This window comes from Agromyces sp. NPDC052230 (assembly GCF_040679595.1).
Lineage (GTDB): Bacteria > Actinomycetota > Actinomycetes > Actinomycetales > Microbacteriaceae > Agromyces.
Genome location: NZ_JBFAVC010000004.1, coordinates 342,918 through 394,097, shown reverse-complemented (window position 1 = coordinate 394,097; position 51,180 = coordinate 342,918). Strand labels below are relative to the sequence as shown.

Here is a 51,180-nt window from a genome sequence, read left to right as displayed (position 1 = left end):
TTCAACACCGCCACACGTGCACGAGACATACCCGCGACTGTGACCCATGTCCCGACTCACCAGCGACCCATCACCTGTGACACATGTCCTGAACCCAGACACCTCCGGGGGCACGTTGTGATGAGTCGGATCCGATCAGTTCGCTGAGGATCCGGCTCGATCCGTTTCCGGGCCGCGCAGCACCCATCGCGGTTCCCACGCACGCGTCGTCGAGTGTCGCGGCGTCCGGCCCCAACGAAACGACCGCCCCGCTCGTCTGAGAGGATGACGGCGGAATCGCCGCCGTCGGGAGGAGCACGGGTGGCCCGGTCGTGGGACGAGGTGGCGACGAGGCTCGTCGTCGAGCGCGGCGACGCGCTCAGCCGTTACGCGTACCTGCTCACGGGCAACGTCGACGATGCGGCCGATCTCGTGCAGGACGCGCTCGTGCGCACGTTCGGCACCCCGAGGTTCGGCATGACGCTGCCAAGGGCCGAGGCCTACGTACGCCGCGCCATCCTGAACGCGGTCATCGACCGCTCACGCCGCGACGGCACGTGGCGCAACGTGCGGCACCTCGCCGTGGAGCCGTCGGCGGTCGATTCCCCGGCGTCGGCCACCGACGATCGGCTCGACCTCATCGACCGCATCCGTCGTCTCGCGCCCCGGCAGGCCGCGTGCATCGTGCTGCGCTACTACGAGGACCTCACGGTCGACGGCGTGGCGCAGACGCTCGGCATCAGCTCGGGTGCGGTCAAGCGGTACCTGAGCGACGGCCTGCGGGCGCTCTCCACCTCGATCGACCCTGGGGGCGCGCGCGCCCCGCGGAGTGGAGGCAGCCATGTCGGCTCCTGACCCGAACGACCACGGCCTGCTGGGCGAGCGGCTGAAGCGGGCAGCGGATGCCGCGGCGGCGCGTCCGATCGACGTCGACGAGGTGCTCCGCCGCAGCCGGGCAGCACGGCGAACCCGCCGCACGGCAGTCGTGAGCGGCGTCAGCGCGGTCGCCGGCGTGCTCGCCGTCACCGGCCTGGTGCTCGGACTGCCGGGACTGCTCGGTCCGACCGCGACCGACGGACAGGTGGCGCTCGAGTCGACTGAGTCGAGTGGCGGCGCAGCCGAGGACGCTGAGGACTCGCGTCTGGTCGCACCGCACGAGGTGAATCGTTGCGGTGCGCCGGTGGCTCCGGCGACGGATGCCGCGACGAGTCCGCTCGTCGTCACCGTCGAAGCGCCGATCGCTCCCGTGCGCCCGGGCAGCTCGAACCCCGTCACCGTCACGGTCACCAATGTCGGTGCAGACACCGTCACCGGCGGCATCGATCTGGATGCCCCGCTCACGGTGGCCGATTCGGGTATCACGGTGTCGCATCAGGGCGCGGTTCCCGATCTCCCGCCACTGCCGATCGCGCTGGCACCGGGCGGATCCGCCGAACTGGAGGGGTCGTTCGAGACGCGGACGTGCGCGGCGGCCGACGACGACGCCGAGGCTGCCTCGACGCTCGCACCGGCGCTCGCGTCCGGCGATTACGCCCTGAGTGCGGTCGTCACGTACACCGCGCCCGACGGGGTGATCCGCTACCTCATCTCTCCGCTCGCACCGTTCACCGTCGGCTGATCGCGGGCCGTCGCAGGCTACCCGGCGGCAGGCCCGTGGACGCGGCATCCGCCCGCCCCATAGACTCGGAGGGTCCGCTCGGCCCGGGGGAAAGGCACTGGTGCATGGCATCCGTTCGTGGCAGTTCGGTGGTTCTTGCGATCGCGCTGGGGGCGGCGATCGGGGTCGCGGCGCCGACCGTCGCGTGGGCTGAAGACCCCGTCGAGTTCGGGTCGTCTCCCGTCGTCGACACGGTGGGCGCGCTCGGCGGACGCACCGACGAGGTCGTCGAGGCGATCGACCGGGCCGCCGCCGAGACCGGCCGTCAACTCTTCGTCGCCTACGTCGACGAGTTCACGAACCCCGAGGCCGCCGACAGCTGGGCGAACGACACGGCCATCGCCAACAACATGGGCGCAGAGGACTACCTGCTCGCCGTGGCCGTCGACGAGCGCGCCTACTACCTCTCGGCCGATGCCGAGGCGTCGCTGTCGGACGACGAGCTCGACCGCCTGCAGATGGAGGTCATCGAGCCGCGCCTCCGCGACGACGACTGGGCGGGCGCCGCCATTGCGGCGGCCGACGCCCTGGGCGGCGGATCGGGCGCGGTCGACGGCGGCGGTGGCGGCGGCTGGGGCTGGCTGTGGTTCATCGTCATCGGCGCGGTCGTCGTGGCGATCATCGCGATCATCCTCGCCCGTCGTCGCAAGGGCAAGGGGCCCGGCGCGGGCCCGGCCGGCCCGCCGCAGCCCTCGATCGAAGAACTCCGGCGCGAGGCCGGCGGCGCACTCGTCGCCGCCGACGACGCCGTGAAGACGAGCGAGGAGGAGCTCGGATTCGCCGTCGCCTCCTACGGCGAGGAGGCGACCGCCGACTTCCGCACCGCCCTCGACGGCGCGAAGGCGAAGCTCGCCGAGGCGTTCACGCTGCAGCAGCAGCTCGACGACGCCGAACCCGACATCGACGAGGAGCGACGCGCCTGGTACGGCGGCATCATCCGCCTCGCGGGCGAGGCCGACGCGCTGCTCGATGCCCAAGCCGAGCGATTCGACGAGCTCCGTTCCCTCGAGCGCAACGCGCCGGCCGAGCTCGAGCGCGTGCGCGCGGAGGTCGACGCGGCACAGGCGGTCGTCGCGCCGGCGGCAGAACGGCTCGCGGCGCTCACGTCGCAGTACGCGGCATCCGCCCTCGCACCCGTCGCCGACAACCCCGAGCAGGCCGAGGTGCGCCTGACGTTCGCGCGCGGAGCGCTCGACGAGGCCGCCGCCGCGCTCGCCGCGGGACGTGCCGCAGACGCGGCGGTCGAGATCCGCGCGGCCGAGGAGGCCGGCGACCAGGCCCGGCTCCTGAGCGACGCGATCGACCGGCTCACCGCCGACCTCACCGCCGCCGACCAGGCGATCGCGGCCGGGGTCGCCGACCTCGAGCGCGACGTGCAGACCGCGCGCAGGTTCGGCGCGGGCGCCCCGGCGCAACTCGCCGACCGCGTGGCATCCGACGCCGCTCAGCTCCGTGCCGCAATCGGGGCGCCCGGGCGCGACCCCCTCGCCGCACAGGCCCGGCTCGAACAGGTGAACGCCGAGATCGACGCGGCCATCGCCGGCGCTCGGGATGCCGCCGAACAGCGTGCCCGCGCCGAGGCGCAACTCGGGCGCTCCCTCACGGGCGCCCGCGCCCAGGTGCAGGCCGCCGAGGACTACCTCGTGGCCCGCCGGGGAGCCGTCGGCGCCGAGGCGCGCACGAGGCTCGCCGAAGCCGGGCGCCTGCTCGTCGCGGCCGAGGCTGCTGCGGCATCCGATCCGGCGAACGCCCTGGCGACCGCGCAACGCGCCGAGTCGCTCGCCCGCTCGGCACTCTCGATCGCCCAGCAGGACGTCGGCGGCTTCGGGGCCGGCATGGGCGGCGGATTCGGCGCGCCGATGGGCGGCGGAGGCGGGGGTGGCGGGGGCGACCTCTTCGGGGCGGTGCTCGGCGGCATCCTCATCAACTCCGTGCTCGGCGGGGGCGGCGGAGGCGGCGGCTTCGGCGGCGGCGGACGACGCAGCGGGGGCTTCGGCGGCGGCTTCGGCGGCGGCGGACGGCGCTCCCCGGGCAGCTTCGGCGGCTCGGGAACCCGCGGCCGCCGCGGCGGAGGAGGGCGGTTCTGATCCCACGCGTCCAACCCACCACGACCTGACGACGATCAACGATCACCACGAAAGGAACCACCATGACGAAGCAGTCCATCTTCGGCCGCATCTCGCAACTCCTGAGGGCGAACATCAACGCGCTCATCGACCAGGCCGAGGATCCGCAGATGATGCTCGACCAGATGGTGCGGGACTTCACCAACTCCATCGCCGACGCGGAGGCTGCGATCGCCGAGACGATCGGCAACCTGCGCCTCCTCGAGGACGACCACCGCGAGGACGTCGAGGCGGCACGCGAGTGGGGCGAGAAGGCCGTCGCCGCGAGTCGCAAGGGCGACGAACTGCGCTCGGCGGGCGACGCCGCCGGCGGCGACAAGTTCGACAACCTCGCGAAGGTCGCCCTGAGCCGCCAGATCTCGTCCGAGAACGAGGCACGGTCGGCCGAGCCGCAGATCGCCGCGCAGACCGAGGTCGTCGAGAAGCTCAAGGCCGGGCTGAACGGCATGAAGGAGAAGCTCGTCCAGCTGCAGAACAAGCGCTCCGAGCTCATCGCGCGTTCGAAGACGGCCCAGGCGCAGAAGCAGGTGCACGACGCGATCAAGTCGATCGACGTCCTCGACCCGACGAGCGAGATCGGGCGCTTCGAAGACAAGATCCGCCGTGAGGAGGCCGTCGTGCGCGGGCAGGCCGAGCTCGCGGCATCCAGCCTCGACTCGCAGTTCAACGAGCTCGAGGACCTCGGCGAGCTCACCGAGGTCGACGCACGCCTCGCCGCGCTGAAGGCCGGCGGATCGTCGCAGGGCGCCATCTCGGGCTGACCCGGTCGGTGTCGGATGCCGCGGCCACTGGTGGGCCGCGGCATCCTCGTCTGGTCGCGGCATTCGCCGTCTGATCGAGACCGTCCTCCTCGCTGGGATCGCGGATCAGGCCGGCACGAGCGAGCGCACGACACCCGAACGGCCGAGTCGGGCATCGGTCGTCAGCAGCAGGCAGTCGAGCGCGTTCGCCGCTGCCACGTAGAACGCGTCGGCCGAGCGGACGGCACTGCGAAGCGCCCACGCGTCGGCCGCAAGACCGGCATGGCTGAGCCGTTCGACGGGCAGTGCGGCGAACCTGGCCATCGCGGCGTCGGCCTGCATCACGTCGAGCTGCCCGCCCCGCTCGAGCCGTGCGAGGGCCGAGGCGATCTCGAGGTCGAGCAGCTCGGGCGCGACGATCACCTCGCCACGCACGGTGCCCGTCACCCAGTCGGCGTGTCGCCCACCGATCAACAACTCGACAACGGCGCTCGCGTCAATGACGAGCATCGAGTGTTCGCACTTGATCGATGAGCGCGGCCGAGTCGAGGTCGAGCCGCGGCGACGCCTGCCGATTGCCGCGCAGCCACTCGTTCATCGCCGCGATTCGGAGTTCTCGCTCGATCATGCCCGTCACCAGTTGGCTGATCGACACTCGCTCCTCGAGCGCTCGCCGACGTAGCGCCTCGTGCAGGGCGTCGGGGAGGTCCTTCACCTGCAGGTTGGCCATGGCGCTCGACCCGAACCACCACGAACGGGATACTGGGATCCATGCCTGCTCCCGCAACCTTCGTCGTCGTCCCCCTCTGGCAGGGTTCCGTGTCCGCTCGCGCGATGAGCTTCGCCGACGGGGCGATCGCCATCCAGGGCGACCTGCCCGCCGCCGCGACGATCGTCGTGGACGTCCCGATCGAAGCCGGCGACTCCCTCGGCACGGGCGTTCGGCGTTACAGCGCGTTGCACCGGGTGCGCGAACGCACCGAGATGGCGCTCGCGGGAGTGTCCGACCTGGCGATCACGATCGGGGGTGACTGCGGGGCGGCCCTCGCCGCCGTCGCGCACGCCTCCCGACGCACGGGCGGCGACCTGGCGGTGCTCTGGCTCGACGCGCATCCCGACCTGAATACGCCCGAGTCCTCCCCGTCGGGTGGATTCGGCGGCATGACGCTGCGCGCGATCGCGGGTGAGGGTGCCGACGGGCTCGCCCTCGACGATGCGACGCGGGTGGCGCCCGGGCGACTCGTGCTCGGAGGCATCCGGGCCGTCGACGACGAGGAGCAGCGATACATCGACGAACACGGCGTCACCGTGATCGGGGCGAGCGACCTCGCCGACCCCGCGGTCGTGATCGAGGCCCTCGAGCAGACGGGCGCTTCGAACGTGTTCGTGCACGTCGACCTCGACGTGCTCGACCCGACGGAGCTGGCCGGCCTCTCGTATCCGATGCCGTTCGGCGTCGAGGCGGGCGTCCTCGCCGCACTCATCCGGGCAGTGGCGGCGCGATTCCCGCTCGCGGGCGCCGCGATCGCCGGCTTCGCCCCCGCCTCCCCCGAGGCGGCCAACGACGACCTGCCCGCGATCCTCCGGCTCGTCGGCGCGCTGACCTCGGGCGAACGCGCCGCGCGCGACGCCGACCGCCGGGCCGACGCCGTCTGACGCGGACATCGAAGGCGGAGGGAATCACATGGAACGCGAGGTGGATGTCGTCGTCCTCGGCGGCGGACCGGTCGGCGAGAACGTCGCCGACCGCACTCGCGCCGGCGGACTCGAGACGGTGATCGTCGAACGCGAGCTCGTCGGCGGCGAATGCTCCTATTGGGCCTGCATCCCGTCGAAGACCCTGCTCCGCAGTGCCGCCGCCATGCGCGCGGCGCAGCGGGTGCCGGGCGCGGCCGAGGCCGTCACGGGATCGCTCGACGTGGCCGCGGTGCTCCGCCGGCGCGACTACTGGGTTTCGGACTGGTCGGACGCGGGCGCCGTGGGCTGGCTCGACAGCGCGGGCATCGAGCTCGAACGTGGAGCCGGGCGCCTCGACGGACCCCGCCGCGTCGTCGTGGAACGACCCGACGGCACCGAGGTCACGCTCGTCGCGCGCCACGCCGTGGTGGTCTCGACCGGCTCCGACCCGCTCGTGCCGCGCATCGAAGGACTCGCCGAGGCGAAGCCGTGGACGAGCCGCGATGCGACGAGCGTGCAGCATCCGCCCGCGCGTCTCGCGATCATCGGCGGCGGCGTCGTGGGCACCGAGATGGCGACCGCCTTCGCGGGCTTCGGCACCGAGGTCACGATGCTCGTGCGCAGTCGCCTGCTCGGGGGCTTCGAGCCGTTCGCCGGGGAGGCCGTCGCGGCTGGGCTGCGCGGGCTCGGAGCATCCGTGCGCCTGGGTGTGGAGCCCACCAAGGTGGAACGCGACGCCGACGGCCAGGTGACCATCACGCTCGACGACGGTTCGACGGTCACGGCCGACGAGGTGCTCGTCGCCACCGGACGCACCCCTCGTACCCACGGCATCGGTCTCGAGACGGTGGGCCTCGAGGCCGGCGCCTGGCTCGACGTCGACGAGACGCTGCTCGTGCGCGGAGCCTCGGGCGACGGCGACTGGCTCTACGCGACCGGCGACGTGAACCACCGGGCGCTCCTCACCCACCAGGGCAAGTACCAGGGGCGCGCGGCGGGTGACGTCATCGCCGCTCGGGCCACGGGCGCCCCCGTCGATGCGTCGCCGTGGGGCGTCCACGCGGCGACCGCCGACCACTCCGCCGTGCCGCAGGTCGTGTTCGCCGAACCCGAATGCGTCGCGATCGGGCTCACCGAGGAGGGTGCACGCCACGCCGGCATCGAGGTGCGCGTCGGCGACGTCGCCATGGAATCGGCGAGTGGAGCCGGCATCCTCGCCGACGGCTACGAGGGACGCGCGCGTCTCGTGGTCGACGCCGAGCGAGGGGTGGTCGTGGGGGCGACCTTCGTCGGGCAGGACGTCGCCGAGCTGCTGCACGCCGCGACGACGGCGATCGTCGGCGAGGTCCCGGTGGACCGGCTCTGGCACGCGGTGCCCGCCTTCCCGACCCTGAGCGAGGTCTGGTTGCGACTGCTCGAAGACCTCGGGCGTCCCGAGGCGGCCGCGTGAGCGAGCGGATGCTCCGGATCCGCCTCACGGATTCCCCCATCAGCCGCGCGGGGTACTGGTGGGCGACCCTCGTCGGCTTCACCTGGGGGTTCATCTGGAGCACCGGGCCGATCCGGGTGCGGCAGGGGCTCATCGTCTTCACGGGCATGCCGAAGTGGACCTTCGGGCGCGGCGGCTCATGCGTCGGCGGCTGCTACCTCACCGACCGCAACGACGGCGACCTCGTGCTCGGCCACGAGGCGGTGCACAAGACGCAGTGGCGCACGTACGGCATGATCTTCCCGCTGCTCTACGCCATCTCGGGCTTCGATCCGCTGCGGAACCGTTTCGAGATCGAGGCCGGACTCGAGGCCGGCGGCTACGTGCGCCGCGGGCGCCCGGTGCGGAGGCCCGGCACGCCGCGCTGACGCGTCGACGCGTCGGCAGCGCCGCCGCGGATCAGTCGCCCGCCTGCGCCGCCGCCGAGAGCGCCGCGACGAGCTCGACGAGCCCGTAGGTCAGCGACAGGGCGGTGGGCGGTGAGACCGCCGCGATGAGCTCGGTGCCGACCACCTGGGCGACCTGCCCGCCGGCGACGGCCGGGATGGCCTGGATCGGCCCCGACGCGAGGAACGCCTCGGCCTCCGCCTGCGTGTCGTGGTAGCTGATCAGCAGGTCACTGTCGAGCCGGTCGAGCTGCTCGTAGCTCAGCGTGTAGAAGAACGGCGAGTCGCCGTTCGCGAGCTCGGCGACGGCGGGCGCGTCCTCGAGGCCGAGCGCCGAGAGGAACTCCACGCGCGAGTCCTCGGGTGTGTAGACGTAGAACGTGCCGGCGACATCCCAGACGGCGGCCACGGTGAGCCCCGCCAACTCGGGGTGCGCCTCGGCCTGGGCTGCGAGCTCGGCGTCGAGGCCGTCGAGCACGGCCTCGGCCTGGTCGGCCTTGCCGAGCGCGGCACCGACGGTGGTGACGACATCGCGCCACGGCGTGGTCCATGCCTCATCCTCGTAGGCGACGGTTGGGGCGATCTCGCTGAGCAGCACGTACTGCTCCTCGGTGATGCCCGAATACGGGGCGAGGATCACGTCGGGCGCGGCCTCGACGAGCTCCTCGTACGGCGGCGCCTCACCGCCGTCGGTGAGGATGACGGGAGTCTCCTCGCCGAGCTCGTCGAGCTCCTCGGCGACCCACGGGAGCACGCCCTCATCGTTGGCGCCGTACGACTGCTGTGCCATCGCGACGGGCACCACCCCGAGCGCGAGCGCCGCCTCGGTGCTGCCCCAGCCCCAGGTGGCGACGCGCTCGGGCTCGGCGGGGATCTCCGTCTCGCCGAAGGCGTGCGTGATGGTCACCGGGAAGGTGCCGTCGGATGCCGCAGCGGCGTCATCGGCCTCCGACGCGGGTGCGGAGCATCCGGCGAGGGTCAGGGCGAGGGCGGCGGCTGCGGCGATGACGGCAGGGGTGCGTCGGGAGGGCATGGAATTCCTTTCGAGTGGTGGTGATTGTTTCGGTGGGCTACTGTGCGGCTCGGTGGAATCGTCCGATCGGGACGAGCATGGGAGCACCCGTGACGGGGTCATCGGCCACGATGCAGTCCAGGTCGAAAGCCGCGCCCACCGTCTCGGCGGTCATCACCTCGGCCGGCTCCCCCACCGCGGCGATGCGCCCACCGTCGACGACGACGAGGTGGTCGGCGTAGCGGGCCGCGAGGTTGAGCTCGTGCAGCACCATGACGACCGTCGTGCCGTGCTCGCGGTTCGACTCGGTGAGGAGGTCGAGGAGCTCGAGCTGGTGGCTGACGTCGAGGAAGCTCGTCGGTTCGTCGAGCAGCACGAGGTCGGCCCGCTGCGCGAGCGCCATGGCGATCCAGACGCGCTGCCGCTGCCCGCCCGACAGCTCGGAGACGGCGCGGTCGGCGAGCTCGGCGGTGCCGGTCGCCTCGAGCACCTCCGCGACCACGCGGTCGTCGTCGCTCGACCGTGCGCCGAACCACCCTCGGTGCGGGTGACGCCCGCGCGCCACGAGCTCGGCCACGAGCACGCCCTCGGGCGCGATGGGCTGCTGCGGCAGCACGGCGACGCGACGTGCGAACTCCCTGGGTGCGTACGAGCGGATGTCGCGGCCGCCGAGCGTGACCCGTCCGGCCTCGGGGCGCATCAGCCTGGCCAGGCCCCGGAGGAGCGTGGACTTGCCGCTCGCGTTGGGACCGACGATCGCCGTGATGCGCCCGTCGGGGATCTCGAGGTCGAGTCGCTCGATCACTGTGCGCCCGTCGTAGGCGAGCGTGAGCGCCTCGGCGCGAAGCGAGTGGACTGCCGAGCGGGTCATCCGGCGAACCCTTTCCGATTGCCCCGGGCGATGAGCCAGAGGAGGTACGGCGCCCCGATGAGGCCCGTGACGATGCCGACGGGAACCGAGACGCCGGCGAACGCGTGCTGGGCCACGAGGTCGGCGACGAGCACGATGGCCGCGCCGACGCCTGCCGACGCCGCGAGCGCCGCCCGCCCGTGTCCCACGAGCGCGCGGGCGATCGGGGCGGCGACGAGGGCCACGAAGGCGACCGGCCCGGCAAGCGCCGTCGCGACGGCGACGAGGCCGACGCCGAGCACGATGGCCACCGCCCTGGCGGGCGTGACGGAGAGCCCGACCGAACGAGCACTGTCGTCGGAGAGGTCGAGGAGGGGCATCCGAGGGGCGAAGATCGCCGTCGCGACGAGGAGCACGACGACCACGGCGCCGGCGGTGGCGAGCTCGTCCCACCCGACCGAGGCGATGCCGCCGACCATCCAGACGAGCGCCTCCGACGCCTCGCGCAGGTCGGCGCGCGTGATGAGCCAGCCGAGCAGGCCCGACACGATCGAGGCGAGGCCGATGCCCACGAGCACGAAGCGGATGCCGGTGAGCCCACCGCGCCAGGCGAGCCCCCACATGAGCGCCGCGACCGTCGACGCCCCGGCGAATGCCGCAAGCGAGACCGCCGGGCCCTCGAGTCCGAGCACGAGCATCGAGCCCACCGCGGCGAAGCTGGCGCCGCCGGTGACGCCGAGGAGGTCGGGGCTCGCGAGCGGGTTGCGGAGCGTCGTCTGGAACAGCGCGCCGCCGAGCCCGAGCGCGGCCCCCGCGATGACGGCCGCGGACACTCGCGGCAGGCGAAGCCGCAGGATGACGAACTCCGCCTTCGGAGACCCCTGTCCGGTGATCGCGGCGACGAGGTCCGAGGCGCCGAGTCCGGCGGCACCCATGAGCAGCGACGCGGTCGCCGCGACGACGCCGACGAGCGCAACGGCGGCGATGACGGATGCCCCACGCCGACGCCGCCGGGCGCGACCGAGTCGCAGCGAGGCGACGGCGGCTGCGACCCGCTCGCCGGACGGCGCGGACGCGACGGGTGCGACCGGCGCGACGGACCCGACATCGTGTTCGGAGCTCACAGCGCCGACCCCCTCGTGCGCCGAACGAGCGCGATGAGCACAGGGGCGCCGACGATCGCGGCGACGATGCCCGCCTCGAGCTCGGCCGGAGCCACCACCACTCGACCGATGACATCGGAGGCGAGCAGCACGATCGCGCCGAGCACCGCGGCGACCGGGATGAGCCATCGGTAGTCGCCGCCGACGAGTCCGCGCGCAGCGTGGGCGACGGCGAGGCCGAGGAGTGCGATGGGCCCGGCGAGCGAGGTCGCGGTGCCGGCCAGGACGATCACGGCGGCCGCGGTGACGACGCGGGTGACGCCGAGCCGCACGCCGAGGCCACGCGCGAGGTCGTCGCCGAGTGCGAGCAGGTTGAGCCGGGTCGCGAGCCACCCGGCGAGCGCGAGGCCGACGACGAGGAACGGCCAGAGCACGGTCGCCGCCTCGAGGCCGCGACCCGCGAGGGAGCCCACCGACCAGAAGCGGTACTGCGAGAGCGTGCCCTCGTCGCGGATGAGGAGCAGCGTGATGAGCGGGGTCGCCGCGGCCGTGACCGCCGCTCCCGTGAGTGCGAGCCTCGAGGGAGTCGCACCACCACCGGCGGATCCGATGGCGAACACGACGGCCGCGGCGAGCGCCGCACCGCCGAACGCGAACCAGATGAAGCCGAACGGCGAGGCCACGCCCGCGAAGGTGATGGCCGCGACCACCGCGAGCGATGCTCCCGCATTGATGCCGAGCAGGCCGGGGTCGGCGAGCGGGTTGCGCGTCGCGCCCTGCAGGAGCGCCGCGACCACCCCGAAGGCGGCCCCCGCCATGACGCCGATGACCGCACGCGGCAACCGCAGGTCGCGCAGGACAATCTGGCCGGGGTCGCCGGCCACCGGCGACGTGAACGCCTGCAGCATGACGTCGAACGGCATCTGCCGCGTGCCGATCGCGAGGCTCGCGACCACGACGACGCCGAGCAGCACCACGGAGCCGGCGAACACCGCAGCGGGCCCGAGGCGCCGGCCGGCGCGACGACCGGGCACGACGGCGGAGGCGGTGGGCGATGCCACCGGTGCGGTGCGCGACATCCGTTCGCTCACCTCGCGGATCAGTCGAGCTCGGCTCGACCCATGCGCCAGTAGCCCATGAAGGCCACCTGGCGGCGGTCGAGTCCGGCCTCGCGAACGAGGAAACGGCGAAGGGTCGTGATGGCGGATGCCTCGCCCGCGAGCCAGGCGTAGCAGTCGCCGTCGAGGCTCTGCCCCTCGGGCACGTCCCAGAGCGGTGCGTCATCGGCCTCGGCGCGCTCGGCGGGCGCGAGCTCGGCGTCCGCGCGTTCGGCGGCGTCGGTCGTCCGGGCGAGGCCGCGGCCAGCGAGGTGCCGCACGACCCAGTCGCGCACGGCCGGAACGAGCAGCGCGCCGTGCGAGCATCCGGTCGTGTCGCGGGGCAGCCAGCGCACTTCGACGCCATCGGGCGCGACGATGTCGAGGCGATCGCCGGCGCTCGGCACCTCGATCATCGCGATGCCCCGCGCGTCGTGGGACAGCGACTCGAGGATCGACGCGATCGCCGGCGCCGCGGTCTCGTCGCCGGCGAGCACAAGCGTCTCGACGTCGCCCGGTCGCCAGTCGATGCCGACGGTGCGTCCGGCGCTGAACTCGTCGGGTCCGATCAGCATGATCTCGTCGCCGGGTGCGGCAGACGCCGCCCAGGCCGAGGCGGGCCCCGCGTCGCCGTGGGCCACGAACACGAGGTCGACCTCACACGCGTCGGGCCGCACCGCGCGCACGGTGTACGTGCGGAACGGGTTGCGCAGCTGGGGCGGAAGCTCACGCCACGCGGCGTACCAGTCCTCACCGTCGGGGAACGCGGCGAAGCCGACCTCGGGCAGCGGCAGCACGACCTTCACGCGCTGGTCGAATCCGGCGGTGCCGAACGTGTCGAGCTCGTCGCCCGTGAACGTGATGCTCGTGAAGTGCGGCGTCAGGTGCTCGACCCGGGACACGCGGACGCGGAAGCTGCGGTATGCGGGACGTTCACGCGGCGGGGCGAACGGTGACGCTGCGGCATCCGAAAGTAAGGTAAGCATTACCTAAGTCTTGCACACCTGGCCGCAGCCGCGAACGCGTCGTCACCACATCGGCGGATGCCGATGCCCGCGGCGCACTCGACGCTCGAGCTGTGCCGCCAGCGCGAAGAGGGTCGCCTCGCCGCCAGGCCGGCCGATGAGCTGCACGCCCATCGGCACGCCGTCGGCCGTCTCGTCGACCGGCACGGTGATGGCCGGGAGCCCCGAGACGTTCACGAAGGAGGTGAACGGCGTCACCTGCACCTGCTGCGCGAAATTGCGCTCGCCGTCCTCCTGGTCGTACCAGCCGACGGGCGGCGGCGTGAGGGCGAGCGCCGGGGTCAGCACGGCATCGAACGAGGCGAGGCGGCGGATGACGCGCTCCTCGAATCCCGCGAGCCACGCCAACGCCTCGGCCAGTTGCCGGGCAGGGACCGACCGACCGCGAAGCATCAGCCACCGCGTGAGCGGCTCGAGCAGCGCCTCGGCCTCGCCGTCCACGGGGATCGTCGCCGCACCGGCCTGCCAGATCGTGCGGAACGCGGTCGCGTACTCCGGTTCGGGAACCGGCGGCAACGCTTCGATGCCGTGACCGAGCCCGTCGAAGGCGGCGATCGCCCGCTCCAACGCGCGGTGCGCCTCGGGCGCGATGGCGATCTCGTAGGCGTCGTCCCACGGGGAGTCGGTCATGACGCCGAGCTGGAAGCGACCCTCGCCGCGGATGGCCGCCCCGAGGTAGGGCCCGTCGTCCCCCGGCGCACGCACGGCGTACCGGTGCCGGGCGGGATACCCGGTCGGCGCGATGAGCCCGTCGAGGAGCAGCGCCGCATCGGCGACCGTGCGTGCGATCGGGCCGACGACGCCCAGTCCCGCGAGGCTCGCCAGCCCCGCCCCCGCCGGCACCCGGCCCCGTGACGGCTTCAGGCCGACGAGTCCGCACGCCGCCGCCGGGATGCGGATCGATCCACCGCCGTCGGAGCCCGGCGCGAAGGGCAGCATTCCGGATGCCACTGCCGCCGCCGCCCCCCCGCTCGAGCCGCCCGCGCCGAGGGTGAGGTCCCACGGGTTCCGTGTCGGCGGCCCGGCGAGTCCCTCGGTGTACGACGGCAGGCCGAACTCGGGCGTCGCGCTCTTGCCGAGGCTCACGGCGCCCGCCTCGTCGATCGCGCGCACGAGCTCGTCGGACTCGTCGGGCACGAAGTCGGTGAACGCGCGGGAGCCGAATCGGGCCGGCACGCCGGCACGTCGATGCAGGTCCTTGTCGGCGAGCGGCATGCCCCAGAGCGGAGCCGCGGTCGGCACGTGCTCCGCCACGAATCGCGCCCGTTCGAGCGCGGCGTCGCGCGTCATCTCGGCGAAGGCGCCGATGGTGCCGTCGAGCCGCTCGATGCGGTCGAGATAGTGGCGGGCCACCTCCAGAGGCGATACCTCACCGCGCTGCAGCAACTGGTGGAGCTCGAGGGCGGTGTTTTCGTGCAGCTCGGTCATCCTCCGAGCCTACGGTCGGGACGGCCCGCCCATCGCTAGGGTGAGGGCATGCGGACGGGCGGCGGAGCGACAGCGGCTGGGGCGTCGGTCGTGGCGCATCCGCTCGTCTGGGGTGCCGCCTGGGCCGCGGCCTTCACGACTCTCGTGGTGATCGCCGGCCTCTTCGACTGGCCCACGGCGACCTGGTTGCTCTTCGTGCTCGTGCTCGTGGCGCCGACCCTCGCCGCCACCATCTTCGTGCTGAGCGTGACCCCCAGGGATCACCTGCACGACCGCACGACGGTGTTCGGGCACTTCTTCGTGCGCTTCGTCACGCTCGTGCTCGCCTTCATGGCATGGTCGGCGTCGGTCGTGCTCGGCGCCGTCATCTCGACGTCGATCCAGCTCGCCGCGGAGAACGACGAGGAGGAGGTCGCGAGCATCGGGTTCGACGTCATGGCGGCGCTCACGCCGGCCGTGACGGCCGTGCTCTGGGGAGCCCTCATCGTGCGCTGCGTGTGGTTTCTCGCCCGGCTCCGCGGTTGGCGAGAGGTGCCGACGAGGAGCGAGGTGCCCGAGAGCCTCCTCGCCGGCCGCCCCGACCTTCGACGCGTGGTCATCGGCCTGGCGCATCCGGGCCTCCTGCTCGCGACCGGGATCGCGTCGGCGGTGGCCGCCCTCATCGCGGCGGAGGTGGAGCTGAACATCGTGCTCTGACCGTCGCCCGCGAGCCCTTGTCGTGCTCGGCTCGCGACCGCGCCTGCTCCACGGGCGGTGCCCGCGACATCCGGCCGCAACATTCGCGGAGTAATCTGGCCTGATGCTCGAGGAGGAATACCAGGAGCGGCGAGTGCTGCCCCGCCACCTGCGCAAGCCCGAGCCGGCCGAGTCGCCGTTCGAGTTCTCGATCCGGGACGCCGGGGTCCCCGACCTGCCCGCGATCCGCGAGATCTACAACTACTACGTCGCGAACTCCATGGTGACGTTCGACGAGGACGCCATGACGCTCCGCGAGTGGAAGTCGAAGTTCGCCTACCTGCAGAAGCTCGGCATGCCGTTCCTCGTGGCCGAGTCGCCGTCGGGCCAGATCCTCGGGTACGCGCTGGTGGCGCCGTGGAAGCAGAAGCGCGCCTACCGCTACACCGTCGAGAACTCCATCTACCTGGGGCCGGCGGCCGCCGGCAAGGGCCTCGGTCGGGCACTCATGGCCGAGCTCATCGCGCGCTCGAAGGCCGCCGGGCTCAAGGAGATGATCGCCGTGATCGCCGACCAGGGTGCCGAGGCGTCGATCGCGTTGCACGAGAAGTTCGGCTTCGTGGAGATCGGCCGCATGGGGCGAGTCGGCTTCAAGTTCGACCGGTGGCTCGGCACCGTGCTGTTGCAGAAGTCGTTGAAGTAGCGAGCGGATGTCCCGCGTCGGCCGGTCGCAGGCGGGCAGGCGCTCAGGCGGGCAGGCGCCAGTCGACCGGCTCGCCGCCCTGCGCCACGAGCAGCGCGTTCGCCCGACTGAACGGTCGCGACCCGAAGAACCCGCGTGAGGCCGACAGCGGACTCGGATGCGCCGACTCGATCACGGGCGTCTCTCCGAGGAGCGGCCGCAGGTTCTGCGCGTCCCGACCCCACAGGATCGCCACGAGCGGCCGGCGCCGCGCGACCAGCGTTCGGATCGCGTGGTCGGTGACCTGCTCCCACCCCCGGCCGCGGTGCGATGCGGGCTGGCCCGGCTGTACCGTCAGCACCCGGTTCAGCAGCATGATGCCGTTCCCGGCCCAGTGCGTGAGATCGCCGTGCGCGGGCGGCGCGATCCCCAGGTCGTCGGAGAGCTCTCGGTAGATGTTCTGCAGGCTCCTCGGCACGGGTCGCACGTGCGGGTCGACAGCGAAGGAGAGGCCGATCGGATGCCCCGGCGTCGGGTACGGGTCCTGCCCGACGATGAGCACCCGCACGTGGTCGAGCGGTGAGCCGAACGCCCGCAGCACGCGGTCGCCGCTCGGCAGGTAACCTCGCCCGGCCGCCGTCTCGGCACGGAGGAATTCGCCGAGCGCGGCGATCGCCGGCGCGACCGGCGCGAGGGCGCGGGCCCAACCGGGGTCGAGGAGGCCGTCGGCGGCGAGCTCGTCGAGGGTCTTCGCCACCTCAGGCGCCGATCGTCGACACGACCACGCCGGCATCGCCGGGCACCACGCGCCAGACGCTGCCGTGGCCCGCGACGCGGAGGCCGCCCTCCCCCACGATGAGCGCCGTCAGCTCGTCGATGCCGAGCCCGCGTTCGATGAGGCCCGCCTCCACGGCGGACACCAGCCGCGAGAGCGTGCCCCACTGGGCGACGTGCACGTCGATCGACACGTCCACGAGGCCGATGCCGGGGGCGACCGTCAGCTCGTCGAGGTCCTCCGAGGCCTCCTCGGGAGCGACGGGCACGCCGCCGATGCGCGAGCCGCCGACAAGGGCATGCTCAGCCGCGATGACGGCGCCGGCCGAGAAGCCGGCGTACGGCACGCCGGCCGCCACCTGACGGCGCAGTTCGCCGAAGTGCGGTTCGAGCAGGTCGCGGTACACGGGCGTGAGACCACCGCCAACGAGGATGCCGTCGACATCGGCGAACGCACTCGCCGGGATCTCGCCGTCGTGCCCGACCGCCGTCACGTGCGCCTCGAACTCACGCGCGGCCGACGCCGCCTCGACGAGCTTCGCCGCGTGCTCGGCCTCGTCGCCGTCGCGCACCGAGATGACCGCGACGCGCGGCAGGTCGCGACCGGATGCGGCGGCACGCTCTGCCGACTCGGTGAGGAACTCGGCGAACGCGGCGCCGTCGGGCTCGTCCTGCCAGCCGCCGCCGACCAGGTGCACGCTCACGCGACCGCCTCCGCGAGCTCGACGGGCGGCTGCGCCGACCAGGGGAAGACGATCCAGTCGTCGGTGCGGCGATAGTCGTAGTCGGGTGCGAGCACCGTGTGCGACTTCGTATACAGGGTCGCGGTGCGCACCTCGGCGCCCGCGTCGCGGATGATCGCCACGACCTTCGCGAGGGTTCTGCCCGAGTCCGACACGTCGTCGACGAGCAGCACCCGCCGCCCGCCGAGGGCGGGCGCATCGAGCATCGGCGGATGCAGCACCGGTTCGGGCAGGCGCTCGTCGATGCCGGTGTAGAACTCGACGTTGATGGAGCCGCACGCCTTGGTGCCGAGCGCGTACGAGATCGCCCCGGCCAGCAGCAGCCCTCCCCTCGCGATGGCGATCACGACGTCGGGACGGAAGCCCGATCGCAGCACGTCACCGGCGAGCGACCGTGCGGCCGTGCCGAACTCGTCCCAGGTGAGGATCTCGCGGCGGATCCCGTCGACGCCGTCGGCGGCGTCGTTCGCATCGAAGGTCATCCACACAGGTTAACCGTCGGGCGCGGTGCCGGCCGCGACATCCGGAATCACACCCTGCCGTCGGTCGGCGGCTCGTCGTCGTGGCGCTGCCGCACCTGGCCGATGCGCTCGTTGATGAGCGAGATGACCGTCGCCGACGCCGTGCCCACGATGGCGAGCCCACCGGCCATGAGGAGCATGGCGTAGCTGCGCCCGAGCACGGTGATCGGATAGGTGTCGCCATATCCGACGGTGGCGATCGTCACGGCGGCCCACCATACGGCGTCGCCGAACGAGGTGATGGTCGCGCCGGGGGCGTCGCGTTCGGCGGCGAGCGTCGCGAGCGCGATGAAGTACACGAACACGACCGCGTAGCTCAGGGCGTAGACGATGACCCGGGTGCGCACGGCCGCGCCGCTCCGGCGTTGGAGGTAGGGCACCTGACCGAGCAGCGACACGACGCGCAGTGCCCGGAACAGCGGAAGGACCGCCGAGAGCACGTCGATCGGATGCCGCCACACGAAGCTCCAGCGCTCACCGCGCGGTGTGAGCACGACGAGGGGCGTCGCCGTGCGCCCTTCCCAGCGAGCGCGGCGATCGGCCCTGGCCGACTCGGTCACGTCACCCCACGTCCTCCCGCACCCGGAGCTCGCCCTTCGCCACCAGGTGCGGCGCCGACTGAGCGACCGGCTTCACCACGATGAGGTCGAGGTCGACGTGCCGCGGCTTCAGCACCGCGTCGACGATGACCTCGGCGATGTCCTCGGCGACGAGCGGTTCGGGCACCTGCTCGTACACGGCGTCGGCGCGCTCGCGATCGCCGCCGAAGCGCACGAGCGAGAACTCGTCGGTCTTCACCATGCCGGGTGCGACCTCGACCACCCGGATCGGCTCCCCGTTGAGCTCGAGGCGGAGCACCGCGGTGAGTGCGTGCGCCGCGAACTTCGCCGCGTTGTAGCCGCCGCCGCCGACGTACGCGACGTGGCCCGCGATGGAGGTGATGTTCACGATGTCGGCGACGCCGCGTCCGGTCGCGCCGCGTCGCAGAAGCGGGAGCAGCGCGCTCGTCACGCGCTTCAGGGCCAGCACGTTCACCTCGAGCATCCATGCCCAGTCGTCGAGCGACGACGCCTCGACCGAATCCAGTCCCTTGGCGCCGCCCGCGTTGTTCACCAGGGCGTGCACCGGCCCGGTCGCCTGGAGGTGGGCGACGAACGCGTCGACGTCCTCCTGCTTCGTGACGTCGGCGACGAAGACGGATGCCCCGGTCTCCTCGGCGAGCGCCCGCAAACGGTCCTCGCGGCGGGCGACGCCCACGACGTCCCACCCCGCCGCACGGAACGCGCGCACCGTCGCCGCACCGATCCCGGAACTCGCACCTGTCACGACCGCCCGAAGCTCACTCATGCGCCCATTCTGCCGTCTCCGCCGACGCGCAACCCCCGGGGCGGGCCGGCGACGGGGTGTTTGAATGGGGCGATGCACACGAGGCCGCACGTGACGACACCCACGAAGCGACGGCGCGTGCCGCTGTGGGACAACGCGAGGTGGATCGCAATCACGCTCGTCGTGGTCGGCCACGGCATCCTCCCCCTCATCGGCGAGGACAACGTCGCCTACAGCGTGTACCTGTTCATCTACTCGTTCCACGTCGCCGTGTTCGTGACCGTGAGCGGCTACTTCGCGAAGTCCGGACCACCGAACGCGCGGGCGATGCGCCAGATCCTCACCGACATCGTCTTCCCGTTCTTCATCTTCGAGACGATTTGGACCGTCATCCGGTGGCTTCTCGGCGGCGCGTTCGAGCTCGACTACACGACCGCCTCGTGGACCCTCTGGTTCCTCATCGCCCTCGCGATCTGGCGCATCGTGCTGCCCTTCCTCGTGCTCCTGCGCTACCCGCTCATCATCGCCATCGTCATCTCCCTCGGGGCCGGGTACTCCGAGACCATCGACTCGACGCTGGCGCTCTCTCGCACGCTCGGCATGCTGCCGTTCTTCGTCTTCGGCTGGAAGCTCCGCCAGTGGCAGCTCACCGGCCGGTGGCTCGAACTGCCCGCGCGCATCGCGTGGCGGTGGCGCGCAGGCGCGATCGCCCTGTTCGCGGCGGTGCTCGTGATCATGCCCGTCGCCATCGAGACCTGGCGGGACCTGAAGCTGCGCCGCTTCATGCTCTACGACGAGGCGTACGTGGCGATCGGCTACGACGAGCCGTGGTCGGGGGTCATCCGCCTCGTCCTGCTGATCGGTGCGTTCGTGCTCACGGGGGCGTTCCTCGTGCTCATGCCCCGCGGGGCGACGTGGTTCACGCCGTTCGGCACGGCGACCATGTACATCTACCTCCTTCACACGTTCGTGCTCTTCCCCTTCCGCGAGACCGGCATGCTCGCCGGCGACCAGCCGTTCTGGGTGCTGCCCGCGATGATCCTGTTCTGCATCGGCATCGCGGTGGTCCTGTCGCTGAAGCCGGTGCGGCGCGTCTTCCGGCCGCTGGTGGAGCCGCGTGCCAGGTGGCTCCTGCGGCCCGAGCCGATGACGGCCACCGGAACGATCGTGCTTCCGCCCGAGGCGCTTCCGCCTGCGGCCTCCGAAGATCCCCCTCCGAAGGGCTGATGCGAACGCGGTTACGCCGTGTGTCGGCGCGCGTTGCCGCGCCGTGGGCGCGAACGTAACGTGGCTCGCACCGGGTGGGGGGACTCCCGCCCCGAGAAGGAGACCCCGATGAGCGAGAACACCGCCGACTGGCGCTTCGAGACGAAGCAGGTGCATTCGGGCGCAGCGCCCGACCCCACGACCAACGCCCGCGCGACGCCGATCTACCAGACCACCTCCTACGTGTTCGACAACTCCGAGCACGCGAAGAACCTCTTCGCCCTCGCGGAGTTCGGCAACATCTACACCCGGATCATGAACCCCACGACCGCCGTCGTCGAGGAGCGTCTCGCCGCGCTCGAGGGGGGCACCGGCGCCCTGCTCGTGGCATCCGGCCAGGCGGCCGAGACCTTCGCGGTGCTGAACATCGCGCAGGCCGGCGACCACATCGTCTCCTCCTCGTCGATCTACGGCGGCACGTACAACCTCTTCAAGTACACGCTCGCGAAGCTCGGCATCGAGACCACGTTCGTCGAGAACCAGGACGACGCCGAGGAGTGGCGTCGCGCCGTTCGGCCGAACACGAAGCTCCTCTTCGCCGAGACCATCGGCAACCCGAAGATCAACGTGCTCGACATCCGCCTCGTCGCCGACGTCGCGCATGAGGCGGGCATCCCGCTGATCGTCGACAACACGATCGCGACCCCGTACCTCATCCGCCCGTTCGAGCACGGCGCCGACATCATCGTGCATTCGGCGACGAAGTTCCTCGGCGGCCACGGCACCGTCATCGGCGGCGCCATCGTCGACGGCGGCACGTTCGAGTGGTCGAAGAACGTCGAGAAGTTCCCGGGTCTCACCGAGCCCGACCCGTCGTACCACGGCGCGAGCTACACGGCCGCGGTCGGCGACGGCCTCGCCTACATCATCAAGGCGCGCGTGCAGCTGCTCCGCGACCTCGGCTCGGCCATCTCCCCGCAGAGCGCGTGGCTGCTCATCCAGGGCATCGAGACGCTGTCGCTGCGCATCGAGCGACACGTGCAGAACGCGCAGGAGATCGCGGAATGGCTCGACAACCACGCCGACGTCGCGAGCGTGAACTACTCGGGCCTCCCCTCGAGCCCCTGGTACGCGGCGGCGAACACGTACGCCCCCAAGGGCGTCGGTGCCGTGCTGTCGTTCGAGCTCAAGGGCGGCGTCGACGCCGGTCGTGCCCTCGTCGACAACCTCAAGCTGTTCAGCCACCTCGCGAACATCGGCGACGTGCGCTCGCTCGTCATCCACCCGGCGTCCACGACGCACTCGCAACTCACACCCGAGCAGCAGCTCACGGCCGGCGTCACGCCCGGTCTCGTGCGCCTCTCGGTGGGCATCGAGAACATCGACGACCTGAAGGCCGACCTCGAGGCGGGCCTGGCCGCCGCGCGTGCCGCTGCGGAGGCCAGCCGGGTCTGAACCTGCACCGGACGACGGATGCCGCGGGCCGACTGGGCTCGCGGCATCCGCCGTCTTCGCGGTGAAACGGTGTAACAATGACCCGACCGTCATCGGGGTTGGGGAGAATCGGAACATGGACTGGCAGACGACGGCCGATGCGATGCCCGCGAGCATCGTCTCCGAGGCGCGTGCGCTGACGATGGCCGGTCGCGCCCCGGCGACCGGCGCGTGGCGCGAGGGCGACCCCGTCGGCGACCGCCGGTTCGTCGGCATCGGCGATCTGCCCCTCGACTCCGGCGAGACGCTGCCCGGGGTGCGCATCGCCTACGAGCACTGGGGAACGCTGTCGCCGCAGGCCGACAACGCCGTCCTCGTGCTGCACGCCCTCACGGGCGACAGCCATGTCATCGGTTCGGCCGGTCCCGGACACCCGAGCGCCGGGTGGTGGCCGGGCGTCGTCGGGCCCGGGCTGCCGATCGACACCGACCGGTACTTCGTGGTCGCCCCCAACGTGATCGGCGGATGCCAGGGCTCCACCGGGCCGGCATCGCTCGCGCCCGACGGCATCGAGTGGGGCGCGCGGCTGCCGTTCCTCACGATCCGCGACCAGGTGCGGGCCCAGATCGCCTTCGCCGAGCGCATCGGCATCCCGCGATTCGCCGCCGTCGTCGGCGGCTCGATGGGAGCCATGCAGGTGCTCGAGTGGGCGATCATGGCACCCGACGCCGTCGAGCGCATCGCGGTGCTCGCCGGGCCGCCCGCGGCGACGGCCGACCAGGTGGCGCTGAACTCCGTGCAGATCGAGGCCATCCGCAGCGACCCCGCCTTCCGTGGCGGCGACTACTACGACGCGCCCGACGGCGAGGGGCCGAGCCGCGGGCTCGCACTCGCCCGGCGCATGGCCATGCTCAACTACCGCACCGCGACCGAGCTCAACTCGCGGTTCGAGCGGAGTTGGCAATCGGGGCTCGATCCCCTCGGCGGGGGCGGCCGGTTCGCGGTCGAGTCCTACCTCGACTTCCACGGCAACAAGTTCACCCGTCGCTTCGACGCGAACAGCTACGTCGTGCTCACGCAGGCCATGAACTCCCACGACGTGGGCCGCGGCCGCGGCGGCGTCGCGGGCGCCCTCGACGGGGTGACGGCCGCGAGCCTCGTGCTCGGCATCGACAGCGACCGCTACTTCTCGCTCGAGGGGCAGGTCGAGATCGCGGCCCTGCTCCGGTACAGCGTGCACGGCCCCGAGCCCGTGGTGCTGCATTCCGAATACGGGCACGACGCGTTCCTCATCGAGCATGCCGCCGTCGGCGAAGCCCTGCGGGATCTGCTCGCGGCCTGAGCCGCACGCCCGCGCGCTCCCCGCCCACGCGAAACGGGGGAATTCTCGACTACAGTTTCGAGGTGACGGCACTCGCATGCCGGGTGTGAGACCCTGCTGAGGGGGTGGAGTGAAGCGCATCCACAAGGAACGCGACCGGCTGCTGCGACGTCTCACGCGAGTGACCGGCCTGGTCGGTGCGGCCGGTGCCTTCGCCTGCATGCTGATTCCCGGTGCATCCAGTGGCATGGAATTCGTCGTCGCCGCACTCTCCGGTGCCGCCATCGCAGCACTCGTGGGCGTCCACTCCGCGCGGGGCCTCCTCCTTCCCGCCCTCGGCGTGATCGCCGTGGCGATCACGCGCATCGTCATATTCGGCACCGCCTCCGTCATCGATCCGGCCACGATCACGTCGCTGGCGATCACCGGCGGTGTCAGCTCGGCATCGGTCGCGATCACCCTCGTCGTGCGCCGGCACGGACGGCTGCTCGTCGTCGGCCTCCTCAGCGCCATGCTCATCGCGATCTGGGTCACCTCGGCGTGGGGCCATGACCTCCGCGCCGTCGCGGTGACGACCATCGCCGGGTGGGCGGCCTGCATGGCGCTCGGCGTATGGATCGACCGCGCCATCGCCGACGCCTCGGACCGCATCGATGAAGTGGGCAGGGCACACGAGGCCGAGCGCCTCGCGAGCGAGCTCGAGGCACAGCAACGCCAGGACGCGCGCGTGCTGCACGACACGGTGCTCGCGACCCTCTCGCTCCTCGCCCATTCCGGCGTGGGCGTGGGGCCGAGCGCCCTCCGGCAGCAGGCCGGCGACGATGCACGGCTCCTGCGCCAACTGCGGCTGGGTGCGCCGCTCGACGCGGGCTCGACGGCGATCTTCTCCCCCGACTCCTCCGACGACGAGCTCGGCACGACGTTCGAGGCGGTGCGGCAGCGATTCGCGCGCATGGGCCTGGACGTGAACTGGCACGGAGCCGGCCAGCTCGCCCTGCCCAGGGAGACGCTCGACGCGCTGCTCGGCGCGCTCGGCGAATGCCTCGAGAACGTGCGCCGTCATGCCGGCGTGAACGAAGCGGATGTCACCGTCACCGACGACGACCGCACCGTCCGCGCCATGGTCACCGACACCGGGCGCGGCTTCGAGCCCGACACGATCGACGGTGCGCGCCTCGGCTACGCCGAGTCGGTCGTCGGGCGACTGCACACGGTGGGCGGACGCGCCCGCGTCTTCTCCTCCCCCGGCTCCGGCACGACCGTCATGCTCGAGGTGCCCAAGCCGTGAGCGACGAACACATCGACGATCTCCGCGCGCGGCCTCGCGCGTTCCGGCGACCGGCGCGATCCACGCGCATCGCACGAGATGTGCGGGACAGCCACGGGGGCCGGCGCCTCGCCACGGGCGTCACGATCGCGGCGGCCCTCCTGGTGCTCGCGCACCTGGTGCACGCCATCGCCATGGCGCCGTACTTCCTGCTGTCGGGTCTCGGCCCGTGGCCGGCGTGGATCGCGCTCGCGGTCATCGTCGGCGTCGGTGCCCTGTCGCGCATCATCTGGCGCAGCCTTCCCGACTGGCTCTACGTGCTGCTCCTCGCCGCCCTCGTCGTGCCGGTGGCACTGGATCTCGTCGCGACCGCCGGACTGCTGCGGCTCGGCGTCGCGCCGACCGCCGCCGCCGCGGCCGGCGCCGTGCTGATGCCGGTCGCCGCCATCCGCGGAACCCGGGTCCCGCTCGTCGTCGCGGGGACGATCGGCGTGGCCATCGCCGTCGGGGCGATCGCGCAGACGGATGCCGCGGGCATCGCCACCGTCGTCGGAGTCGCCGTCGCGGCATCCGCCGTCTTCCCGGTGCTCATCGTCACGGTCGGGGTCGACGGGTTCCGGCGCCTGGTCGGTCGCGAACTCGACCTCTCGCTCGTGCAGAGCACCGTCGGCACCTCGAGGTCGGCCGTCGGCATGCGCGCCTCGGAGGAGCTCGCCCAGCTGGACTTCGACGCCGAGACCCTGCTCGACGACGTGGGGTCGGGGCGCATCGCCATCCCGCTGCCCGACGAGGCCGCCGAGCGCGCCGGAACGCTCGCCGCCCGTCTCCGCGTCCGCCTCATCGAGGGACGGACCGACACGTGGCTCCGCCACGCCGTCACGGAGTCCGCTTATCTCAGCGACCGGGTCACCGTCGACGATCCGAACGGATGCGCCGGGCTCCTCTCCCAGTCCCAGCGCGACGGGCTCCTGCTCGCGCTCTGGCTGCTCGTCGCCGACCGGCCGAAGAAGCCGACCCAGCCGATGTCGGCGATCGTGCGCTGCCGGGAGACGGGCGACCGGGCCGACGGCGATCCGAACGGATTCGCCATGGCGATCGAGATCGCGGGCGTCTCGCGTCGCCGCGTCGACCCGTCGGCATGGGACGCTATCGGTAGTGTCGGAATTCACGAGGTCGTACCGGGCGCCGAAGGCTTCCGCGTCGACATCGCCTGCCGGGTGGCACCGCTCTCCCCGGCAGGCAGCCCGTCGGCCCGAGCGGCCGCCAGATCGAGGGGAAGCTGAATGGATGAGAACGGTCCACCCATCCGTCTCGCGATCGTCGACGACCACCGCATGCTGCTGGGGGCGCTCTCGGAGTGGCTGCGTGCCGCGGCATCCGACATCGACCTGGCCGCGGCCGTGGCGTCGTGGTCGGAGCTGCTCGCCCACCCCCAGTTCCCGGTCGACGTGGTGCTCCTCGACCTCGACCTTCGCGACAACATCCCGATCTCGCTGAAGCTGTCGATGCTGAAGAGCGCCGGCGTGCAGACGATGCTCATGAGCACCTACTCCGAGCCCGCGGTCGTGCGCGAGGCGCTCGGGGCCGGCGCGCTCGGCTACCTCGTCAAGTCCGAGCCCGTCGAGAACATCATCGAGGCCATCAGGGCGGCCCGGGTCGGGCAGTCGTACCTGACGCCCGAGCTCGAGGACGCCCTCGCCGACGAGGGCGCGGTTCCGAAGCTCTCGGCGCAGGAGCGTCGCGTCATGGCGCTCTACGGCGCCGGGCAGCCCGTCAAGGCCGTCGCGTTCCAGCTCGGCATCTCGGAGGAGACCGCGAAGAGCTACCTGAAGCGCATCCGCGAGAAGTACCGTGCGGCCGGCTTCGACGTGGGCACCAAGGTGGCGCTCCGCAAGCGCGCGATCCTCGACGGGATCCTGCTGCAGTCCGACTGACGGATCCCGCAACGCGTCGGCCCTCGCGGCGTGCGCGGACCGCCCTACGCCGCGCCTTCCCCCGTCTCGTCGATCGCGGTCTCGAGCCGCTCGATCTTCGCGTCGAGCTCGCCGGAGTAGCCGGGTCGGATATCCGCCTTCAGCACGAGCGACACCCTCGATCCGTACTCGCCCACGGCTTCCGTCGCCCGGCGGACGACGTCGAAGACCTCGTCCCATTCGCCTTCGAGTTCGGTGAACATCGACGTCGTGCGGTTCGGGAGCCCCGATTCGCGAACGATCCGCACGGCCGCCGCGACGGCGTCGTGCACGGATCCGTCGGCGCTGCCGGTGCCGCCAGGGGCGACCGAGAATGCGACGAGCATGGTTCTTCCTCCAGTGGTTCAGGCCATTGACGGATGATGCGACACCACGTCGCCTCCAGCGTGCCACACGGCTCGCACGCACCACGCGAGGAGCAGCACGAGCAGCAGCACCTTGACGGTGAGCGCGAGCACGAGCAGTGGATGGGCGACGAGCAGCCAGTCGTACCAATACGGGTAGATCACCTGGGTCACGAGTGCGATTGCCGAGGCGAGCAGCGCGGGAACCGCGAATCTCCGTGGCCGCAGCACGAGCCCCAGGATCACGGGAGCGGCCAGCCAGGTGACGAACTGCGGGGAGCCGACCTTGTTGGCGAGCATCAGCACGAGCACGAAGGCGAGCGCGAGCGGCGGCAGCAGGCGCCCGAAGGCGGCTCCTCGCCGTACGGCCCGGAGTCCCACGAGGAGCACCGCCACCACGCCGAGCAGCATCACCGGCGTCGTGAGGGCGGCCGCGACATCCGCCCCGGGACCTGCGATCTGGAAGGTGAGGATCTCGCGGTCGTAGCGGATGCGCACGTCGGGATTCCCGGCGGCGATCTGCCACAGCCACGCGAGCGCGACGGGTGCCTCGATCTGGAGGCCGCGCCCCGCCTGCTCGCCGATGAAGCCGAGCGCGTTCAGGCCCGAGCCGGCGATGAGGCTCGCGCCGAGGATGCCCGCGCTCAACGCCGCCGCGACGGTGACGACGTCGCCGCGCTTGCGCGACGCCATGATGAGGGCGGCGAAGAGCGCCGCCGGCCAGACCTTCACCCACGCACCGATCGTGAGGAGCACGGCGGCGACGCGGGGGCGACCGGCCGCCCAGAGCAGGCCGGTCACGGCGAGTGGCACGGTGACCGCGTCGATGCGCCCGAGCGCGATCGGGCCGAGGAGGGCGAGGAAGCCCAGCCACCACCACGCGGCGAGCCGTCGCGGCCGCGAGAACCGCCGACGGCCGAGGAGCACCGCGAACGCGACGGCGTCGAGCACGGTGACGATGCCGAGCCAGGTCTGGCTGTACCAGTCGGGGCCGAACGCGAGCGCACCCGTCATGGGCGCGAACGCGAGGATCGGGTACACCCACGGCACGTCGATGCCCATGCGCACGTAGCCGTCGGCCGCGTTCATGGCCCACACCCGGTAGACGCCCTCGACATCGCCGAGCGGCCAGCCGGGCGCCCGGAGGTTCAGCTGGATGAGCGCGGTGTGCACGAGCGCGAAGGCGATCCAGAGGGCGACTCGCTCGCCGAGGAATCCGCGGATGCGGGGGCTCAGCCGGCCGGCGAGGCCCACCGGGTGCGGTGAGGGCGAAGCGGATGCCTCGCGAACGCCCCCCTTCATCATGGCGACGAGCCTATCCGAGCGTCACATTCAGCCACGCCTCCCACCACGTGTCGGCGGAGTGCGGCATGCTGGAATGCGCCCCGCGCGACCCCGCAGCATCACCGCCACGCAACCCCGCCAGCATCCCGGAGGCCACCGATGAACCGACGCCCGTTCTCCGCCCTCGCCGTCCTCGCATCCGCCGCGTTCCTCCTCGCCGGCTGCGCCGCATCCGGCGGCGCCGGTGACGCGAACGACGCCGACAGCGACTACGTCACGCCCGGCAAGCTCACGATCGGCACGGGCGAACCCGCCTACTACCCGTGGGTGCAGGACGACGCGCCCGAATCGGGCCAGGGCTTCGAGGCGGCGGTGGCCTACGCGGTCGCCGAGCAGCTCGGCTTCGGCAAGGGCGACGTCGAGTGGGTGCGCACGACCTTCGACCAGGCGATCGCACCCGGCCCGAAGGACTTCGACTTCAACCTGCAGCAGTTCTCCATCACGCCCGAGCGCGCCGAGGCGGTGGACTTCTCCTCGCCCTACTACGAGACCACCCAGGTCGTGATCTCCGTCGACGACTCCCCCGCCGTCGACGCGACGACCATCGCCGACCTGAAGGGCCTCCTCATCGGCGCGCAGACGGGCACGACGAGCCTCGACGCGGTCGAGGACGTCATCGCACCCACCGCCGGTGCCCAGGTCTTCAACACGAACGACGACGCGAAGCTCGCCCTCCAATCCGGACAGGTCGACGCGATCGTCGTCGACCTGCCGACCGCGTTCTACCTCACGGCCGTCGAGCTCGACGGTGGCGAGATCGTCGGCCAGTTGCCGTCGACGAGCGGCGGCGACGAGTTCGGCCTCGTGCTCGAGAAGGACTCCCCGCTCACCGAGAAGGTCACCGAGGCGGTCGACGCGCTCCGCGAGGACGGCACGCTCGATGAACTCGCGGCGGAGTGGCTCGGCGGCGACGACGCGGCGCCCGTCCTCGAATGACGGATGCCGCGGCATCCGCGGTCGACGCCGCCCGGCGGCCGAGCGAACTCGAGCTCGGCCGGCGGGCGTTCCGTCGCCGGCAGACGCTGCGCTCGGTGCTCATCGGAGCCGCCTCGACGATCGCGCTCGCGGTGGCCCTCGGCTTCGCCCTCGTCGGCTCGCCCGGCTGGGCGCGGGTGCAGCAGAGCTTCTTCGACCCCGAAGTCGCACTCGCGTCGCTCCCGCGCGTGCTCCATGGCCTTTGGCTCAACGTCCAGGTGCTCCTCGTGGCGAGCATCGGCGTGCTCGTGTTCGCCCTCCTGCTGGCAGCGCTCCGTACGCTCCGCGGGCCGGTGTTCTTCCCGTTGCGCGCCCTGTCGGCGGCGTACACCGACCTGTTCCGCGGCATGCCGCTCATCATCGTGCTGTACCTGGTCGGCTACGGCATCCCGGGGCTCGACTTCTTCGAGCGGATGCCCGCCGCGTTCTGGGGCACCATCGCGCTCATCCTCACCTATTCGGCGTACGTCGCCGAGGTGTTCCGTGCCGGCATCGACTCCGTGCATCCGTCGCAGCGGCTCGCGGCGCGCTCGCTCGGCCTCAGCCACGGACAGACCATGCGCCGGGTGGTGCTGCCGCAGGCGGTGCGGCGGGTCACGCCCGCGCTCATGAACGACTTCGTCGCCATGCAGAAGGATGTCGGCCTCATCTCCGTGCTCGGAGCCGTCGACGCCGTGCGGGCGGCGCAGATCGAGACCGCCCACTTCTTCAACTACACGCCGTACGTCGTGGCCGGGCTCCTGTTCGTGCTGCTCGCGTGGCCCACCATCCGGCTCACCGATTGGGTGTCGGCGCGCATGCGCGCCCGCGAGCAGGCCGGGAGCCTGGTGTGACGGGCTTCGGCGGCGTCGGTCGAGCGGATGCCGCGACCCCGGACGCGACGCCCGTACTGCGACTCCGGGGCATCCGTCGCGCCTTCGGCGACCGCGAGGTGCTTCGCGGCGTCGACCTCGACGTGGCGGCGCACGAGGTGGTCGCCCTCGTCGGGGCGAGTGGCTCGGGCAAGTCGACGCTGCTGCGCACCGTGAACCTCACCGAGTCGATCGACGACGGCGTCATCCTCCTCGCCGGCGAGGACGTCAGCGATCCGCGGGTCGATGCCGATCGAGTCCGGGCCCGCATCGGCGTGGTCTTCCAGCACTACAACCTGTTCCCGCACCTCAGCGTGCTCCAGAACGTGACGCTCGCCTCGCGCCTCGTGCACCGGATGCCCCGGGCCGAGGCCGAGGGCCGAGCGCTCGAGCTGCTCGACTCCATCGGCCTCGCCGAGCAGGCACGCGCCTACCCCGACCGGCTCTCGGGCGGGCAGCAGCAGCGGGTCGCGATCGTGCGGGCCATCGCAACGTCGCCCGAACTGCTGCTGCTCGACGAGGTGACGAGCGCGCTCGACCCCGAACTCGTCGGCGAGGTGCTCGAACTCGTACGCTCGCTCGCCGAGTCGGGCACGACCATCGTCATGGCCACGCATGAGATGGCCTTCGCTCGCGACGTCGCCGACCGGGTGGTGTTCCTCGACGGCGGCCGCATCATCGAGGACTCGCCCGCCGCGGAGTTCTTCAGCTCCCCGCGCGAGCCGCGCACGCGCGAGTTCCTCGCGCGATTCCTGCCGCGCGGCTGACGTTCAGCGCTCGAGGAGCGCGCCGACCACCGACGGCACCGCGGCGGCGATGTCGAGCGCCGTCACGGGACCCCCGCTCGCCGCCGCACTGGCGGTGCGGGCCGCCTCGCCCTGCACCCACGCCGCCGTCGCCGCGAGCGCCGTGAGCGCTTCGGCGTTCGTCGCGAGTTCGCGATGATGCGTGGCGGCCAGCGCGCCGAGGATGCCGCCGAGCACGTCGCCGGATCCGGCGGTGGCGAGCCAGTGGGTTGGCGCCGCCACCGTGTAGCGGTCACCGTGGGGGTCGCACACATGCGTCACGGCGCCCTTGAGGAGCACGGCCACGCCGAATTCCTTCGCGGCCCGCTCCGCCCAGCCGCGGGGATCGGCGCGGACCTCCTCGACGGTCGCCGGGATCTCGCGCGCGGTGAGCAACTTCGCAAGCTCGCGGGCGTGCGGAGTGATGACCGTGGGGGCGGTGTGGGTGCCGATGAGGTCGAGGGCGCCCGCATCGAGCACGACGGGAACCCGATCGGTCAGCGCGTGTTCGAGGTCGCCGATGAGCACGAACGAGCGGCGACCCTGGTCGATACCCGATCCGATGAGCCACGCCTGCACCCGCCCGGCGACGGTCACGGTCTCGGGGCGCTTCGCGAGCACCGCCTGCCGCAGCGCGCGCGGGCCCACGTAGCGCACCATGCCCACGCCGGCTCGATGCGCGGCCTCGACGCCGAGCACCGCCGCCCCGGGATAGTCGGGCGAGCCCGTGACGACGCCGAGCACGCCCCGCGTGTACTTGTCGTCCTCCGCCGTCGGTGCCGCGATCCATCTCGCCGCGTCATCCGCGGTCCACTCCTGCCAGGCCGTCATGCTCCAACGATAGTTTGGGTGGATGCCCCGCAATGTTCCCGCACCGATCAGCCTCTCGCCGCGTGTGGTCGTCTTCGACTACGGGGAGGTGATCTCACGCGAGCCGACCGACGCCGATCGGTCCGCGCTCGCGGCGCGAGCCGGCGTGCCGGGCGAGGTGCTCTGGCCGGCGTACTGGGCGCATCGTGAGGGTCTCGACCAGGGCACGGTGTCGATCGCGGAGTACTGGGAACTCGTCGCGCGCGAGGTCGGCGTGCGCTGGAGCCCGATCGACGTGCATGAGCTCTGGGCGATCGATCACCGCAGCTGGCTGAGCGTGGATCCGGGCACGCTCGGGGTGCTGCATGCGCTGGCCGCGGGCGGTACGCGCATCGCGCTGCTCTCGAACGCCGGCGCGGACTTCACCGGCTGGCTGCGGTTCGGCTCGTTCGCCCCGCTGTTCGAGCGGGTGTTCGTGAGCGGCGAGCTCGGACTCGTGAAGCCGCACGCCGAGATCTACGAGCACGTGATCGACGAACTCGGCATCACGCCCGCCGAGTTCGTCTTCATCGACAACAAGTCCGAGAACGTCACCGGTGCCGAGGCGGTGGGTGGTTCGGGGCATGTGTTCACGGGTGCCGCGACGCTCGAGTCGTGGCTCCGGAGCCTTGCCGCCTGAGTGCGAGTCAGGCCATGCCCCCCGCGGAGGCGCGAAGCTTGGCCACCATCTCCCGCATCTGCGGTGAGACCTCGGCGATGGCGATGATGTTGCCCTCGCTGTCGCTGAACCAGGCGCCGCGTTCCTCGCCCAGCTCGGCGACGCCGTCCTCCGTCTTCAGGCCCGGCAGGTCGTAGTCGTGGAACATGACCCCGTGGGTTCGCAACGCGGTCATGTCGCGGTCGAGGTCGTCGGTCACGAGATTGAACGCCGTGTTCTGCGCGGTTCCGGCGAAGTCGGTCCGGTAGACCATCAGCATGGTTCCGCCGATGTCGTAGAACAGCGCTTCGCCCTCCGTATCCTCGTACGCCGGCTCACGACCGAATACTTCGTGCCACCAATTGCGCGCACGGCCGATGTCCGATGCGGGGAGGACGGCCGTGGCCATGAGCTTCTCGAACATGATGATTCCTCGAATCCTCGGGTCGGCGCGAGTCTACGCCGACCCGAGGGAGGCCGCACCGGGTTCTCGCCGACCGGTCACCCGCGGCGGGTGGCGTCCTGCACCTCGCCGACGAGCTCCTCGATGATGTCCTCGAGGAAGATCACGCCGGTCGTCGTGCCCTCCTCGTCGAACGCCCTGGCGACGTGGGTGCCGAGTCGACGCATGGTCGCCAGGGCATCCTCGAGGTCGGTGCCGTCGTAGATCGACACGAGCCGGCGAACGCGCTTCGAGGGAATCGGGTCGTCGAACTCGTCGTCGTCGAGGTCGATCACGTCCTTGAGGTGCACGTAGCCGTCGGGCTCGCCGTCGTCGCCGCGGATGACGTACCGCGAGAAGCCGCGCCGCGCGACGGCGCGCTCGACGTCGCCGGGGGTCGCGGTCGGCGGCAGGCTGACGAGGCCCGACATCTGGACCGCGACATCCTTCACCTGCTTGGTCGTGAACTCGAATGCCGCCGTGAGCGTGCCGCTCGCGTCGTCGAGCACGCCCTCGCGGCGTGACTGGTCGACGATCGTCTGCACCTCCTCGAGCGTGAACGTCGAGGTCGCCTCGCTCTTCGGCTCGACGCCGAACAGCCGCAGCACGCCGTTCGCCACCGCATTGAGCGCGACGATGATCGGGCGCGAGAGGCGCGCGATGAACACCAGCGGCGGCGCGAGGATCAGCACAGCGCGATCGGGCACCGAGAAGGAGAGGTTCTTCGGAACCATCTCGCCGAACACCACGTGCAGGTACGAGACGAGCAGCAGCGCGATGAGGAACGCGAGCGTCGAGACGACACCCTCCGACCAGCCGGTGAGCTTCAGGGGCACCTCGAGCAGGTGGTGGATGGCGGGTTCCGAGACGTTCAGGATGAGCAGCGAGCAGATGGTGATGCCGAGCTGGCTCATGGCGAGCATGAGCGTCGCGTGTTCCATGGCCCAGAGCGCCGTCTTCGCCCGGCGACTGCCCGCCTCGGCGAGCGGCTCGATCTGCGAGCGCCGCGCGGAGATCACCGCGAACTCGGCGCCGACGAAGAACGCGTTCGCGATGAGCAGCAGGAACAGCCACATGATGCCGAGCCAGTCGCTCATCGCGTCTCCTCCTCGACCGTGGGCTGGGTGGGCGTGGGTTTCGGAACGAACCGCACGCGATCGATGCGGCGCCCGTCGAGACGCACCACCTCAAGGCTCCCCTCGTCGATCGGCACCTCGTCGCCGACCACCGGGAGCCGGCCGAGCTCGGCCATCACGAAGCCGCCGACGGTCTCGTAGTCGCCGTTCTCGGGCACGCGGATGCCGGTGCGATCGACGAGTTCGTCGGGCCTGAGGATGCCGGGGAAGCTCACGGTGTCTCCGCGGCGCACGATGCCGGCCCGGGTTCGGTCGTGCTCGTCGGCCACTTCGCCGACGAGTTCCTCGACCAGGTCTTCAAGGGTCGCCACACCCGCCGTTCCACCGTATTCGTCGACGACGACCGCCATCTGGAAGCCGCGCCCGCGGAGCTCGCCGAGGAGCACCCCGAGCTTCATCGTCTCGGGCACGCGCAGCGCCTCCGACTGCAGGGCGGTGGCCGGGACATCCGCTCGCCGCTCGCGGGGCACTGCGACGGCCTGCTTCACGTGCACGAGGCCGACCACGTCGTCGAGGTTCTCGTCGTATACGGGGAATCGCGAGTAGCCCGTCTGCCTGGCGAGTTCGAGGACGGCCTCGGCCGATTCCTGGCGCTGGACCGCCGCAATCGCGGGGCGCGGGGTCATGACGTCGGATGCGTCGTGGTCGGCGAAGCGCAGGGTGCGGCCGAGGAGGGTCGCGGTGTCCTGCTCGAGGAGGCCGGCACTCGCGGAGCGGCGCACGAGCGACGAGAGCTCCTCGGCCGACCTCGCGCCCGACAGCTCCTCCTTCGGCTCGATGCCGACCGCGCGGAGTATCCCGTTCGCGCTGTTGTTCAGCACGGAGATCGCCGGGCGGAACACCCACGTGAACGCCGACTGGAACGGCATCACGAGCTTCGCCGTGGCGATCGGGAGCGCGAGCGCGAAGTTCTTCGGCACGAGCTCGCCGAGCACCATCGACAACAGCGTCGCGACGATGATGGCCGTGGTCGCGCCGACCGGCCGCAGTGCGGCCTCGGGCAGCCCGATCGCGGTGAGCGGCCCCTCGAGGAGGGAGCTGATCGCCGGCTCCATCGTGTACCCGGTGAGGAGCGTGGTGAGCGTGATGCCGAGCTGGGCGCTCGACAGGTGCGTCGACGTGATCTTCAGCGCGGCGATGGTGAGGGCGAGCCGGGTCTCACCGCGCGCCCGCCGTGCCTCGAGATCGGCGCGATCGAGGTTGACGAGCGCGAACTCGCTCGCAACGAACAAGCCCGTGCCGATCGTGAGGAGGAGTCCGATGCCGAGGAGAACCCACTCAGACATCCCGACCTCCCCGAGCGGTCACGGGCGAGGGTCTATGTTCGGGCGTATTCGCAGAGGGAGGATCGTCCATGGTCCGCCCAGTATATCGGCGGCAGCGCGGCCGATCCTGAGCCGTAACGCGGCCGTCACACGGAACCCGGATGCCGCTGCAGCGCCCCCGGCTCGTGTCGGATCCGGGATGGACAGCCCTACCAGCTGATCGGCAGCGCCTTGCCCTCCTCATAGCCCGCGGCCGACTGCACGCCGACCAGGGCCCGCTCGCGGAACTCCTCGATCGACCGCGCACCCGCGTACGTGAACGCGCTTCGCACGCCCGAGGTGATCATGTCGATGAGGTCCTCGAGCGAGGGGCGCAGCGGATCCAGATAGATCGACGACGAGGAGATCCCCTCGGCGAACAACTCCTTGCGTGCCAGCTCGTAGGGCGAGAGCCGGTCGAACCGCTCGCGCACGGCCTTCGTCGACGCCATGCCCCAGCTCTCCTTGAACAGGCGGCCGGATGCATCGCGCCGCAGGGCTCCGGGCGCCTCGATCGTACCCGCGAACCAGGAGCCGATCATGACGGATGCCGCGCCCGCGGCGAGCGCGAGCGCCACATCGCGCGGGTACCGCACGCCGCCATCCGCCCACACGGTGGCGCCGAGCTCGCGCGCCGCCTCGGCGGTCTCGAGCACGGCGGAGAACTGGGGACGCCCGACCGCCGTCATCATCCGCGTGGTGCACATCGCACCGGGCCCGACGCCCACCTTGAGCACGTCGGCGCCCGCCTCGACGAGGTCGGCGACCGCGTGCGCGGTCACGATGTTGCCGGCGACGATCGGCACGCCGAGCCCGAGGTCGCGAACGATGCCGACCGCGCGGATCATGCCCTCCTGATGGCCGTGGGCCGTGTCGATGACGAGCATGTCCACGCCCGCGGCGACGAGCGCACGCGCCTTCGCGGCGACATCCCCGTTGATGCCGACGGCCGCGGCCACCCGCAACCGGCCGTGCGCGTCGACGTTGGGCTGGTACAGCGTGCCGCGCAGCGCGCTTCGCCGGCTCAGGGTGCCGACCACGCGGCCGTGCTCCATGACGGGCGCGAAGTCGAGTCCGGCCTCCACCATGAGGTCGAACGCCCCGCGCGGTGTGGCCACGTCGTCGGCGTCGAGCGACGCGAGGTCGCCATGCACGAGATCGCCGAGCCGCGCGTCGGGCAGCGCCGTCGCCAGCCGTTCGGCGACGATGCATCCGACGAACTGCCCGCGTGCGTCGTGCAGCACGACCCCGTGCCCGGGCACCGGCGGGAGCACCTCGAGCGCGTCGGCGACCGTGTCGGCGGGGTCGAAGTCGTGGGGCGTGTCGAACCGCGGCGACTGGGCCTTCACCCACCGGATCGCGGCGTCGAGATCTTGCAGGTGCAGGTCCTGTGGCAGCACGCCGAGACCGCCGCGCCTTGCCAGCGTCGCCGCGAGCCTCGGGCCCGTGATGGAGTTCATGTTCGCCGAGACGAGGGGAACGGATGCACCGGAGCCGTCGTCGGGGGCGAGCGAGACGTCGAGTCGGCTCGTGACGCCCGAGCGGCTCGGCACCAGGAACACGTCGGAGTACGTGAGGTCGTGTCGCGGCGTAGTCCGGTAGAACTCCATGGGCTTTACGCTACCCGCCGCAACCGGGGGACCCAGTCTCGCCGAGGGGATTAGGCTTGTGTGGGTGATCCGGCACCGCAGACGCATGCGTGTGCGCGTGACGGTCGCCGAAGGCAATCCAGCATCGATGGAGAGAGTGGGCGAGAGGCTGTGTCGAGCCAACTGACCGGGTCGGGATCCGAAGAGACGACGGCGGGCGAGTACGGAGCCAACGAGTGGCTCGTCGACGAGATGTACGAGAAGTACCTCGCCGACCCGCAATCGGTCGACCGGACCTGGTGGCCGGTCCTCGAGCACTATCGTCAGGTGCGCACCGGCAGCACCCCCGCGCAGCCGGCAGCGCCGCAGCCGACGGATGGCGCTGAGCCGCCCGCTGCCCCCGCCGCAGAACCCGTCGCCCCCACCGCCGCAGCGCCAGCGCCTCCCGCCGCGGAGCCGCCCGCTCCTCCCGCCGCGGAGCCGGCCGCTCCTCCCGCCGCGGAGCCGGCCGCTCCTCCCGCCGCTCCCCCGGCCCAGCCCTCCGCCCAGGCACCCGCCGCCGCCGCAGCGCCGGCCGCGACATCCGCACCGCTGAACTCGCCCTCCCTCGTCATCGGGCAGGCGCCCGAGGCGCGCACCACCTCGGTCGCACCCCGCACCGCACCCGTTCCCGCCGACGTGCCGATCACGAGCCCTCAGCCGGTGCTCGCGGATGCACCCCAGGAGGACGAGGTCGTCCCCCTCAAGGGCCTGCCGAAGACCCTCGCGGCGAACATGGACCAGAGCCTCACCGTGCCGACCGCGACGAGCGTGCGCACCATCCCGGCGAAACTCATGATCGACAACCGCATCGTCATCAACAACCACCTCCGGCGCTCGCGCGGCGGCAAGGTGTCGTTCACGCACCTGATCGGGTGGGCGCTCATCCAGGCGCTCAAGGAGTTCCCGAGCCAGAACGTGTACTACACCGAGGTCGACGGCAAGCCGAGCGTGGTGAAGCCGGCGCACATCGGCCTCGGCATCGCGATCGACCTCCCGAAGCCCGATGGCAGCCGCGCGTTGCTCGTGCCCGCGATCAAGCGCGCCGAGACGATGACGTTCAACGAGTACCTCGCCGCCTACGAGGACCTCGTGCAGCGCGCCCGCCAGAACAAGCTGAAGGCCGACGATTTCCAGGGCGCGACCGTCTCACTCACCAACCCCGGCGGCATCGGCACCGTGCACTCGGTGCCGCGTCTCATGAGGGGCCAGGGCTGTATCATCGGCGCCGGCGCCCTCGAGTACCCGGCCGAGTTCCAGGGCTCGTCGGAGAAGACGCTCGCGAACCTCGCCATCGGCAAGACGATCACGTTGACGTCGACCTATGACCACCGTGTCATCCAGGGTGCAGGGTCGGGCGAGTTCCTGAAGAAGGTGCACGAGCTCCTCATCGGCCAGCGCGGGTTCTACGAGGACCTCTTCGCCGCGCTTCGCCTGCCCTACGAGCCCATCAGGTGGGCCCCCGACATCTCGGTCGACATCGCGAGCGCCATCGACAAGACGGCCCGCGTGCAGGAGCTCATCAACGCGTTCCGTGTGCGCGGTCACCTCATGGCCGACACCGACCCGCTCGAGTACGTGCAGCGCTCGCACCCCGACCTCGACATCGCGAGCCACGGCCTCACCTTCTGGGACCTCGATCGCGAGTTCGTCACGGGCGGCTTCGGCGACAAGCGCACGGCGCTCCTGCGCGACATCCTCGGGGTCCTTCGCGACTCGTACTGCCGCACGATCGGCATCGAGTACATGCACATCCAGGATCCGGTGCAGCGCCGTTGGATCCAGAACGAGGTCGAGCGCAAGTACGAGAAGCCGACGCACGACGAGCAGATGCGCATCCTCGGCAAGCTCAACGAGGCCGAGGCGTTCGAGACGTTCCTGCAGACCAAGTACGTCGGCCAGAAGCGGTTCAGCCTCGAGGGCGGGGAATCGATGATCGCCCTCCTCGATGAGATCCTGCAGGGTGCCGCGAAGGAGGGCCTCGACGAGGTCGCCATCGGCATGGCGCACCGGGGCCGTCTCAACGTGCTCACGAACATCGGTGGCAAGACGTACGGCCAGGTGTTCCGCGAGTTCGAGGGCACGCAGGACTCGAAGAACTTCTCGGGCTCGGGCGACGTGAAGTACCACCTCGGCACCGAGGGCGTCTTCACCGCCGACGACGGCCACCAGGTCCCCGTGACCCTCGCCGCGAACCCCTCGCACCTCGAGGCGGTCGACGGCGTGCTCGAGGGCATCGTGCGGGCAAAGCAGGACCGCAAGCCCATCGGCACCTTCTCGACGCTGCCCATCCTCATCCACGGCGACGCGGCCATGGCCGGGCAGGGCATCGTGGTCGAGACGATGCAGATGTCCCAGCTGCGTGGGTACCGCACTGGCGGTACTGTGCACCTCGTCGTGAACAACCAGGTGGGCTTCACCACCGTGCCGGGCGACGCCAGGTCGTCGATCTACTCGACGGATGTCGCGAAGACGATCCAGGCGCCGATCTTCCACGTGAACGGCGACGACCCCGAGGCCGTCGTCCGCGTCGCGGAGCTCGCGTTCCGCTACCGGCAGGAGTTCAAGCGCGACGTCGTCGTCGACCTCATCTGCTACCGACGCCGCGGCCACAACGAGGGCGACGACCCCTCGATGACGCAGCCCCTCATGTACAACCTCATCGAGGCCAAGCGCTCGGTGCGCAAGCTCTACACCGAGGCCCTCGTCGGCCGCGGCGACATCACCGAGGAGGAGTACGAGGAGGCGCACCGCGACTTCCAGGACCGCCTCGAGCGCGCATTCGCCGAGACGCACGCCGCGCAGACCGGCGCGATCCCCATCGTGGGGGCGACGCAGTCGAACCACGTGGTGGAGACCCCCACCGGAGAACTCGCCACGACCGGCGTCTCGCTCGAGGTCGTGCACGCCATCGGCGACGCGTTCGACAACAAGCCCGCGGGCTTCACGGTGCACCCCAAGATCCAGCAGCTGCTCACGAAGCGCCTCGACATGAGCCGCAACGGCAAGATCGACTGGGGCTTCGGCGAGCTGCTCGCACTCGGCTCGCTCCTGCTCGAGGGCACTCCCGTGCGGCTCGCCGGCCAGGACGCTCGCCGAGGCACCTTCGTGCAGCGGCACGCGGTACTGCACGATCGCGAGAACGGCCAGGAGTGGCTGCCCCTGCAGAACCTCTCCGACAACCAGGCGCGGTTCTGGATCTACGACTCCCTGCTCAGCGAGTACGCGGCGATGGGCTTCGAGTACGGGTACTCGGTCGAGCGGGCCGATGCGCTCGTGATGTGGGAGGCGCAGTTCGGCGACTTCGCGAACGGCGCGCAGACGATCATCGACGAGTTCATCTCCTCGGCGGAACAGAAGTGGGGGCAACGCTCGAGCGTCGTGCTCCTGCTCCCCCACGGCTACGAGGGACAGGGCCCCGACCACTCGAGCGCCCGCATCGAGCGCTACCTGCAGCTGTGCGCCGAGAACAACATGACCGTCGCACGACCCTCGACGCCGGCGTCGTACTTCCACCTGCTGCGTCGCCAGGCGTACGCACGCCCGCGTCGCCCGCTCATCGTCTTCACCCCGAAGGCCATGCTGCGGCTGCGCGGGGCGACGAGCGAGGTCGACGATTTCACCAGCGGCCGCTTCGAGCCCGTCATCGACGATGCGCGTATCACCGACCGGGCGGCCGTGAAGCGGGCCGTGTACGTGTCGGGCAAGCTCTACTACGACCTGATCGCGGAGCTGGAGAAGAACCCCAACCCCGAGATCGCCGTCGTTCGCGTCGAGCAGCTGTATCCGCTGCCCGCGGTCGAGTTGAAGAACACCGCCGACAGCTACCCGAACGCGGAACTCATGTGGGTGCAGGACGAGCCCGAGAACCAGGGCGCCTGGCCGTACTTCATCATCGAGACGAACAAGCTCGGTCCGCGCCCGGTCACGGTCGTGGCCCGTACGGCGTCGGCGTCGCCCGCCACGGGTTCCGCCAAGCGCCACGCGGCCGAGCAGGCCGAGCTCATCCGGCGCGCGCTCACGCTGTAGCGCATTCACGCACGACACGAAGGGGCCGGATGCCGCGAGGTCGCGGCATCCGGCCCCTTCGTCGTCGTCGGCGGCTGGGTCAGGCGGGTCTGCTCGGCTCCAAGCGAGCCTCGGCAGCCCGCTCCCCCGCTTCGGCTCCCGCCTCGGGCTCGAGGATGGCGGCGGCGCGATCGCGGGACTCGGGCGCAGCCGATCGCCAGAGCTTCGACGGCCACCAGATCGCCCGGCCGATGTCGTACGACAAGGCGGGAACGAGGAGCGACCGCACCAGGAAGGTGTCGAGCAGCACGCCGAACGCCACGATGAACGAGATCTGCGCGAGGAACAGGATGGGCAGCACTCCGAGCGCCGCGAAGGTCGCAGCCAGCACGAGTCCGGCCGAGGTGATCACGCCGCCCGTGACCACGAGGCCACGCAGCACGCCCTCCCGGGTGCCGTGCCGGAGGCTCTCCTCACGAACCCGCGTCATCAGGAAGATGTTGTAGTCGACGCCGAGGGCCACAAGGAACACGAACCCGAAGAGCGGCACGACGGGGTCGGCGCCGGGGAACCCGAAGACGCCGTTGAACACGAGCGCCGACACCCCGAGCGCGGCGGCGAACGAGAGCACGACCGTGCCGATGAGGAGCACCGGGGCGAGGATCGAGCGCAGCAGCAGCATGAGGATCAGGAGGATCACGACCAGCACGAGCGGGATGATGAGGTTCCGGTCGCGGATCGAGGACTCCTTCGTGTCCAGCGCGATCGCCGACGTTCCGCCGACGAGCACCGGGTCCTCCGCGCTCGTGGTCGTCGCGCGCAGGTCGTCGCGCAGCTCCGTGATCACCTGCTCGGCCTCGGCGGAGTCGCTCGCGAACGCGAGCGTGGCATCCAACTGCACACGGCCGTCGACGACGGTGGGATCCCCAGCCGGTGAACCGGGCGGACCGAGGGGCTGGATGCCGTCCTCGGTGACCGGCAGCGAACCGCTCGGCGAGTCCTCGGAGACCACCGCGACCGACTCGACGCCGTCGGCGGCGAGCAGCACGACGGCGACGTCCTGCAGCGAGTCCTCGGGGGCGATGACGACCGCCGGGGTTCCCGAGCCGCCTGGGAAGTGCTCGCCGAGGATGGCCTGGCCGTCGCGAGCTTGCGACTCCCCGAGCACGAACTCGCTCGAGGGCACGCCATCCGCGTCGAGCTGGGTGATCCCGAGCGCCATGACCGCGAGCACGAGCGTGGACACGATCCAGGTCACCCGGGGGCGACGGGCGATGAGGCGAGCGAGCTTCGGCCACACGCCGCGGCGCGCGATCGGAGCCTCGGCGTCCACATCGAGGGTGCCGTACTTCGGCCGCAGCGGCCAGAACGCGGCGCGGCCCGCCCAGAGCATGAGCGCCGGCAGCAGCGTCAGCGCGACGAGCACCGCGAAGACGATGCCGATCGCCGAGACGGGGCCGAGGATCTTGTTGCTCGTGAGCTCGCTCACGAGGAGCATGAGCAGTCCCGCGATGACGGTGCCGCCCGACGCCACGATCGGCTCCCAGGATCCGCGCAGCGCGGCCCACGTGGCATCCCACTTCCGCTCGTAGCGCTGCAGCGCCTCGCGATATCTCGCGATGTACAGCAACGAGTAGTCCGTGGCCGCGCCGATCACGAGGATGAACAGGATGCCCTGCGTCTGCCCGTTCAGCACGAGCACATCGGCGCGCGCGAGTGCCACGACGACCAGCACCGAGGCGGTCAGCGCCGTGAGGCTCGTGCCGAGCACGATGACCGGAAGGAGCGGGGAGCGGTAGACGATCACGAGGATGATGAACACGGCGGCGAACGCGACGAGGAGGAGCAGTCCGTCGATGCCCGCGAACGCGGCCGTGAGGTCGGACGTGAACCCGGCCGGCCCCGTGACCGCGGCCTCGAGCCCGTCACCCGCGGTCTCGGCGATGCGCTCGCGAAGTTCCTCGACGGTGGCGTCGATCTCGGCCGATGCGTCGACCTGCACGAACACCGACGCCGCCTCGCCGTCATCGGAGGGCACCGGCGGCGAGACGCCGTCGGTCGTGACGCCCGCCACGTCCGCGAACGCTGCCGCGTCGTCGGCGATCGCCGCGGTGTCGGCGTCGGTCAGCCCGCCATCACGGGCGTAGACGACGATGGCGGGGATGGCGTCGCCCGAGCGGAACTCCGACTGGAGGTCCTGCACCTTCGTCGACTCGGCGTCGTCGGGCAGGAACTGGGCCTGCTCGTTCTCGACGACGTCGCTGAGGGCGCCGAACGACGCCCCGCCGGCGCCGAATGCGGCGAACCAGACGAGGATCAGGACGGTCGGGATGAGCACCCGGAGCCACGTCGGAACGCGACCCGGGCGAGGGCTGGGGCGAGCGGAGGTATCCATCGATATCGACGGTACGACTCGGGCCGCGGCATCCGCTTCCACCGAAAGTCGGAAAACGTGCGCGGCAGACGTGCCGGCAGAGGGCGTCGACAATGTCGCCGCCGCCGACGACGCCGGATCAGTCGACGAGGATGACGTGCCCCGACTGGATGTCACGGATGCGCGTCAGCACCATCGAGCGCAGCTCCTCGGGCGCGCTCTCCTTGCAGGCCCGCTGCACCACCTCGGTGATGGCGACGCCCACGCGGAGCTCGGCCCGGCAGTCGGGGCAGTTCTCGATGTGCTCGTGGATGTCGGCCGCGTCATCGCGACCCAGTTCGTGATGGAGGTACTCCTCGAGTTCGGCCCTGGCCTTCTCACAGCCGCAGTCGGTCATCTCGTGCTCCTCGGCATGCTCTGCCTCCTGGTGGGTTGACGCGCCGGCTCCGCGGCCGCGAATCCCTGTTCGCGGGCGTAGTCGGCGAGGGACTCGCGAAGCAGCCGCCGGCCACGGTGCAGGCGGCTCATCACGGTCCCGATGGGCGTGTTCATCATGTCGGCGATCTCCTGGTAGGAGAATCCCTCGACGTCGGCGAAGTAGACAGCGAGGCGGAAATCCTCGGGCAGTGCCTGCAGCGCGTCCTTCACGGCGCTGTCGGGCAGGTGGTCGATGGCCTCGGCCTCGGCCGAACGGCTCGAACGCGCGGTCGTCGACTCGGCACCGCCGAGCTGCCAGTCCTCGAGGTCGTCGATCGTGCCCTGGTAGGGCTCCCGCTGCTTCTTGCGGTAGGTGTTGATGAAGGTGTTCGTGAGGATGCGGTACAGCCACGCCTTGAGATTGGTACCCTGCGTGAAGCCCGCGAAGGCCGCGAACGCCTTCACGAAGGTCTCCTGCACGAGATCCTGCGCGTCCGACGGGTTCTTCGTCATCCGCAACGCCGCGGCGTACAGCTGGTCGATGAACGGCAGCGCCTGTTCCTCGAAGAGCTCGCCGAGCGGGCGCCCTTCGTTCACGGGGGCCGCATCGTCGCGCGTGGGGTCGATCTCGTCGGCAGTCATCACCGGCCATCCTAGATCGTCGACCGGAGTGACCACCGGACGCTCGAGCACCGCAACCGTCACGCGTACCATCTCCTTCTGCGCCCCCTGACGCTACTGTTGGTAACCGATGCAGATTTCGAGGTATTCCGCACCCGAGTTCGATCCGTACGGCGAGGCGAGGCAGACCGAGACGGATGTCGGATGGCGGGCGCCCGTCGCAACCGGTCCGCTCGCCTCCGTGGTCGCCGTTCCGGGATCGAAATCGCTCACCAACCGCGAGCTCGTGCTCGCCGCCCTCGCCGACGACCATTCGACACTCCACGCTCCGCTCTGGTCTCGTGACAGCGAGCTCATGGTCGAGGGCCTCCGCGCCCTCGGCACCCGATTCGAGCGGATGCCGGCCACCGGCGGATTCGGCGACGACCTGCGAGTCATCCCGGCCGACGAGCTGCTCGGGTCGACGACCATCGACTGCGGGCTCGCGGGCACCGTCATGCGCTTCCTGCCGCCCGTCGCCGCGCTGGGGCTCGGCCCGACGACCTTCGACGGCGACGAGGGCGCCCGGCGGCGGCCGATGGGCGCCTCCATCCTCGGGCTCAAGGCCCTCGGCGTCGACATCGATGACGACGGTCGAGGTGCGCTGCCGTTCACGGTGCACGGCACGGGCCGGGTGGAGGGCGGCATGCTCGAGTTCGACGCGTCGGCGTCCAGCCAGTTCGTCTCGGGGCTGCTACTCGCCGGCGCCCGCTTCGAGCGCGGCCTCGACCTGCGCCACACCGGCGAGCGACTGCCCAGCCTCCCGCACATCGAGATGACGATCGCGGCGCTGCGTGCCCGCGGCGTCGAGGTCGCGACGCCCGAGCCCGGGCACTGGCACGTCGCGCCCGGCCCGATCCACGCGATCGACGTCACCATCGAGCCCGATCTGTCGAACGCCGCGCCGTTCCTCGTCGCCGCATTGGTCGCCGGCGGCCACGTGACCATCGCGGGATGGCCGGCAGCGACGACCCAGGTCGGCGCGCAACTGGCCGACCTGCTCTCCCGCTTCGGCGCGCAGGTCTCGCTCGACGACGACCGGCTCACCGTCACGGCACCGAAGCGGTCCGCAGACGGCGGTCGTGGCATCCGTGGCGTCGACCTCGACCTGTCGGAGGCCGGGGAGCTCGTGCCCAACCTCGCTGCGCTCGCGACGTTCGCCGACGCGCCGAGCACGTTCACCGGCATCGGACACATCCGCCATCACGAGACCGACCGGCTCGCCGCGCTCGCGACCGAACTCAACGCCCTCGGCGGCCGGGTCACCGAACTCGACGACGGGCTGCGTATCGAACCGGCACCCCTGCATGGCGGCCTGTGGCACGCATATGCCGATCACCGCATGGCCACCACGGGTGCGATCGTCGGGCTCGCGGTGCCCGGGGTCGTCGTCGACGACATCGCCTCGACCGGCAAGACCCTGCCGCAGTTCCCGAAGCTCTGGGAGCAGATGCTGGCATGAGCTGGTGGGACGCCGACGACGACGAGAACGAGGACGAGTTCGACGAGTCCGATGTGCGTGTGCGTCCCAGCCGCAGAGGCAGTCGCCCACGCTCGAAGGTGCGTCCCGACCACGCCGACGCCGTGCCCGGTTGGGTGTTCGGCGTCGACCGCGGACGATACGCGGTGCTCGCCGACGAGGGCGGACCCGACGAGCGCGAGCTCACGGCCGCGCGCGCGAGCGAACTTCGCCGCAAGTCGGTGGTGACGGGCGATCACGTCGACCTCGTCGGCGACACGAGCGGCGAGCCCGGCACGCTCGCCCGGATCGTGCGTGTGCGCGAACGCGAGACGCTGCTCCGCCGGAGCGCCGACGACACCGACGAGGTGGAGCGCATCATCGTCGCGAACGCCGACCAGATGCTCATCGTGGTGGCTGCCGCAGACCCCGAGCCGCGGATCCGCCTCGTCGACCGCTACCTGGTCGCGGCGTTCGACGCCGGCATCCAGCCGCTGCTCGTCATCACCAAGACCGACCTCGCCGACCCCGCGGAGTTCCTCGCGAACTTCGCCGGGCTCGACCTGCCGGTCTTCCGTTCGCGCACCGACCGGATGCCGCTCGATGAGATCGGCGCTGTTCTCATCGGCCATCGAACGGTCTTCGTCGGCCACTCCGGTGTCGGCAAGTCGACGCTCGTGAACGCCCTCGTGCCCGATGCGAATCGCGCGATCGGTCGGGTCAACGTGGTCACCGGGCGCGGGCGGCACACGTCGTCGTCGACCGTGTCGCTGCGTTTGCGCACCGAGGCCGGTACCGGTTGGGTGATCGATACGCCCGGTGTGCGCTCGTTCGGGCTCGGCCACGTCGACCCCGCGAACATCCTCGGGGCCTTCACCGACCTGGCCCTCATCGCCGAGGACTGCCCGCGCGGCTGCACGCATCTTCCCGACGCGCCCGACTGCGCGATGAACGAGGCCGTCGCCGCGGGAACACTCGGCGAGATCGGCACGGCACGCCTCGACTCGCTGCAGCGACTGCTCACGACGTTCGCCTGACGCGTCCCGGCGCCGCGCTCAGCCTGACGCCCGCCCTCGTGCACGGGGTACCCAGCCGACCTGCCTAGCATGGACGGATGACCGATGCTCGACTCGCCCCCGGCGACCTCGCACCCGATTTCACCCTCGACGACCAGGACGGTCGGCCCGTCACCCTCTCGTCCCTCCGCGGCAGCCGCGTGGTGCTGTACTTCTATCCCGAGGCCATGACGCCGGGCTGCACGACGGAGGCGTGCGACTTCCGCGACAGCCTCAACTCCTTCGCGAGCGCGGGCGTGCGCGTCGTCGGGATCTCGAAGGACGACGTCGCGAAGCTCAAGCGGTTCGCCGAGCGCGACCGCCTGAACTTCACGCTCCTGTCCGACGAGGACCTCGCGGTGCAGCAGGCGTACGGCGTGTGGGGCGAGAAGTCGCTGTACGGCAAGATCGTCGTGGGCGCCATCCGCTCGACCTTCGTCATCGGCGAGGACGGCCGCATCGAGAAGGCCTGGTACAACGTCAAGGCCACGGGTCACGTCGCACGGGTGCGCCGCGAACTCGGCCTCGACGCTGCGGCCTGACCGGCTCCGCCGGGCGCGTCAGGCGCGTCAGGCTCCGTCTGGGGCGGATGCCTCGTCCTCGGGCCGCGTGTAGGCGAGCCGCACGGGCGTCCACAGGAGAAGCCCGATCACGGTGATCGCCGGCACGAGCAGCAGCCAGCCCAGGTCGGGACGCGCGAAGAGGCCCTGGAAGGCGCCGACCGCCACCGACACCTGCAGCACCTGCCACACGATCGCTGCGGCGCGCGACCAGGGCACACGACGCAGCGACGCGACGGCCGTCAGGCTCACCCACAGTGCGCCGATGGCCACGAGCACGAGCAGCGCGATGGCCGTGGCGTACGACGACGGCCGCAGCGCGATCAGGTCGGCCACCAGCCAGGCGACGAGGGCGATCAGGGCCGCCGCCTCGAGCACCAGCACGACGCTGATGATCACGAGTGCGGCCCTCACACCGGCGGAATCGGATGCCGCCGGAGGCATGGATTGCTCGTCGGACGCACGGCGATTCACAGGGTAATCCCATTCACGACTATTGATTCGAACTCTCCGCTATGCGACCATTTATGAGGCCGAGTTGATGCTCACAGGGACGTGAGCCGATCAGTCATGATCCTACTTCCCGAGATTCGGCTTTCCCCCTGCAGCACATGCCGGATACCGGCTGCGCAATCGTGCGCGTCTGCGAACGAAGTACACCGCGAGGAGCATCTCCATGGATTGGCGCGACAAAGCCGCCTGCCTGACCGCTGACCCCGAACTGTTCTTCCCGGTCGGCAACACTGGTCCCGCCGTCGACCAGATCGAGAAGGCGAAGGCTGTCTGCGCCCGATGCACCGTCACCGAGATCTGCCTCCAATACGCCCTCGAGAGCGGTCAGGACTCGGGCGTGTGGGGCGGCCTCAGCGAAGACGAGCGCCGCGCACTGAAGCGTCGCGCCGCCCGCGCTCGCAGGGCCAGCTGAACGCCCGGTACAACCGTCGCCGTGTGAACGGCGAACGCCGTCCCCACGACCCCGGCTCGCGGCATCCGCTCATCGCTCAGCGGGCGTGATCCAGCGCAACGGCACGTCGATCGTCACCTCGGTGCCGCGACCGACGATGGTGTGCCAGTCGATCGTGCCACCGAGCTCGCCCTGGATGAGGGTGCGCACGATCTGAGTGCCGAGTCCCTCGCCGACCTTGCCCTCGGGCAGACCCGACCCGCTGTCGCGCACCTGCACCGTGAGTGCCGTCTGCGAACGGTCCGCGATGATCTCCACGTCACCCTCCTGACCAGCGAGCCCGTGCTCGACGGCGTTCGTCACGAGTTCGGTGAGCGCGAGCGCGAGCGGCGTCGCATACGCGCTCGGCAGGACGCCGAACGAGCCCGATCGGGTGGGATGCGCCGTGGTGTTGTGGGCCGACGCGACCTCGGCCACGAGCAGCAGCGCCCGGTCGAAGACCTCGTCGAAGTCGACGTTCTGCGTGAGTCCCTCCGAGAGCGTGTCGTGCACCACCGCGATGGCGCCGACACGGCGCATGGCCTGGGTGAGTGCCTCACGGGCTTCGTCGGAGTGGGTGCGCCGGGCCTGGATGCGCAGCAGCGACGCGACCGTTTGCAGGTTGTTCTTCACGCGGTGGTGGATCTCGCGGATCGTCGCGTCCTTGGTGATGAGCTCCTGCTCCTGGTGCCGCAGCTCGGTCACGTCGCGGCTCAGCACGATGGCGCCGATCCGCTCGCCGCGGTGGCGGATCGGGATGGCGCGGAGCGACACGGTCACCCCGCGCGACTCGACGTCGGTGCGCCATGGTGCGCGTCCGGTGACCACGAGTGGCAGGGTCTCGTCGACGACGAGCTTGCCGCTCAGGAGCCTCGTGCTGACCTCGGCGAGGGACTCCCCCTCGAGCTCGTCATCGAAGCCCATGCGGTTGAAGGCGGAGAGGGCGTTCGGGCTGGCGAAGGTCGTCAAGCCGTCGACATCGAGGCGGATGAGGCCGTCGGAGGCTCGGGGTGCACCGCGTCGCGGTCCGCTCGGGGCGCCGAGGTCGGGAAAGTCCCCCGACGCGATCATCTGGAAGAGCTCCTCGGCGCACTCGTTGAACGTGAGCTCCTGCCGGCTCGGCGTGCGGGTGGCGCCGAGGTTCGTGTGGCGCGTGATCACGGCGACGGGCTCGGGCGCGAGCGCGGTGCCGGTCGCCGACAACCGGCGCATGACGGGCACGGCGCGGACCCGGGTGGGCATCTCCTCGTACCAGTCGGGCGCGGAGGAGTCGGCGATCGCACTCGTCTCGAAGGCGCGCGTGACGAGCTCGTGCCATTGCGGCTTGATCGCCTGGCCCACGAAATCCCGGTAGAACAGGGTCGCTGCGCTCGAGGGGCGGGCATGGGCGACCGCGACGAAGTCGTCGTTCCCCGAGGGAACCCAGAGCACGATGTCGGCGAAAGCGAGGTCGGCGAGCAATTGCAGGTCGCCGACGAGCATGTGCAGCCAGTCGACGTCGGCCTGACTGCTGCGGCCCTGGGCGAGGACGAGATCACTGAGGGTCGACACAGGTCCAGCGTAGTGCGCGGCCCCGATGCCTCGGTCGGCCGTTCATCGCGCGGGAGGGCGGAGCGGATGCCGCTGCGTTCACCCGGCGGCTCGACTCGGCTCCGCTCGCCGCGCGGGTGCGAAGCGGAAGGCACGCCGCCGTGCGGGCTCCGGCAACGGCAGCACGCGGTCGAGCGCATACTCGCGAAGCGCCGCACGAAGCGGGCTTCGCGGCGCGGCATCGCGGAGCGTGCGAGCCGTGAGGATGGCGGCGTCGGCCGCTCGGCCGTCGTGCGGGAGCAGCGTGACGTCGATGATGCCGGCGAAGCGGCGGAGCGTCTGGCGCACCTGCGCGTGGGTATCGATGCCGAGCACGCTGGTGCGCACCCGGTTCGCCATGACGTCGATGCGCTCGGGCTCGACGAGGTCGACGAGCTCGCCGTGTCCTCGGAGGAGCCGGGGAAGACCGACCGGGTCGGCGAGGCCAACGGCCACCACCCGATCGGCCGAGGCGAGCGCCGAGAACGTCGCCGCGTTCCGGCGCGGAGCGAACTGGTCGCTCGTCAGTTCCTCGTCGCGCTCGAGGCTGAAGCCCGTGTCGATCACGACGTACTCCGCCCAGCCGCGGATCACCTCGAGCGTCGCGCTCACCCGCTCCGTCGAGAGCTCGGGCCAGCGGCTCGGGCCGACGAGCCCCGTGAACACGTCGAACGAGGCGCGCGGCGCTGAATAGCGCTGGGCGATGCGCTCGAGTTCGGCGCGATCCAGCGCACCACCGCCGGCGAGTCGGCACGCGGAGGCGAATCCGGGTGCTTCGTCGAGGAGGCCAAGCAGGGGTGCGATCGTGCCGCCGTATGGGTCGGCGTCGACGAGTGCGACGGAGTGGCCGGCTGCCGCGATCTCGGCCGCCAGGTTCACCGCGACCGTCGTGCGGCCGGGTGCTCCGGCCGGTCCCCAGACGGCGATGACGGATGCCGCGCGCGGAGCTCGCGGCGAGCTGTCACCGACCCGCGAGGGCACGGCCACTCCGCCGCTCACCAACGGCTCGATCTCGGTCCAGCCGGCGGAGCGGTCGAGCACCTCGTGCAGGCCGAGCTGTGCCGCGTGCGCGCGTTCGGCGTCTCCGGCAGCAAGGGCGACGAGGCGGATGCCGCGCTCATCGCATCCGGCGAGGAGTTCCGCGCTCAGGGTGTCGCGGCCGGCGCCCACGAGCACCACCTCGGGTGCGAGCACGTCGAGGCTCCCGAGGACGTCGCGCCACCCGATCAACCGGGCGACGATGGCATGCCCATGCTCGATGACGTCGGCGAGCAGTCGGTCCTCGGTGGCCGGGTCGAGTGCGATGGCGAGGCGCGCCATCAGTCGGC

At 71.2% G+C, this 51,180-nt stretch carries 51 protein-coding genes (1 of these 51 cut by a window edge); 24 read left to right on the top strand and 27 right to left on the bottom strand.

The window, feature by feature from the left end:
- Positions 1–300 precede the first annotated feature (300 nt).
- From AB0K73_RS11815 to AB0K73_RS11800, 4 genes are all read left to right on the top strand, one after another.
- Positions 301–834: a SigE family RNA polymerase sigma factor gene (locus tag AB0K73_RS11815; RefSeq protein WP_360512309.1), complete on the top strand. Its 534-nt coding sequence runs from the start codon at positions 301–303 to the stop codon at positions 832–834.
- Complete coding sequence (locus AB0K73_RS11810; protein WP_360512311.1) at positions 821–1,597, top strand: hypothetical protein; 777 nt, start codon at positions 821–823, stop codon at positions 1,595–1,597. The genes AB0K73_RS11815 and AB0K73_RS11810 overlap by 14 nt, the downstream gene beginning before the upstream one ends.
- 104 nt (positions 1,598–1,701) lie before the next feature.
- Positions 1,702–3,723 (top strand): TPM domain-containing protein, encoded by a 2,022-nt coding sequence (locus AB0K73_RS11805; RefSeq protein ID WP_360512313.1) that lies wholly within the window; start codon positions 1,702–1,704, stop codon positions 3,721–3,723.
- A 62-nt stretch (positions 3,724–3,785) separates the two neighbouring features.
- A complete protein-coding gene (locus AB0K73_RS11800; protein ID WP_360512315.1) occupies positions 3,786–4,523 on the top strand; it encodes a PspA/IM30 family protein in 738 nt (245 codons plus the stop codon).
- Positions 4,524–4,628: 105 nt separating this feature from the next.
- Here AB0K73_RS11800 and AB0K73_RS11795 read toward each other — a convergent pair whose 3' ends face one another.
- Both AB0K73_RS11795 and AB0K73_RS11790 read right to left on the bottom strand, forming a co-directional pair.
- Positions 4,629–5,012 (bottom strand): type II toxin-antitoxin system VapC family toxin, encoded by a 384-nt coding sequence (locus tag AB0K73_RS11795; RefSeq protein ID WP_360512317.1) that lies wholly within the window; start codon positions 5,010–5,012, stop codon positions 4,629–4,631.
- A complete protein-coding gene (locus AB0K73_RS11790; protein WP_360512319.1) occupies positions 4,999–5,232 on the bottom strand; it encodes a hypothetical protein in 234 nt (77 codons plus the stop codon). Before AB0K73_RS11790 ends, AB0K73_RS11795 begins: the two co-directional genes overlap by 14 nt.
- Before the next feature lie 41 nt (positions 5,233–5,273).
- On the opposite strand from AB0K73_RS11790, the gene AB0K73_RS11785 reads away from it, so the two are divergent.
- From AB0K73_RS11785 to AB0K73_RS11775, 3 genes are read left to right on the top strand one after another with little or no spacing between them, the layout of a single operon-like run.
- Positions 5,274–6,158: an arginase family protein gene (locus AB0K73_RS11785; RefSeq protein ID WP_360512321.1), complete on the top strand. Its 885-nt coding sequence runs from the start codon at positions 5,274–5,276 to the stop codon at positions 6,156–6,158.
- Positions 6,159–6,186: 28 nt separating this feature from the next.
- Positions 6,187–7,629 (top strand): NAD(P)/FAD-dependent oxidoreductase, encoded by a 1,443-nt coding sequence (locus AB0K73_RS11780; protein ID WP_360512323.1) that lies wholly within the window; start codon positions 6,187–6,189, stop codon positions 7,627–7,629.
- Between the two features lie 8 nt (positions 7,630–7,637).
- Entirely contained in the window at positions 7,638–8,036 is a 399-nt protein-coding gene (locus AB0K73_RS11775; RefSeq protein ID WP_360513010.1) for a Fe-S oxidoreductase, read from the top strand.
- A 31-nt stretch (positions 8,037–8,067) separates the two neighbouring features.
- Here AB0K73_RS11775 and AB0K73_RS11770 read toward each other — a convergent pair whose 3' ends face one another.
- Genes AB0K73_RS11770 through AB0K73_RS11745 form a run of 6 tightly spaced genes read right to left on the bottom strand, consistent with a single transcriptional unit; the run spans position 8,068 to position 14,569 of the window.
- Positions 8,068–9,087, bottom strand: coding sequence for an iron-siderophore ABC transporter substrate-binding protein (locus AB0K73_RS11770; protein WP_360512326.1), 1,020 nt, complete (start codon positions 9,085–9,087; stop codon positions 8,068–8,070).
- 37 nt (positions 9,088–9,124) lie between these two features.
- On the bottom strand, positions 9,125–9,937 hold the full coding sequence (locus AB0K73_RS11765; protein WP_360512328.1) for an ABC transporter ATP-binding protein: 813 nt from the start codon (positions 9,935–9,937) through the stop codon (positions 9,125–9,127).
- Complete coding sequence (locus tag AB0K73_RS11760) at positions 9,934–11,040, bottom strand: iron chelate uptake ABC transporter family permease subunit (protein ID WP_360512330.1); 1,107 nt, start codon at positions 11,038–11,040, stop codon at positions 9,934–9,936. Before AB0K73_RS11760 ends, AB0K73_RS11765 begins: the two co-directional genes overlap by 4 nt.
- Complete coding sequence (locus AB0K73_RS11755; RefSeq protein ID WP_360512332.1) at positions 11,037–12,098, bottom strand: iron ABC transporter permease; 1,062 nt, start codon at positions 12,096–12,098, stop codon at positions 11,037–11,039. Before AB0K73_RS11755 ends, AB0K73_RS11760 begins: the two co-directional genes overlap by 4 nt.
- Before the next feature lie 20 nt (positions 12,099–12,118).
- A complete protein-coding gene (locus AB0K73_RS11750) occupies positions 12,119–13,102 on the bottom strand; it encodes a siderophore-interacting protein (RefSeq protein ID WP_360512334.1) in 984 nt (327 codons plus the stop codon).
- Between the two features lie 42 nt (positions 13,103–13,144).
- Positions 13,145–14,569 (bottom strand): amidase, encoded by a 1,425-nt coding sequence (locus AB0K73_RS11745; protein WP_360512336.1) that lies wholly within the window; start codon positions 14,567–14,569, stop codon positions 13,145–13,147.
- Between the two features lie 48 nt (positions 14,570–14,617).
- Between AB0K73_RS11745 and AB0K73_RS11740 the strand changes: the two genes are divergently transcribed.
- Both AB0K73_RS11740 and AB0K73_RS11735 read left to right on the top strand, forming a co-directional pair.
- Complete coding sequence (locus tag AB0K73_RS11740; protein ID WP_360512338.1) at positions 14,618–15,265, top strand: hypothetical protein; 648 nt, start codon at positions 14,618–14,620, stop codon at positions 15,263–15,265.
- A 103-nt stretch (positions 15,266–15,368) separates the two neighbouring features.
- Positions 15,369–15,947, top strand: a complete 579-nt coding sequence (locus tag AB0K73_RS11735; RefSeq protein WP_360512340.1) for an N-acetyltransferase family protein — start codon at positions 15,369–15,371, stop codon at positions 15,945–15,947.
- A 43-nt stretch (positions 15,948–15,990) separates the two neighbouring features.
- Here AB0K73_RS11735 and AB0K73_RS11730 read toward each other — a convergent pair whose 3' ends face one another.
- Genes AB0K73_RS11730 through AB0K73_RS11710 form a run of 5 tightly spaced genes read right to left on the bottom strand, consistent with a single transcriptional unit; the run spans position 15,991 to position 19,311 of the window.
- Complete coding sequence (locus AB0K73_RS11730) at positions 15,991–16,683, bottom strand: uracil-DNA glycosylase (protein WP_360512342.1); 693 nt, start codon at positions 16,681–16,683, stop codon at positions 15,991–15,993.
- Position 16,684: 1 nt separating this feature from the next.
- Complete coding sequence (locus AB0K73_RS11725; protein WP_360512344.1) at positions 16,685–17,404, bottom strand: Type 1 glutamine amidotransferase-like domain-containing protein; 720 nt, start codon at positions 17,402–17,404, stop codon at positions 16,685–16,687.
- Positions 17,401–17,925, bottom strand: a complete 525-nt coding sequence (locus AB0K73_RS11720; RefSeq protein ID WP_360512346.1) for a phosphoribosyltransferase — start codon at positions 17,923–17,925, stop codon at positions 17,401–17,403. Before AB0K73_RS11720 ends, AB0K73_RS11725 begins: the two co-directional genes overlap by 4 nt.
- A gap of 47 nt (positions 17,926–17,972) precedes the next feature.
- Entirely contained in the window at positions 17,973–18,524 is a 552-nt protein-coding gene (locus tag AB0K73_RS11715; protein WP_360512348.1) for an ion channel, read from the bottom strand.
- A gap of 1 nt (position 18,525) precedes the next feature.
- On the bottom strand, positions 18,526–19,311 hold the full coding sequence (locus AB0K73_RS11710; RefSeq protein WP_360512350.1) for an SDR family NAD(P)-dependent oxidoreductase: 786 nt from the start codon (positions 19,309–19,311) through the stop codon (positions 18,526–18,528).
- A gap of 90 nt (positions 19,312–19,401) precedes the next feature.
- Here AB0K73_RS11710 and AB0K73_RS11705 point away from each other — a divergent pair, with 90 nt between their 5' ends.
- The 6 genes from AB0K73_RS11705 (at position 19,402) to AB0K73_RS11680 (ending at position 26,452) form a co-directional block, all read left to right on the top strand.
- Positions 19,402–20,517, top strand: coding sequence for an acyltransferase family protein (locus AB0K73_RS11705; RefSeq protein ID WP_360512352.1), 1,116 nt, complete (start codon positions 19,402–19,404; stop codon positions 20,515–20,517).
- Positions 20,518–20,625: 108 nt separating this feature from the next.
- The gene (locus tag AB0K73_RS11700; RefSeq protein ID WP_360512354.1) at positions 20,626–21,951 is read left to right on the top strand and encodes a bifunctional o-acetylhomoserine/o-acetylserine sulfhydrylase; all 1,326 of its coding nucleotides are present in this window, start codon (positions 20,626–20,628) and stop codon (positions 21,949–21,951) included.
- A gap of 115 nt (positions 21,952–22,066) precedes the next feature.
- The gene (locus AB0K73_RS11695; protein WP_360512356.1) at positions 22,067–23,272 is read left to right on the top strand and encodes a homoserine O-acetyltransferase; all 1,206 of its coding nucleotides are present in this window, start codon (positions 22,067–22,069) and stop codon (positions 23,270–23,272) included.
- Between the two features lie 109 nt (positions 23,273–23,381).
- The gene (locus AB0K73_RS11690) at positions 23,382–24,539 is read left to right on the top strand and encodes an ATP-binding protein (protein WP_360512358.1); all 1,158 of its coding nucleotides are present in this window, start codon (positions 23,382–23,384) and stop codon (positions 24,537–24,539) included.
- Positions 24,536–25,801 (top strand): hypothetical protein, encoded by a 1,266-nt coding sequence (locus tag AB0K73_RS11685; protein ID WP_360512360.1) that lies wholly within the window; start codon positions 24,536–24,538, stop codon positions 25,799–25,801. The genes AB0K73_RS11690 and AB0K73_RS11685 overlap by 4 nt, the downstream gene beginning before the upstream one ends.
- The gene (locus AB0K73_RS11680) at positions 25,802–26,452 is read left to right on the top strand and encodes a response regulator transcription factor (protein WP_360512362.1); all 651 of its coding nucleotides are present in this window, start codon (positions 25,802–25,804) and stop codon (positions 26,450–26,452) included.
- A gap of 44 nt (positions 26,453–26,496) precedes the next feature.
- Here the strand turns inward: AB0K73_RS11680 and AB0K73_RS11675 are convergent, their stop codons facing one another.
- A complete protein-coding gene (locus AB0K73_RS11675; protein WP_360512364.1) occupies positions 26,497–26,817 on the bottom strand; it encodes a thiamine-binding protein in 321 nt (106 codons plus the stop codon).
- A gap of 18 nt (positions 26,818–26,835) precedes the next feature.
- Positions 26,836–28,140, bottom strand: coding sequence for a glycosyltransferase 87 family protein (locus tag AB0K73_RS11670; protein WP_360512366.1), 1,305 nt, complete (start codon positions 28,138–28,140; stop codon positions 26,836–26,838).
- A 138-nt stretch (positions 28,141–28,278) separates the two neighbouring features.
- Here AB0K73_RS11670 and AB0K73_RS11665 point away from each other — a divergent pair, with 138 nt between their 5' ends.
- Genes AB0K73_RS11665 through AB0K73_RS11655 form a run of 3 tightly spaced genes read left to right on the top strand, consistent with a single transcriptional unit; the run spans position 28,279 to position 30,772 of the window.
- Positions 28,279–29,115 (top strand): ABC transporter substrate-binding protein, encoded by an 837-nt coding sequence (locus AB0K73_RS11665; RefSeq protein ID WP_360512368.1) that lies wholly within the window; start codon positions 28,279–28,281, stop codon positions 29,113–29,115.
- Positions 29,112–29,987 carry an amino acid ABC transporter permease gene (locus tag AB0K73_RS11660; RefSeq protein ID WP_360512370.1) on the top strand — a complete coding sequence of 292 codons (876 nt, stop codon included), beginning with the start codon at positions 29,112–29,114 and terminating at the stop codon, positions 29,985–29,987. Before AB0K73_RS11665 ends, AB0K73_RS11660 begins: the two co-directional genes overlap by 4 nt.
- Positions 29,984–30,772, top strand: coding sequence for an amino acid ABC transporter ATP-binding protein (locus AB0K73_RS11655; protein ID WP_360512372.1), 789 nt, complete (start codon positions 29,984–29,986; stop codon positions 30,770–30,772). Before AB0K73_RS11660 ends, AB0K73_RS11655 begins: the two co-directional genes overlap by 4 nt.
- 3 nt (positions 30,773–30,775) lie before the next feature.
- Here the strand turns inward: AB0K73_RS11655 and AB0K73_RS11650 are convergent, their stop codons facing one another.
- Complete coding sequence (locus AB0K73_RS11650) at positions 30,776–31,621, bottom strand: ADP/ATP-dependent (S)-NAD(P)H-hydrate dehydratase (RefSeq protein ID WP_360512374.1); 846 nt, start codon at positions 31,619–31,621, stop codon at positions 30,776–30,778.
- A gap of 22 nt (positions 31,622–31,643) precedes the next feature.
- On the opposite strand from AB0K73_RS11650, the gene AB0K73_RS11645 reads away from it, so the two are divergent.
- Positions 31,644–32,279 carry an HAD family phosphatase gene (locus tag AB0K73_RS11645; RefSeq protein WP_360512376.1) on the top strand — a complete coding sequence of 212 codons (636 nt, stop codon included), beginning with the start codon at positions 31,644–31,646 and terminating at the stop codon, positions 32,277–32,279.
- A gap of 7 nt (positions 32,280–32,286) precedes the next feature.
- On the opposite strand, the gene AB0K73_RS11640 is transcribed toward AB0K73_RS11645, so the two are convergent.
- The 4 genes from AB0K73_RS11640 to AB0K73_RS11625 form a co-directional block, all read right to left on the bottom strand.
- Complete coding sequence (locus tag AB0K73_RS11640; protein WP_360512378.1) at positions 32,287–32,721, bottom strand: VOC family protein; 435 nt, start codon at positions 32,719–32,721, stop codon at positions 32,287–32,289.
- Positions 32,722–32,798: 77 nt separating this feature from the next.
- Entirely contained in the window at positions 32,799–33,836 is a 1,038-nt protein-coding gene (locus tag AB0K73_RS11635) for a hemolysin family protein (protein WP_360512380.1), read from the bottom strand.
- The gene (locus AB0K73_RS11630; protein ID WP_360512382.1) at positions 33,833–35,161 is read right to left on the bottom strand and encodes a hemolysin family protein; all 1,329 of its coding nucleotides are present in this window, start codon (positions 35,159–35,161) and stop codon (positions 33,833–33,835) included. The genes AB0K73_RS11635 and AB0K73_RS11630 overlap by 4 nt, the downstream gene beginning before the upstream one ends.
- Positions 35,162–35,349: 188 nt before the next feature.
- Positions 35,350–36,789, bottom strand: coding sequence for a GuaB1 family IMP dehydrogenase-related protein (locus AB0K73_RS11625; RefSeq protein WP_360512384.1), 1,440 nt, complete (start codon positions 36,787–36,789; stop codon positions 35,350–35,352).
- 150 nt (positions 36,790–36,939) lie between these two features.
- Here AB0K73_RS11625 and AB0K73_RS11620 point away from each other — a divergent pair, with 150 nt between their 5' ends.
- Positions 36,940–40,836, top strand: coding sequence for a multifunctional oxoglutarate decarboxylase/oxoglutarate dehydrogenase thiamine pyrophosphate-binding subunit/dihydrolipoyllysine-residue succinyltransferase subunit (locus AB0K73_RS11620; protein WP_360512386.1), 3,897 nt, complete (start codon positions 36,940–36,942; stop codon positions 40,834–40,836).
- Positions 40,837–40,915: 79 nt separating this feature from the next.
- On the opposite strand, the gene AB0K73_RS11615 is transcribed toward AB0K73_RS11620, so the two are convergent.
- The 3 genes from AB0K73_RS11615 to AB0K73_RS11605 form a co-directional block, all read right to left on the bottom strand.
- Positions 40,916–43,210 carry an MMPL family transporter gene (locus AB0K73_RS11615; protein ID WP_360512388.1) on the bottom strand — a complete coding sequence of 765 codons (2,295 nt, stop codon included), beginning with the start codon at positions 43,208–43,210 and terminating at the stop codon, positions 40,916–40,918.
- A 118-nt stretch (positions 43,211–43,328) separates the two neighbouring features.
- Positions 43,329–43,586 (bottom strand): zf-HC2 domain-containing protein, encoded by a 258-nt coding sequence (locus AB0K73_RS11610; RefSeq protein ID WP_360512390.1) that lies wholly within the window; start codon positions 43,584–43,586, stop codon positions 43,329–43,331.
- A complete protein-coding gene (locus AB0K73_RS11605) occupies positions 43,583–44,248 on the bottom strand; it encodes a sigma-70 family RNA polymerase sigma factor (protein WP_360512392.1) in 666 nt (221 codons plus the stop codon). The genes AB0K73_RS11610 and AB0K73_RS11605 overlap by 4 nt, the downstream gene beginning before the upstream one ends.
- A gap of 109 nt (positions 44,249–44,357) precedes the next feature.
- Here AB0K73_RS11605 and aroA point away from each other — a divergent pair, with 109 nt between their 5' ends.
- From aroA to bcp, 3 genes are all read left to right on the top strand, one after another.
- On the top strand, positions 44,358–45,728 hold the full coding sequence (gene aroA, locus AB0K73_RS11600) for a 3-phosphoshikimate 1-carboxyvinyltransferase (RefSeq protein ID WP_360512394.1): 1,371 nt from the start codon (positions 44,358–44,360) through the stop codon (positions 45,726–45,728).
- Positions 45,725–46,762 carry a ribosome small subunit-dependent GTPase A gene (gene rsgA, locus AB0K73_RS11595; RefSeq protein WP_360512396.1) on the top strand — a complete coding sequence of 346 codons (1,038 nt, stop codon included), beginning with the start codon at positions 45,725–45,727 and terminating at the stop codon, positions 46,760–46,762. The genes aroA and rsgA overlap by 4 nt, the downstream gene beginning before the upstream one ends.
- Before the next feature lie 77 nt (positions 46,763–46,839).
- Positions 46,840–47,322, top strand: coding sequence for a thioredoxin-dependent thiol peroxidase (gene bcp / locus AB0K73_RS11590; protein ID WP_360512398.1), 483 nt, complete (start codon positions 46,840–46,842; stop codon positions 47,320–47,322).
- A 27-nt stretch (positions 47,323–47,349) separates the two neighbouring features.
- Here the strand turns inward: bcp and AB0K73_RS11585 are convergent, their stop codons facing one another.
- Positions 47,350–47,784, bottom strand: coding sequence for a hypothetical protein (locus tag AB0K73_RS11585; RefSeq protein WP_360512400.1), 435 nt, complete (start codon positions 47,782–47,784; stop codon positions 47,350–47,352).
- Between the two features lie 232 nt (positions 47,785–48,016).
- Between AB0K73_RS11585 and AB0K73_RS11580 the strand changes: the two genes are divergently transcribed.
- Positions 48,017–48,265, top strand: a complete 249-nt coding sequence (locus tag AB0K73_RS11580) for a WhiB family transcriptional regulator (RefSeq protein WP_360512402.1) — start codon at positions 48,017–48,019, stop codon at positions 48,263–48,265.
- Positions 48,266–48,334: 69 nt separating this feature from the next.
- On the opposite strand, the gene AB0K73_RS11575 is transcribed toward AB0K73_RS11580, so the two are convergent.
- The 3 genes from AB0K73_RS11575 to AB0K73_RS11565 all read right to left on the bottom strand — a co-directional run.
- Positions 48,335–49,834: a histidine kinase N-terminal domain-containing protein gene (locus AB0K73_RS11575; RefSeq protein WP_360512404.1), complete on the bottom strand. Its 1,500-nt coding sequence runs from the start codon at positions 49,832–49,834 to the stop codon at positions 48,335–48,337.
- Positions 49,835–49,912: 78 nt separating this feature from the next.
- Positions 49,913–51,172, bottom strand: coding sequence for a P-loop NTPase (locus AB0K73_RS11570; protein WP_360512406.1), 1,260 nt, complete (start codon positions 51,170–51,172; stop codon positions 49,913–49,915).
- On the bottom strand, positions 51,172–51,180 hold the end of the coding sequence (locus AB0K73_RS11565; RefSeq protein WP_360512408.1) for an SAF domain-containing protein. 621 nt of this gene lie beyond the right edge of the window; 9 of the gene's 630 nt are visible here — the last part of the coding sequence; its start codon lies off the right edge, out of view — the gene reads right to left on this strand; its stop codon occupies positions 51,172–51,174. The genes AB0K73_RS11570 and AB0K73_RS11565 overlap by 1 nt, the downstream gene beginning before the upstream one ends.

What these genes read in the sequence shown, in the direction of transcription:
- AB0K73_RS11810 (WP_360512311.1), top strand. Translation starts at nt 821, where the DNA reads ATGTCGGCTCCTGACCCGAACGACCACGGCCTGCTGGGCGAGCGGCTG.
- AB0K73_RS11805 (WP_360512313.1), top strand. Translation starts at nt 1,702, where the DNA reads ATGGCATCCGTTCGTGGCAGTTCGGTGGTTCTTGCGATCGCGCTGGGG.
- AB0K73_RS11800 (WP_360512315.1), top strand. Translation starts at nt 3,786, where the DNA reads ATGACGAAGCAGTCCATCTTCGGCCGCATCTCGCAACTCCTGAGGGCG.
- AB0K73_RS11795 (WP_360512317.1), bottom strand. Translation starts at nt 5,012, where the DNA reads ATGCTCGTCATTGACGCGAGCGCCGTTGTCGAGTTGTTGATCGGTGGG.
- AB0K73_RS11790 (WP_360512319.1), bottom strand. Translation starts at nt 5,232, where the DNA reads ATGGCCAACCTGCAGGTGAAGGACCTCCCCGACGCCCTGCACGAGGCG.
- AB0K73_RS11785 (WP_360512321.1), top strand. Translation starts at nt 5,274, where the DNA reads ATGCCTGCTCCCGCAACCTTCGTCGTCGTCCCCCTCTGGCAGGGTTCC.
- AB0K73_RS11780 (WP_360512323.1), top strand. Translation starts at nt 6,187, where the DNA reads ATGGAACGCGAGGTGGATGTCGTCGTCCTCGGCGGCGGACCGGTCGGC.
- AB0K73_RS11775 (WP_360513010.1), top strand. Translation starts at nt 7,638, where the DNA reads ATGCTCCGGATCCGCCTCACGGATTCCCCCATCAGCCGCGCGGGGTAC.
- AB0K73_RS11770 (WP_360512326.1), bottom strand. Translation starts at nt 9,087, where the DNA reads ATGCCCTCCCGACGCACCCCTGCCGTCATCGCCGCAGCCGCCGCCCTC.
- AB0K73_RS11765 (WP_360512328.1), bottom strand. Translation starts at nt 9,937, where the DNA reads ATGACCCGCTCGGCAGTCCACTCGCTTCGCGCCGAGGCGCTCACGCTC.
- AB0K73_RS11755 (WP_360512332.1), bottom strand. Translation starts at nt 12,098, where the DNA reads ATGTCGCGCACCGCACCGGTGGCATCGCCCACCGCCTCCGCCGTCGTG.
- AB0K73_RS11750 (WP_360512334.1), bottom strand. Translation starts at nt 13,102, where the DNA reads ATGCTTACCTTACTTTCGGATGCCGCAGCGTCACCGTTCGCCCCGCCG.
- AB0K73_RS11745 (WP_360512336.1), bottom strand. Translation starts at nt 14,569, where the DNA reads ATGACCGAGCTGCACGAAAACACCGCCCTCGAGCTCCACCAGTTGCTG.
- AB0K73_RS11740 (WP_360512338.1), top strand. Translation starts at nt 14,618, where the DNA reads ATGCGGACGGGCGGCGGAGCGACAGCGGCTGGGGCGTCGGTCGTGGCG.
- AB0K73_RS11735 (WP_360512340.1), top strand. Translation starts at nt 15,369, where the DNA reads ATGCTCGAGGAGGAATACCAGGAGCGGCGAGTGCTGCCCCGCCACCTG.
- AB0K73_RS11720 (WP_360512346.1), bottom strand. Translation starts at nt 17,925, where the DNA reads ATGACCTTCGATGCGAACGACGCCGCCGACGGCGTCGACGGGATCCGC.
- AB0K73_RS11710 (WP_360512350.1), bottom strand. Translation starts at nt 19,311, where the DNA reads ATGAGTGAGCTTCGGGCGGTCGTGACAGGTGCGAGTTCCGGGATCGGT.
- AB0K73_RS11700 (WP_360512354.1), top strand. Translation starts at nt 20,626, where the DNA reads ATGAGCGAGAACACCGCCGACTGGCGCTTCGAGACGAAGCAGGTGCAT.
- AB0K73_RS11695 (WP_360512356.1), top strand. Translation starts at nt 22,067, where the DNA reads ATGGACTGGCAGACGACGGCCGATGCGATGCCCGCGAGCATCGTCTCC.
- AB0K73_RS11680 (WP_360512362.1), top strand. Translation starts at nt 25,802, where the DNA reads ATGGATGAGAACGGTCCACCCATCCGTCTCGCGATCGTCGACGACCAC.
- AB0K73_RS11675 (WP_360512364.1), bottom strand. Translation starts at nt 26,817, where the DNA reads ATGCTCGTCGCATTCTCGGTCGCCCCTGGCGGCACCGGCAGCGCCGAC.
- AB0K73_RS11670 (WP_360512366.1), bottom strand. Translation starts at nt 28,140, where the DNA reads ATGATGAAGGGGGGCGTTCGCGAGGCATCCGCTTCGCCCTCACCGCAC.
- AB0K73_RS11665 (WP_360512368.1), top strand. Translation starts at nt 28,279, where the DNA reads ATGAACCGACGCCCGTTCTCCGCCCTCGCCGTCCTCGCATCCGCCGCG.
- AB0K73_RS11660 (WP_360512370.1), top strand. Translation starts at nt 29,112, where the DNA reads ATGACGGATGCCGCGGCATCCGCGGTCGACGCCGCCCGGCGGCCGAGC.
- AB0K73_RS11650 (WP_360512374.1), bottom strand. Translation starts at nt 31,621, where the DNA reads ATGACGGCCTGGCAGGAGTGGACCGCGGATGACGCGGCGAGATGGATC.
- AB0K73_RS11645 (WP_360512376.1), top strand. Translation starts at nt 31,644, where the DNA reads ATGCCCCGCAATGTTCCCGCACCGATCAGCCTCTCGCCGCGTGTGGTC.
- AB0K73_RS11640 (WP_360512378.1), bottom strand. Translation starts at nt 32,721, where the DNA reads ATGTTCGAGAAGCTCATGGCCACGGCCGTCCTCCCCGCATCGGACATC.
- AB0K73_RS11635 (WP_360512380.1), bottom strand. Translation starts at nt 33,836, where the DNA reads ATGAGCGACTGGCTCGGCATCATGTGGCTGTTCCTGCTGCTCATCGCG.
- AB0K73_RS11630 (WP_360512382.1), bottom strand. Translation starts at nt 35,161, where the DNA reads ATGTCTGAGTGGGTTCTCCTCGGCATCGGACTCCTCCTCACGATCGGC.
- AB0K73_RS11625 (WP_360512384.1), bottom strand. Translation starts at nt 36,789, where the DNA reads ATGGAGTTCTACCGGACTACGCCGCGACACGACCTCACGTACTCCGAC.
- AB0K73_RS11615 (WP_360512388.1), bottom strand. Translation starts at nt 43,210, where the DNA reads ATGGATACCTCCGCTCGCCCCAGCCCTCGCCCGGGTCGCGTTCCGACG.
- AB0K73_RS11610 (WP_360512390.1), bottom strand. Translation starts at nt 43,586, where the DNA reads ATGACCGACTGCGGCTGTGAGAAGGCCAGGGCCGAACTCGAGGAGTAC.
- AB0K73_RS11605 (WP_360512392.1), bottom strand. Translation starts at nt 44,248, where the DNA reads ATGACTGCCGACGAGATCGACCCCACGCGCGACGATGCGGCCCCCGTG.
- aroA (WP_360512394.1), top strand. Translation starts at nt 44,358, where the DNA reads ATGCAGATTTCGAGGTATTCCGCACCCGAGTTCGATCCGTACGGCGAG.
- rsgA (WP_360512396.1), top strand. Translation starts at nt 45,725, where the DNA reads ATGAGCTGGTGGGACGCCGACGACGACGAGAACGAGGACGAGTTCGAC.
- bcp (WP_360512398.1), top strand. Translation starts at nt 46,840, where the DNA reads ATGACCGATGCTCGACTCGCCCCCGGCGACCTCGCACCCGATTTCACC.
- AB0K73_RS11585 (WP_360512400.1), bottom strand. Translation starts at nt 47,784, where the DNA reads ATGCCTCCGGCGGCATCCGATTCCGCCGGTGTGAGGGCCGCACTCGTG.
- AB0K73_RS11580 (WP_360512402.1), top strand. Translation starts at nt 48,017, where the DNA reads ATGGATTGGCGCGACAAAGCCGCCTGCCTGACCGCTGACCCCGAACTG.
- AB0K73_RS11570 (WP_360512406.1), bottom strand. Translation starts at nt 51,172, where the DNA reads ATGGCGCGCCTCGCCATCGCACTCGACCCGGCCACCGAGGACCGACTG.